58 protein-coding genes, 2 pseudogenes and 1 riboswitch (2 of these 61 cut by a window edge) are annotated in these 53,508 nt (G+C 64.7%); of the genes and pseudogenes, 33 read left to right on the top strand and 27 right to left on the bottom strand.

Annotation, left to right across the window (positions count from 1 at the left end):
- Window positions 1–119 carry the 5' portion of a hypothetical protein gene (locus tag I6F12_RS19435; protein ID WP_225157034.1) on the bottom strand. 112 nt of this gene lie to the left of the window's left edge, so only the first 119 of its 231 coding nucleotides appear in the window; its start codon is at window positions 117–119; its stop codon lies beyond the left edge, outside the window.
- Window positions 120–219: 100 nt separating this feature from the next.
- Between I6F12_RS19435 and I6F12_RS19440 the strand changes: the two genes are divergently transcribed.
- From I6F12_RS19440 to I6F12_RS19450, 3 genes and pseudogenes are all read left to right on the top strand, one after another.
- Entirely contained in the window at window positions 220–1,041 is an 822-nt protein-coding gene (locus I6F12_RS19440; RefSeq protein ID WP_225151185.1) for a helix-turn-helix transcriptional regulator, read from the top strand.
- A gap of 40 nt (window positions 1,042–1,081) precedes the next feature.
- Window positions 1,082–1,453: a helix-turn-helix transcriptional regulator gene (locus tag I6F12_RS19445; protein WP_225157035.1), complete on the top strand. Its 372-nt coding sequence runs from the start codon at window positions 1,082–1,084 to the stop codon at window positions 1,451–1,453.
- Window positions 1,426–1,904, top strand: a pseudogene (locus I6F12_RS19450) (hypothetical protein). The gene I6F12_RS19445 and the pseudogene I6F12_RS19450 overlap by 28 nt, the downstream one beginning before the upstream one ends.
- Here the strand turns inward: I6F12_RS19450 and I6F12_RS19455 are convergent.
- The gene (locus tag I6F12_RS19455) at window positions 1,892–2,692 is read right to left on the bottom strand and encodes a thioesterase family protein (RefSeq protein ID WP_225157036.1); all 801 of its coding nucleotides are present in this window, start codon (window positions 2,690–2,692) and stop codon (window positions 1,892–1,894) included. The pseudogene I6F12_RS19450 and the gene I6F12_RS19455 overlap by 13 nt on opposite strands.
- Window positions 2,693–2,878: 186 nt before the next feature.
- On the opposite strand from I6F12_RS19455, the gene I6F12_RS19460 reads away from it, so the two are divergent.
- Entirely contained in the window at window positions 2,879–3,544 is a 666-nt protein-coding gene (locus I6F12_RS19460) for a DsbA family oxidoreductase (protein ID WP_036043828.1), read from the top strand.
- Between the two features lie 4 nt (window positions 3,545–3,548).
- On the opposite strand, the gene I6F12_RS19465 is transcribed toward I6F12_RS19460, so the two are convergent.
- The 3 genes and pseudogenes from I6F12_RS19465 to I6F12_RS19475 all read right to left on the bottom strand — a co-directional run.
- Entirely contained in the window at window positions 3,549–4,718 is a 1,170-nt protein-coding gene (locus I6F12_RS19465; protein WP_225157037.1) for a GNAT family N-acetyltransferase, read from the bottom strand.
- Between the two features lie 156 nt (window positions 4,719–4,874).
- Window positions 4,875–6,311, bottom strand: coding sequence for a cytochrome c oxidase accessory protein CcoG (ccoG, locus tag I6F12_RS19470; RefSeq protein WP_225157038.1), 1,437 nt, complete (start codon window positions 6,309–6,311; stop codon window positions 4,875–4,877).
- Window positions 6,308–6,496, bottom strand: a pseudogene (locus tag I6F12_RS19475) (hypothetical protein); the annotation flags it as partial. The pseudogene I6F12_RS19475 and the gene ccoG, both read right to left, overlap by 4 nt.
- 47 nt (window positions 6,497–6,543) lie before the next feature.
- Between I6F12_RS19475 and I6F12_RS19480 the strand changes: the two are divergent.
- Complete coding sequence (locus tag I6F12_RS19480) at window positions 6,544–6,972, top strand: YeeE/YedE family protein (RefSeq protein WP_036013017.1); 429 nt, start codon at window positions 6,544–6,546, stop codon at window positions 6,970–6,972.
- A gap of 5 nt (window positions 6,973–6,977) precedes the next feature.
- Window positions 6,978–7,445, top strand: a complete 468-nt coding sequence (locus tag I6F12_RS19485; protein ID WP_036013015.1) for a DUF6691 family protein — start codon at window positions 6,978–6,980, stop codon at window positions 7,443–7,445.
- Between the two features lie 57 nt (window positions 7,446–7,502).
- Here I6F12_RS19485 and I6F12_RS19490 read toward each other — a convergent pair whose 3' ends face one another.
- The 3 genes from I6F12_RS19490 to I6F12_RS19500 all read right to left on the bottom strand — a co-directional run bounded on the left by I6F12_RS19490 (window position 7,503) and on the right by I6F12_RS19500 (window position 8,921).
- A complete protein-coding gene (locus I6F12_RS19490; RefSeq protein ID WP_036013014.1) occupies window positions 7,503–7,826 on the bottom strand; it encodes a hypothetical protein in 324 nt (107 codons plus the stop codon).
- A 102-nt stretch (window positions 7,827–7,928) separates the two neighbouring features.
- Entirely contained in the window at window positions 7,929–8,330 is a 402-nt protein-coding gene (locus I6F12_RS19495) for a hypothetical protein (protein ID WP_036013013.1), read from the bottom strand.
- Between the two features lie 348 nt (window positions 8,331–8,678).
- On the bottom strand, window positions 8,679–8,921 hold the full coding sequence (locus I6F12_RS19500; protein ID WP_036013011.1) for a PilZ domain-containing protein: 243 nt from the start codon (window positions 8,919–8,921) through the stop codon (window positions 8,679–8,681).
- Window positions 8,922–9,126: 205 nt separating this feature from the next.
- On the opposite strand from I6F12_RS19500, the gene I6F12_RS19505 reads away from it, so the two are divergent.
- Entirely contained in the window at window positions 9,127–9,420 is a 294-nt protein-coding gene (locus tag I6F12_RS19505) for an HdeA family protein (RefSeq protein WP_225157039.1), read from the top strand.
- A 114-nt stretch (window positions 9,421–9,534) separates the two neighbouring features.
- On the opposite strand, the gene I6F12_RS19510 is transcribed toward I6F12_RS19505, so the two are convergent.
- Window positions 9,535–9,999, bottom strand: coding sequence for a PaaI family thioesterase (locus tag I6F12_RS19510; RefSeq protein WP_225157040.1), 465 nt, complete (start codon window positions 9,997–9,999; stop codon window positions 9,535–9,537).
- Window positions 10,000–10,361: 362 nt separating this feature from the next.
- Here I6F12_RS19510 and I6F12_RS19515 point away from each other — a divergent pair, with 362 nt between their 5' ends.
- Together I6F12_RS19515 and I6F12_RS19520 are read left to right on the top strand one after the other, a co-directional pair.
- On the top strand, window positions 10,362–10,658 hold the full coding sequence (locus I6F12_RS19515; protein WP_036013030.1) for a hypothetical protein: 297 nt from the start codon (window positions 10,362–10,364) through the stop codon (window positions 10,656–10,658).
- Between the two features lie 98 nt (window positions 10,659–10,756).
- Window positions 10,757–11,011 (top strand): hypothetical protein, encoded by a 255-nt coding sequence (locus I6F12_RS19520; RefSeq protein WP_036013009.1) that lies wholly within the window; start codon window positions 10,757–10,759, stop codon window positions 11,009–11,011.
- Between the two features lie 41 nt (window positions 11,012–11,052).
- Here the strand turns inward: I6F12_RS19520 and I6F12_RS19525 are convergent, their stop codons facing one another.
- Complete coding sequence (locus I6F12_RS19525) at window positions 11,053–11,232, bottom strand: hypothetical protein (RefSeq protein WP_225157041.1); 180 nt, start codon at window positions 11,230–11,232, stop codon at window positions 11,053–11,055.
- A 235-nt stretch (window positions 11,233–11,467) separates the two neighbouring features.
- Between I6F12_RS19525 and I6F12_RS19530 the strand changes: the two genes are divergently transcribed.
- Window positions 11,468–11,719, top strand: a complete 252-nt coding sequence (locus tag I6F12_RS19530; RefSeq protein ID WP_225157042.1) for a DUF2798 domain-containing protein — start codon at window positions 11,468–11,470, stop codon at window positions 11,717–11,719.
- 548 nt (window positions 11,720–12,267) lie between these two features.
- On the opposite strand, the gene I6F12_RS19535 is transcribed toward I6F12_RS19530, so the two are convergent.
- Entirely contained in the window at window positions 12,268–12,438 is a 171-nt protein-coding gene (locus I6F12_RS19535; protein ID WP_225114240.1) for a hypothetical protein, read from the bottom strand.
- A gap of 153 nt (window positions 12,439–12,591) precedes the next feature.
- On the bottom strand, window positions 12,592–12,792 hold the full coding sequence (locus tag I6F12_RS19540; protein WP_036043863.1) for a hypothetical protein: 201 nt from the start codon (window positions 12,790–12,792) through the stop codon (window positions 12,592–12,594).
- 324 nt (window positions 12,793–13,116) lie between these two features.
- On the opposite strand from I6F12_RS19540, the gene recA reads away from it, so the two are divergent.
- Entirely contained in the window at window positions 13,117–14,205 is a 1,089-nt protein-coding gene (gene recA, locus I6F12_RS19545; protein WP_027577058.1) for a recombinase RecA, read from the top strand.
- A 797-nt stretch (window positions 14,206–15,002) separates the two neighbouring features.
- A complete protein-coding gene (locus I6F12_RS37490; protein WP_345944172.1) occupies window positions 15,003–15,299 on the top strand; it encodes a hypothetical protein in 297 nt (98 codons plus the stop codon).
- Window positions 15,300–15,428: 129 nt separating this feature from the next.
- Here the strand turns inward: I6F12_RS37490 and gcvP are convergent, their stop codons facing one another.
- The 3 genes from gcvP to gcvT all read right to left on the bottom strand — a co-directional run bounded on the left by gcvP (window position 15,429) and on the right by gcvT (window position 19,983).
- Entirely contained in the window at window positions 15,429–18,296 is a 2,868-nt protein-coding gene (gcvP, locus tag I6F12_RS19555) for an aminomethyl-transferring glycine dehydrogenase (protein WP_225157194.1), read from the bottom strand.
- A 163-nt stretch (window positions 18,297–18,459) separates the two neighbouring features.
- Window positions 18,460–18,828 (bottom strand): glycine cleavage system protein GcvH, encoded by a 369-nt coding sequence (gene gcvH, locus I6F12_RS19560; RefSeq protein WP_225157043.1) that lies wholly within the window; start codon window positions 18,826–18,828, stop codon window positions 18,460–18,462.
- Window positions 18,829–18,837: 9 nt separating this feature from the next.
- Window positions 18,838–19,983 carry a glycine cleavage system aminomethyltransferase GcvT gene (gene gcvT / locus I6F12_RS19565; protein WP_225157044.1) on the bottom strand — a complete coding sequence of 382 codons (1,146 nt, stop codon included), beginning with the start codon at window positions 19,981–19,983 and terminating at the stop codon, window positions 18,838–18,840.
- Between the two features lie 145 nt (window positions 19,984–20,128).
- Window positions 20,129–20,219: riboswitch (glycine riboswitch) on the bottom strand.
- 222 nt (window positions 20,220–20,441) lie between these two features.
- On the opposite strand from gcvT, the gene alaS reads away from it, so the two are divergent.
- The gene (alaS, locus tag I6F12_RS19570; protein WP_225157045.1) at window positions 20,442–23,123 is read left to right on the top strand and encodes an alanine--tRNA ligase; all 2,682 of its coding nucleotides are present in this window, start codon (window positions 20,442–20,444) and stop codon (window positions 23,121–23,123) included.
- 8 nt (window positions 23,124–23,131) lie between these two features.
- On the opposite strand, the gene I6F12_RS37340 is transcribed toward alaS, so the two are convergent.
- Window positions 23,132–23,623 (bottom strand): DUF3455 domain-containing protein, encoded by a 492-nt coding sequence (locus I6F12_RS37340; protein ID WP_275970182.1) that lies wholly within the window; start codon window positions 23,621–23,623, stop codon window positions 23,132–23,134.
- Window positions 23,529–24,743 carry an NADP-dependent isocitrate dehydrogenase gene (locus tag I6F12_RS19580; RefSeq protein ID WP_225114235.1) on the bottom strand — a complete coding sequence of 405 codons (1,215 nt, stop codon included), beginning with the start codon at window positions 24,741–24,743 and terminating at the stop codon, window positions 23,529–23,531. Before I6F12_RS19580 ends, I6F12_RS37340 begins: the two co-directional genes overlap by 95 nt.
- A 341-nt stretch (window positions 24,744–25,084) precedes the next feature.
- Here I6F12_RS19580 and I6F12_RS19585 point away from each other — a divergent pair, with 341 nt between their 5' ends.
- The gene (locus I6F12_RS19585) at window positions 25,085–26,278 is read left to right on the top strand and encodes a TrmJ/YjtD family RNA methyltransferase (RefSeq protein ID WP_225157046.1); all 1,194 of its coding nucleotides are present in this window, start codon (window positions 25,085–25,087) and stop codon (window positions 26,276–26,278) included.
- A gap of 2 nt (window positions 26,279–26,280) precedes the next feature.
- Here the strand turns inward: I6F12_RS19585 and I6F12_RS19590 are convergent, their stop codons facing one another.
- Both I6F12_RS19590 and wrbA read right to left on the bottom strand, forming a co-directional pair.
- A complete protein-coding gene (locus I6F12_RS19590) occupies window positions 26,281–27,480 on the bottom strand; it encodes an MFS transporter (protein ID WP_225157047.1) in 1,200 nt (399 codons plus the stop codon).
- Window positions 27,480–28,106, bottom strand: a complete 627-nt coding sequence (wrbA, locus tag I6F12_RS19595; RefSeq protein ID WP_036012985.1) for an NAD(P)H:quinone oxidoreductase — start codon at window positions 28,104–28,106, stop codon at window positions 27,480–27,482. The genes I6F12_RS19590 and wrbA overlap by 1 nt, the downstream gene beginning before the upstream one ends.
- A gap of 102 nt (window positions 28,107–28,208) precedes the next feature.
- Here wrbA and I6F12_RS19600 point away from each other — a divergent pair, with 102 nt between their 5' ends.
- The gene (locus tag I6F12_RS19600; RefSeq protein WP_109143213.1) at window positions 28,209–29,117 is read left to right on the top strand and encodes a LysR family transcriptional regulator; all 909 of its coding nucleotides are present in this window, start codon (window positions 28,209–28,211) and stop codon (window positions 29,115–29,117) included.
- Window positions 29,118–29,329: 212 nt separating this feature from the next.
- Window positions 29,330–31,105 carry a tetratricopeptide repeat protein gene (locus I6F12_RS19605; protein ID WP_225157048.1) on the top strand — a complete coding sequence of 592 codons (1,776 nt, stop codon included), beginning with the start codon at window positions 29,330–29,332 and terminating at the stop codon, window positions 31,103–31,105.
- A 221-nt stretch (window positions 31,106–31,326) separates the two neighbouring features.
- Here I6F12_RS19605 and I6F12_RS19610 read toward each other — a convergent pair whose 3' ends face one another.
- Complete coding sequence (locus tag I6F12_RS19610) at window positions 31,327–31,974, bottom strand: TetR/AcrR family transcriptional regulator (RefSeq protein ID WP_225157049.1); 648 nt, start codon at window positions 31,972–31,974, stop codon at window positions 31,327–31,329.
- A 247-nt stretch (window positions 31,975–32,221) separates the two neighbouring features.
- Here I6F12_RS19610 and I6F12_RS19615 point away from each other — a divergent pair, with 247 nt between their 5' ends.
- The 3 genes from I6F12_RS19615 to I6F12_RS19625 are packed head-to-tail and all read left to right on the top strand — an operon-like array spanning window position 32,222 to window position 34,860.
- On the top strand, window positions 32,222–32,764 hold the full coding sequence (locus I6F12_RS19615) for an OsmC family protein (RefSeq protein ID WP_027576569.1): 543 nt from the start codon (window positions 32,222–32,224) through the stop codon (window positions 32,762–32,764).
- A 35-nt stretch (window positions 32,765–32,799) separates the two neighbouring features.
- The gene (locus I6F12_RS19620; RefSeq protein ID WP_225157050.1) at window positions 32,800–33,933 is read left to right on the top strand and encodes an acyl-CoA dehydrogenase family protein; all 1,134 of its coding nucleotides are present in this window, start codon (window positions 32,800–32,802) and stop codon (window positions 33,931–33,933) included.
- Between the two features lie 48 nt (window positions 33,934–33,981).
- Window positions 33,982–34,860, top strand: coding sequence for a sulfurtransferase (locus I6F12_RS19625; RefSeq protein WP_225157051.1), 879 nt, complete (start codon window positions 33,982–33,984; stop codon window positions 34,858–34,860).
- A gap of 117 nt (window positions 34,861–34,977) precedes the next feature.
- Here I6F12_RS19625 and I6F12_RS19630 read toward each other — a convergent pair whose 3' ends face one another.
- Window positions 34,978–36,924 carry a sigma 54-interacting transcriptional regulator gene (locus tag I6F12_RS19630; RefSeq protein ID WP_225157052.1) on the bottom strand — a complete coding sequence of 649 codons (1,947 nt, stop codon included), beginning with the start codon at window positions 36,922–36,924 and terminating at the stop codon, window positions 34,978–34,980.
- Window positions 36,925–37,084: 160 nt separating this feature from the next.
- Between I6F12_RS19630 and I6F12_RS19635 the strand changes: the two genes are divergently transcribed.
- The 4 genes from I6F12_RS19635 (at window position 37,085) to cynS (ending at window position 40,968) form a co-directional block, all read left to right on the top strand.
- Window positions 37,085–38,464: a CmpA/NrtA family ABC transporter substrate-binding protein gene (locus I6F12_RS19635; protein WP_225157053.1), complete on the top strand. Its 1,380-nt coding sequence runs from the start codon at window positions 37,085–37,087 to the stop codon at window positions 38,462–38,464.
- A gap of 172 nt (window positions 38,465–38,636) precedes the next feature.
- Window positions 38,637–39,476: a nitrate ABC transporter permease gene (gene ntrB, locus I6F12_RS19640; RefSeq protein WP_225157054.1), complete on the top strand. Its 840-nt coding sequence runs from the start codon at window positions 38,637–38,639 to the stop codon at window positions 39,474–39,476.
- A 5-nt stretch (window positions 39,477–39,481) separates the two neighbouring features.
- A complete protein-coding gene (locus tag I6F12_RS19645; protein ID WP_225157055.1) occupies window positions 39,482–40,405 on the top strand; it encodes an ABC transporter ATP-binding protein in 924 nt (307 codons plus the stop codon).
- Between the two features lie 74 nt (window positions 40,406–40,479).
- The gene (gene cynS, locus I6F12_RS19650) at window positions 40,480–40,968 is read left to right on the top strand and encodes a cyanase (protein WP_025037304.1); all 489 of its coding nucleotides are present in this window, start codon (window positions 40,480–40,482) and stop codon (window positions 40,966–40,968) included.
- Here the strand turns inward: cynS and I6F12_RS19655 are convergent.
- Window positions 40,955–41,782, bottom strand: coding sequence for an isocitrate lyase/phosphoenolpyruvate mutase family protein (locus I6F12_RS19655; RefSeq protein ID WP_225157056.1), 828 nt, complete (start codon window positions 41,780–41,782; stop codon window positions 40,955–40,957). The genes cynS and I6F12_RS19655 overlap by 14 nt on opposite strands.
- Window positions 41,783–41,885: 103 nt before the next feature.
- Between I6F12_RS19655 and I6F12_RS19660 the strand changes: the two genes are divergently transcribed.
- A complete protein-coding gene (locus I6F12_RS19660; RefSeq protein WP_225157057.1) occupies window positions 41,886–42,860 on the top strand; it encodes a LysR family transcriptional regulator in 975 nt (324 codons plus the stop codon).
- 5 nt (window positions 42,861–42,865) lie between these two features.
- Here the strand turns inward: I6F12_RS19660 and I6F12_RS19665 are convergent, their stop codons facing one another.
- Window positions 42,866–43,189, bottom strand: coding sequence for a DUF1476 domain-containing protein (locus I6F12_RS19665; RefSeq protein ID WP_036027850.1), 324 nt, complete (start codon window positions 43,187–43,189; stop codon window positions 42,866–42,868).
- A 320-nt stretch (window positions 43,190–43,509) separates the two neighbouring features.
- Here I6F12_RS19665 and purC point away from each other — a divergent pair, with 320 nt between their 5' ends.
- Genes purC through I6F12_RS19680 form a run of 3 tightly spaced genes read left to right on the top strand, consistent with a single transcriptional unit; the run spans window position 43,510 to window position 44,725 of the window.
- On the top strand, window positions 43,510–44,277 hold the full coding sequence (gene purC, locus I6F12_RS19670) for a phosphoribosylaminoimidazolesuccinocarboxamide synthase (RefSeq protein ID WP_172782948.1): 768 nt from the start codon (window positions 43,510–43,512) through the stop codon (window positions 44,275–44,277).
- A 14-nt stretch (window positions 44,278–44,291) separates the two neighbouring features.
- The gene (purS, locus tag I6F12_RS19675; protein WP_036012950.1) at window positions 44,292–44,534 is read left to right on the top strand and encodes a phosphoribosylformylglycinamidine synthase subunit PurS; all 243 of its coding nucleotides are present in this window, start codon (window positions 44,292–44,294) and stop codon (window positions 44,532–44,534) included.
- A gap of 5 nt (window positions 44,535–44,539) precedes the next feature.
- Window positions 44,540–44,725: a hypothetical protein gene (locus tag I6F12_RS19680; protein ID WP_225147569.1), complete on the top strand. Its 186-nt coding sequence runs from the start codon at window positions 44,540–44,542 to the stop codon at window positions 44,723–44,725.
- Between the two features lie 19 nt (window positions 44,726–44,744).
- Here I6F12_RS19680 and I6F12_RS19685 read toward each other — a convergent pair whose 3' ends face one another.
- Window positions 44,745–45,761: a magnesium and cobalt transport protein CorA gene (locus I6F12_RS19685; protein WP_225157058.1), complete on the bottom strand. Its 1,017-nt coding sequence runs from the start codon at window positions 45,759–45,761 to the stop codon at window positions 44,745–44,747.
- Between the two features lie 167 nt (window positions 45,762–45,928).
- On the opposite strand from I6F12_RS19685, the gene purQ reads away from it, so the two are divergent.
- Window positions 45,929–46,630, top strand: coding sequence for a phosphoribosylformylglycinamidine synthase subunit PurQ (gene purQ / locus I6F12_RS19690; RefSeq protein ID WP_225147567.1), 702 nt, complete (start codon window positions 45,929–45,931; stop codon window positions 46,628–46,630).
- Window positions 46,627–47,616, top strand: a complete 990-nt coding sequence (locus tag I6F12_RS19695) for a tripartite tricarboxylate transporter substrate binding protein BugD (RefSeq protein ID WP_225142574.1) — start codon at window positions 46,627–46,629, stop codon at window positions 47,614–47,616. The genes purQ and I6F12_RS19695 overlap by 4 nt, the downstream gene beginning before the upstream one ends.
- Window positions 47,617–47,663: 47 nt before the next feature.
- On the opposite strand, the gene I6F12_RS19700 is transcribed toward I6F12_RS19695, so the two are convergent.
- Window positions 47,664–48,062, bottom strand: coding sequence for a RidA family protein (locus I6F12_RS19700; protein ID WP_225157059.1), 399 nt, complete (start codon window positions 48,060–48,062; stop codon window positions 47,664–47,666).
- Window positions 48,063–48,192: 130 nt separating this feature from the next.
- Here I6F12_RS19700 and I6F12_RS19705 point away from each other — a divergent pair, with 130 nt between their 5' ends.
- From I6F12_RS19705 to I6F12_RS19715, 3 genes are all read left to right on the top strand, one after another.
- Window positions 48,193–48,798: a TetR/AcrR family transcriptional regulator gene (locus tag I6F12_RS19705; RefSeq protein WP_225157195.1), complete on the top strand. Its 606-nt coding sequence runs from the start codon at window positions 48,193–48,195 to the stop codon at window positions 48,796–48,798.
- A 144-nt stretch (window positions 48,799–48,942) separates the two neighbouring features.
- Entirely contained in the window at window positions 48,943–49,680 is a 738-nt protein-coding gene (locus I6F12_RS19710; protein ID WP_225157060.1) for a tetratricopeptide repeat protein, read from the top strand.
- Between the two features lie 139 nt (window positions 49,681–49,819).
- Entirely contained in the window at window positions 49,820–50,245 is a 426-nt protein-coding gene (locus I6F12_RS19715) for a GFA family protein (RefSeq protein WP_036043496.1), read from the top strand.
- A gap of 13 nt (window positions 50,246–50,258) precedes the next feature.
- Here the strand turns inward: I6F12_RS19715 and I6F12_RS19720 are convergent, their stop codons facing one another.
- Both I6F12_RS19720 and I6F12_RS19725 read right to left on the bottom strand, forming a co-directional pair.
- Window positions 50,259–51,221: a DMT family transporter gene (locus I6F12_RS19720; protein ID WP_225157061.1), complete on the bottom strand. Its 963-nt coding sequence runs from the start codon at window positions 51,219–51,221 to the stop codon at window positions 50,259–50,261.
- 76 nt (window positions 51,222–51,297) lie between these two features.
- On the bottom strand, window positions 51,298–51,777 hold the full coding sequence (locus I6F12_RS19725) for a PaaI family thioesterase (RefSeq protein WP_025037294.1): 480 nt from the start codon (window positions 51,775–51,777) through the stop codon (window positions 51,298–51,300).
- 186 nt (window positions 51,778–51,963) lie between these two features.
- Here I6F12_RS19725 and purL point away from each other — a divergent pair, with 186 nt between their 5' ends.
- Window positions 51,964–53,508, top strand: the 5' portion of a protein-coding gene (gene purL, locus I6F12_RS19730) for a phosphoribosylformylglycinamidine synthase subunit PurL (protein ID WP_225157062.1). The gene runs 666 nt beyond the window's last position; only the first 1,545 of its 2,211 coding nucleotides appear in the window; it begins with the start codon at window positions 51,964–51,966; the stop codon falls past the right edge of the window.

Below are 53,508 nucleotides of genomic sequence, written 5' to 3' on the forward strand. Positions count from 1 at the left end.
GTCGAATGCAGCAGCGGCTCCGGCATGTTGAGGCTGCGCGCCAGCATCCGCGTTGCGAACGCCATGGCCCAGGGCAAGACGTGGTCTGCGACGGTCCGGTAGAGCAGCAATGCGATCATGGTCATCTCCTGTTGCGACCAAAGATGCGCGTGCTCGTCCCCCATTTCGATTACCTCGGTGGTAATGGAAGCGCCTAAATTCGCGTGCTAGTTTTTGATCATGAACGCACATGCATCCACCGTACGTACCGAACGCAGCCAGCCGGTCCATATCGGCGACCATTTGCGGGAATGGCGGCAGCGCCGCCGCATGAGCCAGCTCGATCTTGCCGGCGAAGCCGAAATCTCGGCGCGGCATTTGAGCTTCGTCGAGACCGGCCGCGCCGCGCCGTCGCGCGACATGGTGCTCAGGCTCGCCGAGCGCCTGGACGTACCCTTGCGCGAACGCAACGTGCTGCTGGTCGCGGCCGGTTTCGCACCGGCCTTTCCGCAGCGCCCGCTGGAGGATCCCGCCTTGAAATCAGCCCGTGCGGCGATCGACCTCGTCTTGAAAGCCCATGAACCCAATCCGGCGCTTGCGGTGGACAGGCACTGGAACCTGGTCTCCGCCAATCGCATGGTGGCGCCGCTGCTCGAGGGCATCCCGCAGCATCTGCTCGGCCAGCCCATCAACGTGCTCAGGCTCGCCTTCCATCCCGAGGCGCTGGCGCCCCGCACGGTCAATCTCGCCGAGTGGTGCGGGCATCTCCTGGAACGGCTGCACCGGCAGTGCGAGGCGACGGCCGATCCGGAGCTGATCAAGCTGTACAACGATCTGAAGAGCTATCCGATTCCGGCGCGCTCGGCGCCGCTGCCAGCCGACAACGTCGCGATCCCCTTCAAGCTGAGGCATGGCGGGGAGATCCTCAGCTTCTTCTCCACCACCATGGTGTTCGGCACGCCGGTCGACATCACCCTGTCGGAGCTGGCGCTGGAGACGTTCTTTCCGGCAGACGAGCGCACCGCCGAACGGCTGAAGCAGATGGCGGCCGGGCTGCGCTAGCGCCGTTTACACGACGGAGCGGCGCTCGCATAATCGGCGGATGGACACACGCTCCTTCCGGCGATTGCGGCCGGCCAATCCCATCGGCGATCTCCTGCGCGGCTGGCGCACCCGTCGTGCATTGAGCCAGGCGGAGCTGGCGTTCGAGGCCGGCATTTCGGTCAAGCATCTGAGCTATGTCGAGACCGGAAAGGCGGCGGCCAGCCGCGACATCCTGCTGCAGCTCGCGTCCGCGCTCGATCTGTCGTTGCGTGATCGCAATGCGCTGCTCGAGGCCGGCGGCTTCGCGCGGCAATATGCGAGCGCGATCTGTCGGCGCCGGAGCTTGCCGAGGCGCGGCGTGCCATCGACCTGCTGCTCAGCCGTCACGAGCCGTTCCCGGCGATCGTCACCGACCGGCGCTGGAACGTGATGCAGGCCAATCGCGCCGCCGCGCGCCTGATGACCATGCTGCTTGGCCCTCTCCGCATGCAGCGCCCGCTCAACCACATGCGCATGTTCCTCGCTGCCGACGACTCAAGCCTTTCGTCGAGAACTGGTCGATTGTCGCAGCCGCGCTGCTGGCGCGGGCGCGGCATGAGGCGATGGCCGCGCCGCTCGATGAGGCCCTGCAATCGACCTGGCGCGAATTGATGCGGCTGCCGCAGCTGCCTGCGCCGGCGACCGAGGACAACGCCGCCCCGGGGCCGCTGTGCGAGGTGCGCCTGCGCAAGGGTGATATCGGCATTGGTTTGATCGGTGCGGTGCTGACGCTCGGCACCCCCCAGGACGTGACGCTGCAGGAGCTTCGCGTCGAGATGTTCATGCCTGTTGATGCCGCGTCCGAGGCCGCTCTGATCGCGCTTGCAGCTCAGGACGCCTGAGCCTGCACGGCTTCGCGCCGCTCGAAGCTCATGGCCTGCATCACCTTCGCGAACGGCCCGTTGCGGTCACTCAGCGTCGCCGTGGTGAGGCCCGCGCCATGGGCGCCGACGCGCGTCGCGGCGCGGATCAGGATCCATTCGCCCTCGGGCGGACGGAAGAAATAGAGGCTGATTTCCGGGTTGATGAAGGTCCATTGACGCATGTCGACGATCTGCGCGACGCCGCTGGAGAAGTCGGCGGCCTGCACCGCCTGGAGCAGCGGCGTGTTCGGCTCGCCCTCGACCAGCGGCGCATCGAGCCGCATCCAGGCCGCGGCCGGGCCCGGCTTCTCCAGCGCGCCCTCGATGAGCCGCACCGACACGTTCTGGAAATAACGGCTCCATTTCTGCGCGAAGGCGGGCGGCGGGCTGCCGGCCTCGGGCCCACTGTCGGGGGCCAAGGGCCTTGCGAAGGGATCGATGGGCGACTCGCCGCTCGGCGCCGTCAGCAGCGCCGTGCAGCGGCCGATCTCGGTCTCGCCGTCCATCAGCCGCACCTGCAGGGTCTTGGCCTTGCGACCGTCGCGCAGCAGCTCGCTGACCGCCCTGAACAGGCGCAGGCCCGCCGGCCGCCACAGATCGAAGGTCAGACGCCGCACCGCAAAGCCGGATTTGGCGGCGAGGCGCTCGACCTCGCGGGTCATCAGCGCGGTGGTGGCGCTTCCCTGCAGCATGTCCGGCGACCACGGCCCGCCGGCATGCTCGGTGGCCCGGAACAGATCGCCTTCCGGCTCGAAAATGGCGTTCATCGCGGTCTCCTCTTTGGGCTTGATTGTGGCCGTAAGTATCGTGGCCGTAAGTATCGGGGCGGGGAGAACCGGTCACAATAACCGCAGAGGTGAAGTCGTGAGCCATGCAGGACGGGTGCCTTGCGCCGCCTCCGGTTCGGCCTATGTTCGGGCGGACCCTCGAAGTGCCCGAAGGAGGCGCCTGACATGAGCACGCTGAAACCGCTCCAGATCGACGTCGTCTCTGATGTGGTCTGCCCCTGGTGCTATATCGGCAAGCATCGCATCGAGAGCGCGCTGGCGCTGGTGCCTGACGTTCCGGTCAAGCTCAATTTCCGTCCCTTCTTCCTCAATCCCTGGGTGCCGCGCGAGGGCATCAGCCGCGAGGCCTATCTCACCCAGAAGTTCGGCTCGGTCGAAGCCTATAAGGGCATTGCGGGACGCGTCGTCGCGGCCGCGAGCGAGGAGGGGCTCGTCTACAAGCCGGAGCTCGTGGCGCGCCAGCCCAACACGACTGACTGCCACCGCCTGATCCTCTGGGCGGAAGCGATCGGCAAGGCGCCTGAGATGAAGCAGCGCCTGATGGAGCTGTACTTCCGCGATGGCGGCGATCTCACCGATGTGAACGTGCTGGTGCAGGCGGCCGCCGACATCGGCCTCGATGCCGACGACGTGCGCAAGCGCCTCGCCACCGACGAGGACGTCGCGCGCGTCTCGGCAGATGCGCAGGAAGCCGCCGACAAGGGCATCTCCGGCGTGCCGACCTACGTCTTTGCGCAGAAGTACGCCGTCTCCGGCGCGCAGGATCCGAACCTGCTTGCCCGCGCCATCCGACAGGTCTCCGAGGAGATCAACGCGCAGGCGGCGGAGTAGCTTTTTATTTTCGGAGCCGGCGAACCACGCCGCGCGCGGCCTCGTGCGCGGCGTTGAGGCCGACCAGCGCGCCGTGAATGAGCGCCACGACCGGGTCGTGCCGCCGCAGCGGGATCAGCACATCGCCGATGGCGAGGCGTCCGCGCCAGATCGGGTTGATCATGGGGTGATCGGCATTCGCCGTCGAGTCCGCGCTGGCGACGGCGGGGTCGGCGCAGAGATGGCGGGTGAGGTCGAGCGTGAGCTGCACGCCCGGCGAATATTTTGCAAAGCGCTCGTCGATCCCGAGCTTGAAGAAGAAGGCACGATCCTGATGGCGCAACACGATGCCGGCGGCAATCGGCGTCGCGCCGGCGCGAAGGGTGACGATCTCGCACTGCGCGGTCTCTGCCAGCGCCGGCACGGCGCGGCGAATGAAGGTCGCGTCGCCCGGATGCTGGACCAGCGCGGTGCCCCGCTTGCCCTTCCAGCCGCTCGCTTCGAGCTGCAGAAAGGTTTCGAGCGCACGTCCGATCTGGTCGGAGCTGCGCGCGATCTCGAACACGACGGGGCCGTGCTCCTCGAGACGGTGACGCTGGCGCCGCAGCTCCTTGAGCTTCTTGGCGCCGAGCGCCTCGCGCAACAGCGTGTCGCCATCCTGCGACGCATCGAGGCTGGCGCGGATGTAGGAGCTGAGGATTCTCGGCTTCAGGCCGTCGCGCTTCAGCACCTGGTTGAGTGATGCCATGGCTGCGCCATCGAGCGCGACGTCGGTCAGCACGAGCGCATGCGCGCCGGCCTCGCGCGCCTGCTGCAGCAGACGCGCAGCGGCTTCGAGCGGAGCGTCGCGGTCGAGCAGCGGGCTGCACAGCGTGCCATAGGGATGCGCGCTCACCAGGGCGGGCAGGGGGATCTTCAGGGCGCGCCAGAGTGAGACCACCGGCATCAGGCCGATCAGCCGGGCCGAAGTGCCGTCAAATGCGGACAGTGCCGAGGCATCCGTGCGACCGCGCGCAGTTGCGCTGACGGCGAGCTCCCAGGCGGGCAGGTAATATCCGTTCGGCTCGATCGCCCGCTGCGCCAGCGCGCGCCATTGGCCGGTGTCGACGGCCGCAAGCGGAACAGGCGCGCGCGCCATCGCGGCATCCCTTGCCGATGCCGGATTGATCGCAGCCTGATGCGCGATGTCGACCACGTCCCGTCGTCCCCGTTCACACGAGCTGGGGCCCGATGCCACCGGCCATGCTTAGCGCAAAGATTGGAAAATACCGTTGGCACGCCGCTGCAATTCGAGCGGTAGTGTTAACATTCCATTCAGCATCGGGCCGGGGGTGACCCTGAGGAATCGTGGCTAGTCTCCCGGCACGAAATGATCGCGGGTGCTCGCGCGGCCGCCGCTGGCGGTATCGGTGATGGTGATCTCGATGTCGCGGGAGGTCTTCGGCAGGTCGCTGGGCCCGACCTGTACCGACAGCCTGACCTCGCGGGTCTGATCCTGCCCGACCTCGATGATGGGCTTGCCGCTAGGTTCCGCCTCGATGCCGGCGACGCGAATGGTCGCGCCCGGCAGACCGGAGACTTCGAGCGCAAACGATCGCTGTGCACTCTTGTTGAGGATACGCACGGTGTAGTCGTTGCGCACGCCGCCGTCCGAAAGCTGGACGAAGAGGGGATTGCGCTCGTGCAGCACGTTGACGTCCATCGTCGCGCGAGTGGCGAGAGTGTACAGCATGATGCTGCCCACAATGGCGATGGCCGCGGCATAGATCAGCGTGCGCGGACGGATGATGCGGTAGATCGGCGGCTTGCCCTCGCGTCGGCGCTGCATGTTGATGTCGGTGTCGTAGCCGATCAGGCCCTGGGGCCGGCCGATCTCGCGCATGATGTTGTCGCAGGCGTCGATGCACAGGCCGCACTGGATGCAGCCGAGCTGGATGCCGCGACGGATGTCGACGCCGGTCGGGCAGACATTGATGCACTGATGGCAGTCGACGCAATCGCCGGCGGGATCGCCATGGGCGCGCGCGGCATCCGCCTTCTTCACCGACATGCGCGGCTCGCCGCGGTCACGCCGATAGGTGACGTTGAGCGCCCATTCGTCGGTCAGCGCCGCCTGGATCCGCGGCCACGGGCACATGTAGATGCACATCTGCTCCCGGGCGTGACCGGCAAAGACATAGGTCGTGGCGGTGAGGATGCCGATCCAGAGATAGGCGATGAACGGGGCCTGGAAGGTCGCGAGCTCCTTCACCAGCGTCGGCGCGTCGGAAAAGTAGAGCACCCAGGCGCCGCCGGTCCACCAGGCGATCATGATCCAGAGGAAGTGCTTGAGCGCGACCTTGCGAAGATGGTCGAACGTCCAGTAGCGCTTGTCGCCCTGCATGCGCTCGCGCCGGTCGCCCTCGACCCAACGCTCGACCGCATAGAACAGGTCGGTCCACACCGTCTGCGGGCACATGTAGCCGCACCACAGCCGCCCCGCGACCGCGTTCATCAGGAACAGAATCATCGCCGCGATGATGAGGAGGCCGGTGAAATAATAGACCTCCTGCGGCCACAGCTCGATGAAGAAGAAGTAAAAGCGCCGATGCGGGAAGTCGATCAGCACGGCCTGGTCGGGCAGGCCGGGTCCGCGATTCCAGCGCACGAACGGCAGCAGGTAATAGGTTCCGAGCGTGACGCACAGGATCGCCCATTTGATGCGGCGGAAAGGACCATGGACCGACTGCGGATAGACCTTCTTCCGTTTCTCGTAGAGAGGTCCCTCGATGAAGGTGTCGTCGGTCATGGCAGTGCTCCCCGCGTTTTGCGAAGGCGAGAGTCCGACTTGCCGGCGCAGAAGAGCCGGCAAAGAATCTCCAGCACTGCGCGGACTTTCGGGCTCGCGATGTTGTAGTATATCGTTTGGCCGTCACGCTTTGGTTTGACCAAGCTCAATGCGCGCATCTTTCCGAGATGCTGGGATAGCGCGGCCATGGTATTTGCGCCCTACGCAAGGGCGCTCTCGCTCAGGAGAGGTCATGGTCACGACGTCTTTTACGCCGATCGCGTCGCTCGTTGGCGGTGCGATGATTGGCCTCGCGGCCGTTCTGCTGATGTGGGCAACGGGTCGGATCGCCGGCGTCAGCGGCATCGCGGCGCGGCTGTTTCCGCCCTATGAGGACAGCGAACTCGCTGGGCGCCTTGCCTTCGTCGCCGGTCTTGCTGCTGCGCCCGTGCTGGTCCGGCTCGTCACCGGAGGTCTGCCGGAGCAGACGATCGCGGCGGGGCCGGCCCTCCTGATCATCGGCGGATTGCTCACGGGTTTCGGTTCGGTGTGGGGCAGCGGCTGCACCTCGGGCCACGGCGTTTGCGGCCTGTCGCGGCTGTCGGTGCGCTCGCTGGTTGCGACCATCACCTTCATGGCCGCCGGCATGGCGACCGTGTTCTTGATGCGGCACTGGAACTGACGGCGATGGCAATCCTGGTTCAATTCGCGATTGGGCTGATCTTCGGCCTCGGCCTCATCGTCTCCGGCATGTCGAACCCCGCAAAGGTGCTGAACTTCCTGGACGTCGCCGGCATTCAGGCAGGGACATGGGATGCAAGCCTCGCCTTCGTGATGGCGGGCGCGGTGGCCGTGACCTTCGTCGGCTTCAGCCGCGTTCTCAAGCTTCCGCGTCCATTCTTCGCTGATCGTTTCTATTTGCCGACGCGGCGAGACATCGATCCCAGGATCGTCGCAGGTCCGGCGATCTTCGGCATCGGCTGGGGGCTGGTAGGCTTTTGCCCGGGGCCGGCGCTGACCGCGCTCGGATTTGGCTCGCTCTCCGCCGTCATCTTTGTCGTGGCGATGTGCGCCGGCATGGTGCTCGCCCGCTTCATCGCTCAGCTGCCGTCATCGACGCGCTACATCACGCCGGCCGATCCACTCGAAACCTGAGGTCACGGGACCGGGCGAATAGTCTCGCCCGGTCTCCGACCATTAAGCCTTCATCGCTCACCAGCTACCGACGCCGACGCTGACGCCGGGCGCGCGAATGCCGACGCCGGCGCGCGGGCCGTCATCGTAGTGGCGATGATAGCTCCGGCGCTCATAGTAGCGGTCGCGCGGCATGTAATTGTAGGAATCGCGCACGATCACGCGCGACCCGCCGCGCGTGCGATAGCAGCGACCATCCTCGTCGCAGACGAGTCGCACCTGCTGCACGAGATCCGGATTGGTGTATTCGCTGGTCGTATAGATATCGGAAGCCTTGGCCCCCGAGGCGGCGGCCAAGGCCCCCACGCCTGCCAGCAGCGCAATAGTCAACGTCCTCATCATGTCCTCCTCGAAACTGCCCTCGGCGGTAACAAGAAGGGGAGGCGGTGATCGTTCCGGGTCATCTACAGGTTTTTCCCGGAACCTGTCGTCAGGGGCGGGTTCCTAGATCGGCTCGTAAGTCTCCGTGCCGCAGATGTCGTCGGCGTCGGCGCGCCGGCGGTCCACGACCCTGCCGTCGTTGATCGTCACGATGTAGGTCTGGGCGCCGAGCGACGTACCGGTCGCCGAGGTGAGCTGCGCGCGGACGCACGCGGTCCAGCCCGGTCCTCGCAGCTCACGATGCGGCGGGGCGACGTGAACCTCGCGCGGATAGGACGTTGCGAGAAAGACGACGTCGATCTGCTCGCGCACCACGCGCTTGACGTCGGGCGGCGCTTCCGGCGGCTGCTCGGGCTCCTTCATGCGCATGAATTCCGGCACCGGTGCGCGGCTGTCGGCAAAGCCGCAGGCACCGAGCGCAAGCGCGCCAATGAGCAGCGCCGCATGAGCAATGATCCACAACATCCGTGAAAGGTCCCCTGCGGGCCGACAGATAGGCACGAATGCGATCGGACGAAGTCCAGGCCGATCAAGATTTGCTGAGGTCCCGGAACCCGGACATCGCTATTCCGCGATTGGGGGCTGGCTTGTACCCCAGAGGTGGGGAATTGCGGTAATGCGGATTCTGGTCATCACGCCGCCGTGCTGGCGCTGAGGGCCGCCTCAGCGCAGGCGCAGTGCCCGCCCAATGACCGCGTCGAGTCGATCGACGTTGCGGGGCTCATCATCGCTCGCGGGTGTTACGCGCGTGATTGCGAGCCAGTCATGATGGTGGTGTGCACGCGATGCGAACCTTCGTTCACATCGCGCCCGCTATTGCACGAAAGCGAGGCCGACGCGCTTGTCGCTGCGCCAAACTGTGCGACAATGCCGTACGAAATGGTCACAGGCGATCGAGAGCGTGACCGATTGCGGCAACATGACGGGAGTGTCGAGGTCGATCGCCGCGCCGCCCGCCGACATGTTTCGCACCGTGCAAGGAATGCCGCTGTTTTCGAACGTGATCTTTCCGCCCTTGAAAACACGGTGACGTTGCGATGTGCGCTTCTCAATCATGCATCAGTCCTGCCGCTGAGTATGAAGTAGTGCATAGAAATTACGTTGAACTAAACTCAATACTGGCGCTACTTGCACGGCGTTTCAGACTTTGTTTACGACGTTAGAGCGGCGAGCCGCTCGTGCGAACCTGCCCAAAGAGCCTACCCAAAGAGCCTACCCAGGTGCCTTTCCTTTATGGCGTGACACGCCGATGGAGATATTGATGAAGACTTCGCTTTCGATTTTGTTCGCCGCAGCGCTCTCGCTGGCCTCGATACCCGCCCACGCCGTCAAGTGGGACCTCTCGACCATGACCTGCAAGCAGTTCCTCGAGAGCGGCGAGGACAACATCGGCGTCGTGCTGACCTGGATGGACGGCTGGTACAAGGGCGACGAGGACAACGCGATCATCGACACCGACATCTTCATCGAGAATGCCAAGAAGTTCGGCGCCTATTGCGGAAAGAATCCGACCGTCAGCGTCGTCACCGCGGCCGACGAGATCCTCGGCAAGTGACATTGCCGGCGCAATGACGGCAAGCGCGATCGCGCTTGCTGTCCCGACCCGATTTCCATCGAGAGCCGCGTCGAGCCTTGCGCTCCGCGCGGCTCTCTCGTTTTCAGCGCGCGTTCACCCCGGCAGCATCGCGAACGCGCTCGACACCATCGCGGTCGGCTTGCCGTCGGCGGCCGAGAGCAGCGTGACGCGGCCAAAGCTCATGGTGCGCCCGAGCCGCACCACGCGTGCATCCGCCAGCACGTCGGACGAGGAGATCGCGCGCATGAAATGCGTGGTCTGATCGACCGTGGTCATGGGACGGTAGCCGCGATTGGCCGCGAGGATCGCGATCACCATTGCGGTATCGGCGAGCGCCATCAGGGCCTGGCCGCAGACCACGCCGCCATTGCGGCACAGCCGCTCCGAAAACGGCATGCGCAGCAGCGCGCCGGGCTGCCAGTCCGGGTCGTCCGCGGGCTGTACATGCTCGATGCGCTCGACCGCGAGGTTGAGATCCTGGACCCAGGGCGCAAAGACCTCGCCGAGGATGCGACTGGCGTCGGCGGGGCCGAACTCGGCTTCTGGCTGCATTTGCATGGCTGTCGCGCTCTCCTGTGTTGCCGGATGTTTCACCGCATTGTGCGCGCATCGGCGAGGCAAAGTCACCCGGTCTCGCGCCGGCCGCCTCGGCTTGAAAATGCCTGACTTGGCCCGATATGATGCCTGGCTTGGGTAGGGGCGGATATGTTGCGTCGCTGTGTCCTCGTCTTTTGCATGGGCCTGCTCGGTCTCGCGCTGAGCGGGTGCACCAAATGCGGTCCGATCTGGGACGATTGGCTGCAGGCGCCCAAATCATGCCGATCGGATCGGCACTAGCTGCCACCGGGTCGTGACCGGGCTGACGAGGATGACACGGCGCGGGGCGATCCGCGCCTCATGAAAGACTTAAGGAGTGGATGATGAAGCTTTTCCGTTTGGCCGCGGTGCTGGCCGTGCTGGCGGGACCTGCCTACGCGCAAATGCCCAACATCAATTTGATGCAGGATGCCCCGAGCAAGTCGCCGGAGGAGAAAGCCATCGAGGCCGAACGTGAGAAGGCCTACAAGGAAACGCTGAAGAAGATTCCGGATACCAAGGCGTCCAGCGATCCCTGGGGCGGCATGCGCGCCGAACAGCCGAAGCAGCCGGCGGCGCCGAAGGCGTCGGCCGCGACCAGTGCGCCGAAGAAGGCCAAGAGCGGGACGGCCGCCAACTGACCCGTTCCGGGGAGGCACAATGCTCCTCGGAAGGACTCCTCTTGATCCGGCCCGCGCCCTACATTTGGCTGAGCGTAGTGCGTCAAGGAGGGCAGGACATGGCCGATCGTCCGCGGGATCTCGCCGAGCGGATGGCGCGTCGGCGCAAGGCGGCCGGCAAGCCCGGCCAGTCCGCCGGCGATGGCTATCTGCGCGAGACCTTCACGCTGCCGCGGGCGGCGGCGCGGGAGCGGGCGCAGGCCTTCTTTGCCCGCTATCCCAAGGCCGGCTATATGAGCGAGGTCGAGACTTGGCGCGAATTGCCCGGCGGCGATATCGAGTTCACCATGCGTCGGCTGCCCAGCGCGGACTGACGCTGGCTATGGCGCGCTTTGGCGCATGAGGTCGAAACGGTTCAGGCCGTCTTTCGCCCGATCGCCTTCAGCTCCCGGTCGATGCGCAGCTGCACGCGCCGGATCGCCAGCAGGTCGATCCGGGTCTCGGTCTTGATCCGGTCGCCGATGCGAAACTGCCATTGCCAGATTCCGGGAATCGCCGTCTTGGCGATGGTGAACTCGACGCCCCTGTGATTCATGGTCACCTCCCACGATTCACCCTCATGCCTGCAAACATGTCGGTCGTCGCAATATTCCGCAGAAAGCAAAATGTCGCCCACGGCCTCCGTGGTTCTCCGACCATGAACAAAGTTCCTGGAGCCCGGACGCGATGCGTTCGGCAGGCCGCGGTTCCAACCTGCGGCGCCGGATCCGCTTTAGGTTAACGGCATGTGCCTTGCTTGCCGATCACGGGCAAGCAACCATGGGCGCCTCATGCTCGGCATTCCCCGCCGCTACTCGCATTTCGTCTTCGGCATCATCCAGTCCGGGCTGACCTCGCTGATCGCGGCGGGGATCGCCAGCTTTCCCGCCGGCAGCCCGATGCTCTTCGTGCGGCACTGGATGGCGTCCTGGCTGATCGCATGGGCTGCGATGCTGCCGGTCGTGCTGCTGGCGGCGCCCGCGATCCGCGCCTTCTCGCTGCGCCTGACCCAGGAGGAGCGGGAGCCCCGCGCCGGCCGGTAGCCGGGCGAGCTAGCCGGCTGGCTGACGAAAGCAGGCGCGCGAGGCCGCAGACTGGCCCCGTACCGGTCCCAATTTCGACATCCGTCCGCACCACTGCGGACACACCCGTCGGCAAGATTTTATCCGTTCGGCGCAGCCATGGGGGAAACGTGGCGCGCCGGAAACGGGGTGGCATCATATGGATAACGTAGAGCGGTCATTCGCCGCCGCGACGGCGGCTGGCTTCGTCGTGCTGGTGATAGGTCTGGTTCTGCTGGCGGTGCTCTAGCAGGCGCTGCTGCAGACGGAACTGACGTGCTGGGCCGTCCCATCGACGGCGCCGGCCCGCCTTGCCTCTCAAAAGTGGCAAAACAACCCCATGCACAGTAGGGGTCCTGGCGATTTCATCGCTTCGCCAATGGGTTGCTGGTAGTATTCAGCTACCTACTGCATCCGCGGTTGCGGCGCCCCGACCGGCGATGCCGATCGGAGGTTCCGGCCAAGGAACAGAGCGGAGTGCCGCATCGCGGGCGGGCCTGGCCCGCTCCGGACGGCGGTCCTGGCAGTGCCTAATGAACCTTGATCTCGTTCAGCGGCAGACGGAGCTCGGCGGCGCGCTCTTCGCGGTCCTTCTTGCGGAACTCGTTTTCCTTGCGCTCGAACTTCACCATCTCCTCGTGGGCGGCGTCCAGCAGCGGCTTTCGCCTCAGCGTATCGTGCTGCGTGTCGTTGTTCGTCATGACCAGAGATCCCCAAAAGTTGCGGTCCCATCCCCACAGAAGGCCCGAGACCGCGAAAAGGTTCGGTGCCGTAGGATTACGGAAACATGACGGCGCCCAGTCGCGCGTCGTTGATCCCGGTCATGGTCGCTTCGAGGAACCCGGCGTAGGCGGCTATTCCGGCGGCTGCAGCCCCGGCGATTTGACCCAATCGTTCAGATGATTGGCAACGTCGGCCTGGCGCGCCTTCTTGAGCAGCGCGTCCCGCTCCGGCCCGGGAGGTAGCTTGGACGCCTGCTCGCGGACCTGCTTCACCCATGCCGACAGCCGGTCCTGAAGGGTCAGTTGCTGCTTGAAACGTCGTCGCTTCAACATGGCGCGCTCTTTCCGTGCGAGGAGGCGGGAGCGCGAGGTCAGCGTTCTCATCACCGATAGTGGCCAGGGTCCGCGCGGTGATGATGCATTAGGATCCAGAAGTGGATCCGCGTCTGTTCAGTTGTGCACGCAGTGCGGACGGCGTGACGATCCAGCATGGCCGGTTCGACCAGCTCCGTTGTCTCCTGGTCCAGTCAGAAAGACAAAATCCGCAAAAGAACATATTGCGAACGTAGAACAAATGGGGTACATTGCTTTTATCGCCGAGCTGCCTCGCAACCGTTTGTCCCTCACGCGAATCCTCGCCATAAGGAGCACGACCCAATGTCCGCAACTGCCCTGCGTATCGTCGAAGGATCCTCCATGGACAAGAGTAAAGCTCTGGCTGCCGCGCTCTCTCAGATCGAGCGCCAGTTCGGCAAGGGCTCTGTGATGAAGCTCGGCAAGAACGACCGCTCCATGGACATCGAGGCGGTGTCCTCCGGCTCGCTCGGGCTCGATATCGCGCTCGGCATCGGCGGCCTGCCCAAGGGGCGCATCGTCGAGATCTACGGGCCGGAATCGTCCGGCAAGACCACGCTGGCGCTGCATACGGTGGCGGAAGCGCAGAAGAAGGGTGGCATCTGCGCCTTCATCGATGCCGAGCACGCGCTCGATCCGGTCTATGCCCGCAAGCTCGGCGTCAACATCGACGAGCTCCTGATCTCGCAGCCCGACACCGGCGAGCAGGCGCTGGAGATCTGCGACACCCTGGTGCGCTCGGGCGCGGTCGATGTTCTCGTGGTCGATTCGGTGGCGGCGCTGGTGCCGAAGGCCGAGCTCGAGGGCGAGATGGGCGATGCGCTGCCGGGACTTCAAGCACGGTTGATGAGCCAGGCGCTGCGCAAGCTCACGGCCTCCATCAACAAATCCAACACGATGGTGATCTTCATCAACCAGATCCGCATGAAGATCGGTGTGATGTACGGCTCGCCGGAAACCACCACCGGCGGCAATGCGCTGAAATTCTACGCCTCCGTCCGCCTCGACATCCGCCGCATCGGCGCGATCAAGGAGCGCGACGAGGTGGTCGGCAACACCACGCGCGTCAAGGTGGTCAAGAACAAGCTGGCCCCGCCGTTCAAGCAGGTCGAGTTCGACATCATGTACGGCGAGGGCGTCTCCAAGATGGGCGAGATCCTCGATCTCGGCGTCAAGGCCGGCATCGTCGAGAAGTCCGGCGCCTGGTTCTCCTATGACAGCCAGCGCCTCGGCCAGGGCCGCGAGAACGCCAAGGCGTTTCTGAAGGGCAACCCCGACATCACCGCCAAGATCGAGACCGCGATCCGCCAGAATTCCGGCCTGATCGCCGAGCAGATTCTCGCCGGCACGCCGGAGCGCGACGCCGACGGCGAGGAGCCGGCGGACGAGTAAGACCTAACGCGAAAATTTTTCGCGAGGAGCGGGCACTGAGGACGTTGAGTTGCCGACGTCTTCGGTGCCCGTTTCGTGTTGCGTGAGGGCGCGTCGACGATGAAGCGTGTGATTCTGACTAGTTCGTCCGGCGTTGGTCTCACCTATGCCGGTCGTGCTGACATGGTCGTCCCGTTGATCTTTCGGTTCGTTTGGGGGCCGTTGCCTACGTCGCACCACCTCGAGGACTATCTTACGGGAGGCTATTACAGGGGCGATCCGGAGGTGCGGTGGTCCGATCTTGTTGGCCGGTTGCCTCAGACCGGTCTCGCACACAAGGAGACTGGCCTGGTTTGGTTTTGCGAGACCTATGGCGTCGAGTTCATCGAGCTGTGGTTCGACCCTGAGCCTAACAGTCAATTGCAACTGATCTGGATCCTGGACTATTTGCGGTCCCATCCATCGATCACCCATTGTCTGAGACTGCGACGGGTCAATTTCGATCTGCGCGAAGCGGACGGCCCGCAACTTCGCGATCGTACGGTGCGGGAATCGGAGATCGCAGAGTGCGACTTCGAGATAGCCAACATGGCCTGGGAGGCGTATCGGGCGCCGACGCCTGAACTTTGCTTCGGGTTGCTGACAAGGGATTTACCCAGGCTACCTTTCCTGAAGCCGGCTCTGGAAGCGTTGCTAGCTGAACTGCCGTCACCAATCACCGGATTGGGCGCGACGGAGGCGCGGCTTATCGAGCTGATTGCAAGGGGCACAACCGTACAAAAGAACTGTTTCAGCCGGGCGGGCTGCTCGAAACGCGCGTGTTCGACCAGTGGGAGCTGGGTCCGTTGCTCGAAGGGCTTGCGTCGGGCCCGATGCCGGCGGTCGCAGGTCTCGATCCGAAACTCGCGACGCTCGCCCCGCACGATGCGCGAGGTCGCAACGCCGCCTATCGTCGGAGCCGGTTGTCGCTGACCGAATTTGGCAAAGCGGTTCTGGAGGGCCGCGAAAATTTCCGTCGCCACAATCCGATTCGACGTTGGTGGGGCGGCACGCTGCTCACCAATGAACGGCTTTGGCGGTGGGATGGCGAGCGCCGGTTGTTGATTGCGCCCTAGCGGCGCACGCAGTGCCGTAGGGCCGAAGGCGTAATCCACCACCGTTCGGTTCAGCGGACGCAGAAGTGGTGGGTTACGCGTCGCGGACTGCGCTTTGCGCAGCCGCGAGGCTAACCCACCCTACACATCCTACTCCGCAGCTTCTGCGTAATCGCTCACCGGCGGGCAGGAGCACACCAGATTGCGGTCGCCATAGACGTTGTCGACGCGGCCGACGGGGCACCAATATTTGTCGGTGCGCGAGACGCCGTCGGGGAAACACCCCTCGCTGCGGGTGTAGGCGCGCTTCCAATCGTCGTCGGCGATGTCGTGCACGGTGTGCGGGGCGTGGCGCAAGGGCGAGGCTGCGATCTCAAAGCGGCCGGCCTCGACCTCGGCGATCTCCTTCCGGATCGCGATCATGGCGTCGCAAAAACGATCCAGCTCGGCCTTGGATTCCGATTCGGTCGGCTCGATCATCAGTGTGCCCGGGACCGGGAAGCTCATGGTCGGGGCGTGGAAGCCGTAGTCGATCAGGCGCTTTGCGATGTCGTCGACGGTGACGCCGCTCGTCGTTTTCAGCGGACGGGGATCGACGATGCACTCATGCGCGACGCGGCCCTTCGCGTTCTTGTAGAGCACCGGGAAATGCGGATCGAGGCGCGCTGCGATGTAATTGGCGTTGAGGATCGCGATCTCGGTGGCGCGCTTCAGGCCCTCGCCGCCCATCATCAGGATGTAGATGTAGGAGATGGTGAGGATCGACGCCGAACCGAACGGCGCGGCCGAGACCGGGCCGACCGGCGCGTCTGCCTTGGTGGAGGGATGGCCGGGCAGGAACGGGGCGAGATGCGCCTTGACGCCGATCGGGCCCATGCCGGGGCCGCCGCCGCCATGCGGGATGCAGAAGGTCTTGTGCAGGTTGAGGTGGCTGACATCGGCGCCGTAGTCGCCGGGCCTGCTGAGGCCGACCTGCGCATTGAGGTTGGCGCCGTCGAGATACACCTGGCCGCCATGGCCGTGCACGATGTCGCAGATCTCGCGGATATGCTCCTCGAACACGCCGTGGGTCGAGGGATAGGTGATCATGACAGCTGCGAGGTCGTTCGCGTGCTTCTCCGCCTTGGCGCGGAGATCATTGACGTCGACGTCGCCGTTCTTCTCGCAAGACACCACCACCACGTCCATGCCGACCATCGCGGCCGAGGCCGGATTGGTGCCGTGGGCGGAGGAGGGGATCAGGCAGATCTTGCGATGGCTCTGTCCGCGCGCGGCATGATAGCCGCGGATCGCGAGCAGCCCGGCATATTCGCCCTGCGCGCCCGAGTTCGGCTGCAGCGAGATCGCGTCATAGCCGGTGATATCGCAGAGCCATTTCTCCAGGCGTGCGAACAGCGCGTGATAGCCTTGAGCTTGCTCGCGCGGGGCGAACGGATGCAGCGAGCCGAATTCCGGCCAGGTCAGCGGCATCATCTCGGTGGTCGCGTTCAGCTTCATGGTGCAGGATCCAAGCGGGATCATGGCGCGGTCGAGCGCGAGGTCGCGATCACTGAGCTTGCGCATGTAGCGCAGCATCTCGGTTTCCGAGCGATGCGCATGGAAGACGGGATGGGTCAGGAAGGCCGTAGCGCGCTTCAATTCGTCCGGCAGCGCCTCGCGCGTCTCGGCGTCGATCTCGGCATAGGCAAGCTTGCCGCCGAAGGCGCGCCAGACCGCTTCAATCGTCGCAGGCGTCGTGGTCTCGTCGAGCGCGATGCGAAGAGCCGTATCGCTGACGCCGAGATTGATCTTCTCGCTTGCTGCCCGCGCGACGATCTCGGCGCGCTTGCCGCCGGCATCGACGCTCAGCGTGTCGAAGAAGCTGTCCGATTGCGGCGCGAAGCCGAGCTTGCGCAGGCCGGTCGCGAGCACGGCGGTGCGGCGGTGGACGTTGCGCGCGATCTGCGTGAGGCCCTCGGGGCCGTGATAGACCGCGTACATCGAGGCGATCACGGCGAGCAGCACCTGCGCGGTGCAGATGTTGGATGTCGCCTTCTCGCGGCGGATGTGCTGCTCGCGGGTCTGCAGCGCGAGGCGATAGGCCGGCGCACCGCGGGAATCGACGGACAGGCCGACGATGCGGCCGGGCAGCGAACGCTTCAGCGCATCGCGCACCGCCATATAGGCCGCGTGCGGTCCGCCATAGCCCATCGGCACGCCGAAGCGCTGGGCCGAGCCGATCGCGATGTCGGCGCCCAGTTCGCCGGGCGAGGCGAGCAGCGTCAGCGCCAGCAAATCGGCGGCAAGAATCGCGAGCGCGCCCTTGGCCTTCAGCGCCGCGATGGCGGGCCTGAGGTCGCGCAACGCACCGGAAGAGCCCGGATATTGCAGCAGCGCGCCGAGCACGTCGGCCTTGTCGAGATCGGTGAGGGGATCGCCGACGACCAGAGTCCAGCCGAGCGGCTCGGCGCGGGTGCGCATTACGGCTAACGTCTGCGGGTGCACGTCCTTGTCGACGAAGAAGGCCTTTGCCTTCACCTGCGAGTGGCGCTCGGCCAGCGCCATGGCTTCGGCGGCGGCGGTGGCTTCATCGAGCAGGGAGGCGTTGGCGACGTCGAGCCCGGTGAGGTCGCAGATCATGGTCTGGAAGTTGAGCAGCGCCTCCAGCCGGCCCTGGCTGATCTCGGGCTGATAGGGCGTGTAGGCCGTGTACCAGGCCGGGTTCTCCAGGATGTTGCGCTGGATCACCGCGGGCAGGACCGTGCCGGAATAGCCTTGGCCGATCAGCGAGGTGAAGACCTGGTTTTGACGCGCAAGCTCGGTCATGTGCGCGATCGCCTCGGTCTCGCTCAAGGGCTTGCCCAGATCGGGCGGGGCGGCCTGCCGGATCGAGGCCGGCAAGGTCTCCGCGATCAGCGCATCGACGCTCTTGGCGCCGACTGTCTCGAGCATGGCGGTGACATCGCGCGCCGATGGGCCGATGTGGCGGCGGACGAAGGAGGTGGCGGTGTCGCCGTTGGACTTGCGGTGCGCGGTCATCATTGGGTCCTCGCTTCAGATTTCGCTGTCAGTGTCATGCCCTGCGAAGGCGGGGCATCCAGTACTCTCCAGCAGCGCGGCTTGAGCCGAGAAGCCGCGGCGTACTGGATCGTCCGCCTTCGCGGGTGATGACACTGAGCATGAGGTTAGACTTCGCTTCATCTCACGCCGTATGCGCGTTGTAGGCGGCTTCATCCATGAGGCCGCCGAGCTCGCTTCTGTCGGCAATCTTGATCTTGAAGAACCAGGCCTTGCCTTGCGCGTCCGAGTTCACCAGCGCCGGCTCGGATGCGAGCTCGGCGTTGGTCTCGAGCACTTCGCCAGAGATCGGCGCGTAGACGTCGGAGGCCGCCTTGACGGATTCGACGACCGCGGCGGCTTCGGCCTTCTTCAGCGCGCGGCCGACCTTGGGCAGCTCGACGAACACGACGTCGCCGAGCTGCTGCTGCGCGTAATCGGTGATGCCGACGGTGGCGACATCGCCGTCGATCGCCAGCCATTCGTGATCAGAGGTGTACAGCGTCGTGGTCATTTCGAATCCTCAGCGTTTGTAGGTGTTCTTGACGAAGGGCATGGCGGCGACCTGCAAGGGCAGTCGCTGGCCGCGCACCTCGGCGAAGAGTTTTGTGCCAAGCGCGCTCAGATTCGTGGGCACGTAGCCCATCGCAACCGGCGCATTCAGGCTCGGGCCGAAGCCGCCCGAGGTGACTTGTCCGATCGGCTCGCCGCCCGCGTCATTCGCAAACAGCAGCGCGCCCTCGCGCACCGGCGCGCGGCCTTCGGCGCGCAAGCCGACGCGGCGGCGGGATGCGCCGCCATCGAAATGGGCGAGGATCTTCGCAGCGCCGGGAAAGCCGCCGGCGCGTGCACCGCCGCTGCGGCGGCTCTTCTGCACCGACCATTCCAGCGCGGCCTCGGCCGGCGTGGTCGTGGCGTCGATGTCGTGACCGTACAGGCAGAGCCCGGCTTCCAGCCGCAGGCTGTCGCGGGCCCCGAGGCCGATCGGCAGCACGTCGGGATTTTCCAGCAGCATCTTTGCGAGGCGTTCGGCATCGCCTGCTGGAACCGAGATCTCGAAGCCGTCCTCGCCGGTGTAGCCGGAGCGCGAGACGAAGCACTTGATGCCGGCAACCTCGTGCGGGCCGGCGTCCATGAACTTCATGCCTGATACCTCTGCACAGAATTTCGCCAGCGCCGCTTCCGCCTTCGGGCCCTGCAACGCGATCAGCGCGCGGTCGGCAAGCTGCTCGATCACGCAGGCGTCGGACAGGTTCGCGCGCAGATGCGCCTCGTCCTGGGCTTTGCAGGCGGCGTTGACGACCAGGAACAGGTGATCGCCGAAATTGGCGACCATCAGGTCGTCGAGAATGCCGCCGTCGTCATTGGTGAACTGGGCGTAGCGCTGCCGCCCTGCGGCGATCGCCACGATATCCTGCGGCACCAGCCGCTCCAGCGCGCGGGCGGCGTCCTCCACATTGCCGGATTTCGGCCGGAGCGCGAGCTGGCCCATGTGGGAGACGTCGAACAGGCCCGCTTTGGTGCGGGTATGGAGGTGCTCCTTCAAGACGCCCGCGGGGTACTGCACGGGCATGTCATAGCCCGCGAACGGCACCATCTTGCCGCCCAGGGACACGTGGAGGTCGTAGAGGGGGGTGCGTTTCAGGGTGTCTTGGTCGTGCGCTAGCATCTTGAGGGCCCTCGGCGGTTCCCCGGGGAGGATTCCCCGATGGACACCAGTCGAAGCCCCATCTGTCGCTGTGCCTGAGAGTATTATCCCGTCGGCGGACGCTGTCCGGGCCTACACCCGTCGGCGCCTCTTTCCAGATGCTGTCAAAGCCACGCGGTCCTTTTGCCTGAGAGTTTCCGGGGCGGTTGCTCCTTCGGCGCCGGCTGCCTAAAGCCGGTCTCTCCCGACGTGGCCGTACGATACAGATGGGTAGAGACCACAGCGGAGCCAAGCCTGTCAACGCGACACTCGCGCCTTTCAACCGGATTGCGCGGCTGCGGCAACCCTCTGATCTCTCTGCACAGTTTCTGGACAGCGAAGCTGGCCTTGTCTAAAAGCGCTTTGGCCCGCAGATATCAGCCTTAACGGTCCGGTTTGGACCGCGAAAAGCGGGCCCAAGCATACCCGATTGGATGAACATGAGCGGCGTCAACGAGATCAGGTCGACCTTTCTGAACTTCTTTGCCGAGAACGGCCACGAGATCGTGCCGTCCTCGCCACTCGTGCCGCGCAACGACCCGACGTTGATGTTCACCAATGCCGGCATGGTGCAGTTCAAGAACGTCTTCACCGGCGTCGAGAAGCGGCCCTATCAGCGCGCCACCACCTCGCAGAAATGCGTGCGCGCCGGCGGCAAGCACAACGACCTCGACAATGTCGGCTACACCGCGCGCCATCTCACTTTCTTCGAGATGCTCGGCAATTTCTCGTTCGGCGATTACTTCAAGGAGCGCGCGATCGAGCTCGCCTGGAAGCTGATCACGAGCGAGTTCGGGCTGAAGAAGGACAAGCTGCTCGTCACCGTCTACCACACCGACGACGAGGCGGCCGGCCTGTGGAAGAAGATAGCCGGCTTCTCCGACGACCGCATCATCCGCATCCCGACCTCGGACAATTTCTGGGCGATGGGCGACACCGGGCCGTGCGGCCCGTGCTCGGAGATCTTCATCGACCGCGGCGAGCACATCTGGGGCGGTCCTCCGGGATCGCCGGAAGAGGACGGCGACCGCTTCCTCGAATTCTGGAATCTCGTGTTCATGCAATACGAGCAGGTGACGAAGGAGGAGCGCGTTAATCTGCCGCGTCCCTCGATCGACACCGGCATGGGCCTGGAGCGCATGGCCTGCATCCTCCAGGGCGTCGAGAGCGTGTTCGAGACCGACCTGTTCAAGAACCTGATCGACGCGACCTCGTCCGCGCTCGGCAGCGGACCGAACGAGCAGAACGTCGGCTCGTTCCGCGTCATCGCCGATCACTTGCGCTCGTCCGCCTTCCTGGTCTCCGACGGCGTGCTGCCCTCGAACGAGGGCCGCGGCTATGTGCTGCGCCGGATCATGCGCCGGGCGATGCGCCATGCGCAGCTCTTGGGTGCCAAGGAGCCGCTGATGCACCGGCTGGTCTGGGCGCTGGTGCGCGAGATGGGCCAGGCCTATCCGGAATTGATGCGCGCGGAAAAACTGATCGAGGAAACGCTGCGGCTGGAAGAGACCCGCTTCCGCAAGACTCTCTCGCGCGGCTTGGCCATCCTCGACGAGAAGAGCGCGTCCTTAAAGAAGGGCGACATGTTCGACGGCGACGTCGCCTTCACGCTCTACGACACCTACGGCTTCCCGCTCGACCTGACGCAGGACGCGCTGAAGTCGCGCGGCATCGGCGTCGACCAGGCGGCGTTCACCGACGCGATGGAGCGCCAGAAGGCCAAGGCGCGCGAGTCCTGGAAGGGCTCGGGTGAGGCGGCGTCGGAAGCGATCTGGTTCCCGCTGCGCGAGAAGCTCGGGGCGACCGAATTCCTGGGCTACGAGACCGAGAGCGCCGAAGGCGTGGTCTCGGCGCTGGTCAAGGACGGCGCCGAGGTCACGAGCCTCAAGGCCGGCGAGACGGGTGCGATCGTGCTGAACCAGACGCCGTTCTATGCGGAGTCGGGCGGCCAGGTCGGCGACACCGGCGTGCTCTCGGGCGAGGGCGGCATCAAGGTTCGCGTCACCGATACGCAGAAGAAGCTCGGCGATCTCTTCGTCCATATCGGCACGGTCGAGAGTGGCGAAGTGAAGCTCGGCACGGCGCTGCAGCTCGAGGTGGATCACGCACGCCGCTCGACCATCCGCGCCCATCACTCGGCGACTCACATTATCCACGAGGCGCTGCGCCAGGTGCTCGGCGATCACATCGCCCAGCGCGGCTCGATGGTCGCGCCGGATCGGCTGCGCTTCGACTTCGTGCATCCGAAGCCGATCACGGCCGAGGAGCTCGCCCGGGTCGAGGACATCGCCAACGACGTGGTGCTGGAGAACGACGAGGTCACCACGCGCGTCATGGGCGTCGACGAGGCCCGCGAGGCCGGGGCGCGCGCGCTGTTCGGCGAGAAATATGGCGACGAGGTCCGCGTCGTCTCGATGGGCAGGACCGCGCGCGAGCGCGGCGCCAACGCGCTCGGCTGGTCCGTCGAGCTCTGCGGCGGCACCCATGTGAAGCGCACCGGCGATATCGGCCTGATCACGGTCACGAGCGAGAGCGCGGTCGCCTCGGGCGTGCGCCGCATCGAGGCGCTGACGGGCAACTACGCGCGAAAACATGCCAACGACACCATGGCGCTGGCGAAGATTGCGGCGAACGAGCTGCGCACCTCGCTCGACGACGTGCCGGCGCGCATCTCAGCGCTGATGGAGGAGCGCAAGAAGCTCGAGCGCGAACTCTCCGATACCCGCAAGAAGCTGGCGATGGGCGGCGGCGCTGCCGCCGGCAATAACGGCGCAGCGTCGGGCGTGCGCGAGGCCGGCGGCGTCAAGCTGATGGCGCGTGCGGTCGAAGGCATCGAGATGAAGGATCTCAAGAGCCTCGCCGACGACGGCAAGAAGCAGATCGGCTCGGGCGTCGTCGCCATCGTCGGCGTCACCGGGGACGGCAAGGCCGGAATTGTGGTCGGCGTCACGCAGGACCTCACCGCGCGCTTCAACGCGGTCAATCTGGTCCGCATCGCCTCCGAGGCGCTCGGCGGTAAGGGCGGCGGCGGCCGGCCCGACATGGCCCAGGCCGGCGGGCCCGATGGCGCCAAGGCCTCCGAGGCCCTGAGCGCGATCGAAAAAGCGATGGCGGGCGCTTAGCTCAATGTCTACCGGACTGGCGAGCGCTCAGCCCTCTTCAGGAACACGTAGTCGGCGGAGTAGGGCGCGCTCCTGAACTCGCCGGCCTTGTTGTCGCAGGCACCGTCGAGCTTGCCGCCATGGGTGTTGATGCGCTGGACCGTGGTCACGGGCGTGAGTGTGCCGCTGCCGCGATGCGAGGTGACGTTCAGTTTCAGCCAGGGAATGTCGGCTGCGGTCGCGCCCGGCGCATTGCCGGCGGCTTTACCCGTCACCGCGCTGCCGTCGGCGAGCTCCCAGTTCGGCCCGGCATAGTGTGATCGGCATGGTCGCATCTCCGCGCGAGGGCCACAGAATTGAAAAAGGGCCGCGCTTTGGCGCGGCCCTTGATCATGTCTGGCCCGGTCGGGCGAAATTGCGGACAGCTTACGCCGCCAGCTCTTTCGTGAGGTTCTCGGCGACCTTGTCGAGGAAGCCGGTGGTCGAGAGCCAGCGCTGGTCGGCGCCGACCAGCAGCGCAAGGTCCTTGGTCATATAGCCGGCCTCGACGGTGTCGACACAGACCTTCTCCAGCGTGGCCGCGAACTTGGCGAGCTCGGGGTTGTTGTCGAGCTTGGCGCGGTGCGACAGGCCTCTCGTCCAGGCGAAGATCGACGCGATCGAGTTGGTCGAGGTCTCCTTGCCCTTCTGGTGCTCGCGGTAGTGGCGGGTCACTGTGCCGTGGGCAGCTTCCGCCTCGACGGTCTTGCCGTCGGGGGTGAGCAGCACCGAGGTCATCAGGCCGAGCGAGCCGTAGCCCTGCGCGACCGTGTCGGACTGCACGTCGCCGTCGTAGTTCTTACAGGCCCAGACATAGCCGCCGGACCATTTCAGCGCCGAGGCCACCATGTCGTCGATCAGGCGGTGCTCGTAGGTCAGGCCCTTGGCGTCGAACTCCTTCTTGAACTCGCGGTCGAAGATGTCCTGGAAGATGTCCTTGAAGCGCCCGTCATAGACCTTGAGGATCGTGTTCTTGGTCGACAGGTACACCGGGTAATTGCGCAGCAGGCCGTAATTGAAGGAGGCGCGGGCGAAGTCGATGATGGAATCGTCGAGATTGTACATCTCCATCGCGACGCCGGCGCCGGGCGCCTTGAACACTTCCTTCTCGATCACGGTGCCGTCCTCGCCGACGAACTTCAGCGAGAGGGTGCCCTTGCCGGGGAACTTGATGTCGGTGGCGCGGTACTGGTCGCCATAGGCGTGGCGGCCGATGATGATCGGCTTGGTCCAGCCGGGAACCAGGCGCGGCACGTTCTTGCAGATGATCGGCTCGCGGAAGATCACGCCGCCGAGGATGTTGCGGATGGTGCCGTTCGGCGACTTCCACATCTGCTTGAGATTGAACTCCTTCACCCGGGCTTCATCCGGGGTGATGGTGGCGCATTTGACGCCGACGCCGACCTTCTTGATCGCCTCGGCGGCGTCGATCGTCACCTGATCGTTGGTGTGGTCGCGGTATTCCATGCCCAGGTCGAAATAGAGCAGCTCGACATCGAGGAACGGGGTGATCAGCTTGTCCTTGATGTACTGCCAGATGATCCGGGTCATCTCGTCGCCATCGAGCTCGACGACGGGATTGGATACCTTGATTTTTGCCATGATCGGGGAAGCCTCTTGGGAACGGCGCTTTCGGCGCGCCACGGGAATATCCGCCGCCTCTTAGCACCTGATAGCAGCGGGCGAAAGCCAAGGGATTATGCACTTTTAGCTCATCCAGCTTGCGCAGGCGGGAAGCGGCCGGCCGGCCCTCGGCCAGACCTTCGGGGCACGTTCCAGGCGAGACTCAAAAGTCGAATCCAACCCGTTATTTCCCTTGAGAATTTTGTCAGGACAGGCAAACGACAGGCGGGCAGCGCCCGAGCCGGCCGGTCGCCGACTTGAATCGATTCCTAAGAACGGCCTCGCCAAGGCCTTGAGAGACAGTGTGAAAGCAAAGAGAGATGTCGGGGACTGACAAAAGCAAGGCCGGCCTTTCCCTCGACGGTCCCATCGTGATCCTGGTCGAGCCGCAGCTCGGCGAGAATATCGGCATGGCCGCGCGCGCCATGGGCAACTTCGCCCTCGACCGGATGCGCATCGTCAATCCCCGGGACGGCTGGCCCAACATCGCGGCCCAGCGCGCCGCGGCCGGTGCGGACCATATCCTGGAGAAGGCGCAGCTGTTCGACACGGTCGAGCAGGCGGTTGCCGATCTCGACCTCCTGTTCGCCACCACCGCACGCCCCCACGACCAGGCCAAGCCCGTGGTGGGGCCGGAGGCGGCTGCCGCCGAGATCGCGGGGCACGTCGCGACGGGCGGCAGGGCCGGCATCCTGTTCGGCCGCGAGCGCTGGGGTCTGACCAACGAGGAGGTCGGGCTCTCCAACCGCATCATCACCTTCCCGGTCAATCCGGGCTTTGCCTCGCTCAACCTCGCCCAGGCCGTGCTGCTGGTCGGCTATGAGTGGTTCAAGCGTGCGACGTCGGGCGCGTTGCCGCACGCCATGCCTGAAAGATCCGAGCGCGCCTCGCAGCACCAGATGCAGGCCTTCTTCGACAATCTCGTGCGCGAGCTCGACAAGGTCGAGTTCCTGCGCCCGGCCGAGAAGCGCGACACCATGCTGGTGAACCTGCGCAACATCTTCACCCGGATGGAGCCGACCAAGCAGGACATGCACACGCTGCACGGCGTGATCATGGCGATCGCCGAGGGGCGCAAGGGTCCGGCCAAGGGCGGCGTGCTCGACGGCGAGCAAGCCACGCGCCTGCGCGCGCTGCTGGCCGAGCACGGGCAGGGCGGCGGCGTGCCGGACAGCGGCTCGACCGTGCGGGGCCTTGCCCGCCTGCTCCGCCGCAACCCGACCGACGCCGAACGCCTGCTCTGGCAGGCGCTGACGCGTGATCGCCGCTTCGCAGGTGGGTTCAAGCGGCAGACTCCCGTGGGGCGCCACATCCCCGACTTCGTCTCATTCCCGCACCGGATCGCGATCGAGCTGGTGAACCCGGGCGAGGGGGAGGCGATTGTAGCCGATCGCGCGTCGCGGCGGGCGTGGCTGGAGGCGCGGGATTATCGCGTGCTCGACATTCGGGCCGTGGATGTGGAGCGCGATCTCGAGGCGGAGCTGGTGCGGCTTGCCGAGATGTTGGGACAGTAGGGTCAGTGGGCCGCGCTGTCATCGAAGCGGGCGGATGCGGCGATGATGGCGGCAAGCAGCGCGGCGATCAGGATGATGGCCAGTGCGGCTGTCCACCCATAGGCCTCAACGGCACTTCCGACCGCGACAGGTCCGGCCACCTGGCCGAGATTGCTGCCCTGCATCACCAGTCCGGTGACCACAGGAATGAGTGCGGCGGATGGCGCGAGCAAGGGGATCGATGAGATCAGGACGGCCGGCATCAGGCCACCGACCGCAGCGAACAGGATGCACAGCAGAAGCGTGGGCGTATCGCCGAAGATCTGCAGGAAGATGCCAGGAGCTGAAAAGCCCATGGCCAGACAGGCCGCGAAGATCAGCACTGAACGCCGGGCACCGCGCGCGAGCAGGTAGCCGGCAGCGACATTGCCGATGATGTTGCTTGCGGTGGCGAGGGCACTGAGCATGCCGGCCGTGCCATGGGGGATGTTCATCCGTTCCATCAGCAGCACCGGGAGGAAGCTGAACAGCGCGAAGAACATCAGGCTGTAGAGGACAAAACATCCGGCCAGCAGAAGCGGGCCTTTGCTTGCCGCCACGTACACGGCATCGGACATCGTCCGTCGCCACGATGCCGGGGTGCGCTTCGGAGCGGCCGGAATACTCATCCACGCGGCCACGATGGCGATCGCTGCAGGACCGGCGCTGCCCCACCACAGTGCGCGCCAGTCGCTGAAGAACGTCCCGACGAGCATCGCGAGCGCAATGCCGCCCGGCATGAAGCAGCTCCACAGGGCAAGCGGAACGTCCTGTTGCCCGGACGGGACTGCTCTGTTCAGGATCGCCGGACCCGCAACAATGATCAGAAGAAATCCTGAGCCTTCTACGATGCGCGATGCGAGAAGCACCGCATAGTCGGTTGCGAGCGCGCCGATGATGGCGCCAAGGATGAGCAGCCCGAGGCCGAGAATGAGACTTCGCCGATCTCCGGCGCGGGCGACGAGGGAGCCGGCAGGGATACCGCCCAACAGGCCGAGAACAGCGATGATCCCGGTCAGCCAGCCGGCAGCGGCGAGGTCAAGGCCCAGATCCTTTTGCAGCATGGGCGTGGCGATCGCAGCCTTCCCCACCTGGATCGCGGCGACGGCGCCGGAGCCCACGACGATGCTCACCACATGCCAATGCCGATCTCGCAAGGACGAGGCAGGTGCTGCCGCCGCCATCAGGCCGCCTCCGTGAGCCGCCCAGCGGCCAGGGCGCGAGCGATCTCGGCGACATGTCGTCCCTGAAAGCGTGCCCCGGCCAGTTCGTTGGCGCTTGGACGACGATCCCCGCCGCTGCCGTCGTCGGCGAGGGTCGATGCGCCGTAGGGCGAGCATCCGGTGACCTCGTCCATGCGCATCTGTCCCTTGAATGTGTAGGGCAGCCCGACCACGACCATGCCGAGGTGCAGCAGCACGCTGTGCACGGACAGAATGGTGCTTTCCTGGCCGCCATGCTGGCTGCCCGTCGATGTGAAGACGCTGCCGACCTTGCCCACGAGCTTGTTCTCGAACCACAGGCCGCCGCACTGGTCGAGGAAGTTCTTCATCTGCGCGGCCATGTTCCCGAAACGCGTCGGGGTGCCAAGGATGATCGCGTCGTAGTCCGGCAATTCGGCCACGGCGGCGGTGTCGGCGCGTTGATCGACCTTGTATCCGGCCCTCTGCGCGACGTGGTCGGGAACAATTTCCGGCACGCGCTTGATGGCGACTTCGGCTTCGGCCTCCCGTGCACCCCGGGCCATCTCTTCAGCCATCGTCTCGATGTGACCGTAGGACGAGTAGTACAGCACCAGGACCTTCGTCATTTTGCTTCCTCGCTCTTAGGTGGAGGCTAGCAGCCAAAATAGGTCTGTGCTTGATCAGCGGTAGCGCGATAAGATCGATGAGTTCGATCGATTGGATAGATCATGCTGGACGTGCTGACGCTAGATCAGTTGCGAACATTCGTGACGGTGGCGGAATGCGGGAGCTTCCGGGCGGCCGCGGCTCGGCTGTCCCGTGTTCAGTCCGCCATCAGCCATGCCATCGCCAATCTGGAGGCCGAACTGGGTGTTGCGCTGTTCGATCGCACGGGTCATCGGCCGGTCCTGACGCCCGAGGGGCAGTCACTGCTCGCCAACGCGCGTGACATTCTCCTCAGGGTCGATGCGATGCGGGCGCGAGCCCGGGGCCTTGGCGAGGGAGTCGAACTCGAGCTTTCCCTGACAATCGACACGTTGTTTCCGATCGGCATGGTCGGCGCAGCATTGACGAAGATGCGCGCTGCCTATCCCTCGGTTTCAATCAGGCTTGCGGTCGAGCCGCTGGGTGGACCGATCGCCTCGCTGATCGACAAGCGCAGTTCGCTTGCGATCGTGGTCGGCGAGGATTTTCGCGATCCGCGGATCGCACTCGAGGCGATCTCGTCGGTCGAGCAGGTTGCCGTCGTTTCCGTCGATCACCCATTGGCGAGGCGGCAATCGCGCAACAGGATCAGCCTTCAGGATCTGGCCGATCATCTGCAGATCGTTCTGTCCGATCCGACGCCGCTGACGGAAGGGCGCATGTTCGGTGTGCTTTCGCCCCAGACCTGCCGGGTCACCAATCAGGACACCAAGCATGCGATGATTCTCGCCGGTCTCGGCTGGGGCCGCCTGCCGTTCTGGCTGGTGGAGCGCGATCTGAGGGAAAGGCGCCTCGTGCGCCTTGCCACCACCGCCCTCGGACGGCGCAGCCAGGTTGCCGCAGAAGCCTATCTCGCGCACCGGCTGGACCAGCCGCTCGGACCAGCCGCGCTGGCTTTTCGCGAGGCCTTGTTGCAGATCGCCGAGGCGTAGGCGGACAGCTCGAGGCGCGTCGCGTGCTCGACATTAGGGCAGTGGATGTGGAGCGGTGATCTGGGGGTGGAACTGGTGCGGCTTCAGGGGATGATGGCCAAGTCGCCTGAGCATCGGGCCGCACGGACCCGTCGCCTGCAAGTGCGCAACCAAGGGCTGTGCATAGACAAGATTGGTTGCTATGAAGTCTCTGGAAATTGAGTGGGGACTGCATGTTTGGAAGGATCGGCCGCGCAGGAGTTCGTGCGGCAGCAAGCTTCGGTGTTGTGGCGCTGACGGCCTTGCTCGAAATGTCAGGCGCTCGCGCGGAAATGCCGTTGGCTTCCAAGTGTAACGCGGTCGGCAATTTCAGCCTCGATGACAGGATCGCAGGCTGCACCGCCATCATTCAGGCGGCGGGGACGGGCATGCAGCAAGGTGTGGTCATGGCGCGCTTCCGCCGCGCCATGTTCTACCGCCAGAAGGGCGAGATCGACCTTGCGATAGCGGACTACAACGAGATCATCTCGCATTATCCAGACAATCCGAGCGCCCGATTCGAGAGGGCTTCTGCGTTTCTGCAAAAGCGAGATTCCGACGCCGCTCTATCGGATTACGACAAGGCGATTGTGCTCGATCCCAAAAATACCCAGGCATATCTGGGGCGCGCGCGAATCTACGGAGAGAGAGGCAACTTCATCCGCGCTATCGCAGACTACGATCAGGCCCTGCTGATCCATCCGGACAATGTCCAAGGGCGTGTCGAGCGAGGTCTTGCTCACCTCCGCAATGGGGATGCCGATCGTGCCATGGCCGACTGTGATCGAGTGGTCGGGATCAGCCCGCAAGACGGCGGTGGCCAGCTATGCCGCAGCCGAGTTTACTTCGCCAGGGGGCACAGAGAGCGGGCATTGGCCGAACTCGAACAAACCATCCAGAACAAGCCAAGGAACGATTCTTTCTATTACTTTCGTGCCGAATCCTTTCTTCAACTGGGCGAGTTCGACCGGGCCATTGCGGATTATGACGAGATCATTCGGCTGGCACCAAGAGAGCAGCGCGCATACTACAGTCGCGGGGTTGCGTACGTAAGAAAAGGCGATCTCGATCGCGCGATTGCCGACTATACCAAGACGATCGAGTTCAATTCCGATCCGTCCCAGCGGGCGCGTAGCACGGAAGCTCACTACAGGAGCGAGCTGGCTCCAGCCCCGTCCAATCAGGCTGTTCAGCTCAATCCAATGTACAAGGCCGCTTATCTGGCGCGCGGAGAAGCGCACAGCAGGAAGGGCAATGCCGATGGAGCAATGTCGGATTTTGCTCGGGCGATACAGATCGATCCGGCCTATCGGGCTGCGTACGTCTACCGTGCGGCCGAATACAGGGCCGCGCGTGATCTCACGCGGGCGATGGCCGATTGCGACCGCGCAGCGTCGCTTGACCCAAAGGATGTATATCCTTACGTCTGTCGTAGCTTGACCTACCTGGCTATGGGCGATTCGGAGCGCGCCGTTGCGGCGTGTGACCGGGCAATCGAGCTCGCTTCGAAGGCAGCCGGCATCTATCGTCCCTGTGCCATGGTACAGCTTCAAGCCGGTTTTCCGGCAAAGGCGGTCACCTATCTGGATCGGTCGAGGGAGATTGATCCCAAGGACAGCTACACCGCGTTGTGGCGCGAGATTGCGGCCCGGCGCGGGAATGCGGCGAGTACGCTCTCGGATGCGACTGGCAAGCTCGACATGACTAAATGGCCTGCGCCGATAATCCGACTATTCTTGGGAACGACTTCGGCCGACGACGTGCTGCACGTGGCCGACGATCCCGATCCGATTAAGAAGAAGGGCCAGATTTGCGAAGCGAATTTCTTCACCGCTGAACTCGCTTTGCAGCGTGGGTTGAAGGAGGAGGCGCGGCGGCTGTTCGGACTGGCGCTTGTAGATTGTCCGCCGATGTTCGTGGAAGCACAGGCGGCCGCAGCTGAGGTCAAGATGCTCGGTGGGAGCCCCTAGCAGCATTTGGGCACAATGTAGTCCAGTTTGAACGACATCTTAGGACGGACAAAGCGTAGCTTGCCGCCATGCTTTGAGCGATCAACTGAGGCGGTAATGGTGGGCACGGCGTTGCGCGCCTTTGCCCACGATATTTTCGTAGCCCGGATGGAGCGGAGCGCAATCCGGGACGGTGTCCCCGCATTCCGCTGCGCTCCATGCGGGCTACAAGAAAAGCGCGATCACACCGCCTCGAGCTGCTCCGCCGCCCGCTTCTTCTTCGTCTTCGCCTGGCCGAGCAGGGGGCCCGCCGTAAGCGCTGCCGTATCGGCCACGCCCGGATCGCGCGAGATCATGGCGGCGACGATGGCGCCGTCGATGATGAGGCCGAGCTGATGCGCCAGCACAGCGGGCTCGGCTGAGCCGAGCTCGCCGGCGAGCTTCTCGATGTGGCCGAGCACGATCTTCTTGTGCTTCAGCGCGATGTTGCGGAATTGCTTGGCATCCTTGTCGTGCTCGCCGACGGCGTTGATGAAGGGGCAGCCGTAGAAGCGCTCTTCGGCGAACCAGCTCTTCAGCGCGGGGAAGATGCGTGTGAGTTTCGCCTGCGCATCGCCGCCGCCTTGCTCCATGGCGCCGATGAACCATTCGCGCCATTGCTTGCCTTCGCTCTCCAGCACCGCGTTGACGAGGTTGGTCTTGGAGCCGAATAATTTGTAGAGCGTGGTCTTGGCGGTGCCGGCCTCTTCGATGATCGCATCGATGCCGGTGGCGTTGATGCCGTTCTTGCAGAACAGATGCGTTGCGGCGCTGAGCAGGCGCCCGCGTGCGGATTCGTCGTCGCCGGCAGCGGCGTGGGGCGGATTCTTCTTCGATGACGGCTTTGCCATGAGCGACAACTTAATCGCAGCCGCCTCGCATCAGCAAGCCGCATCTGTTCGACGCCGAAAAGATTCGCATCCGCGCGCGCGTCTGCTCCGCCTTTGAGCAGGAGTGGGCTGACCAATCTGCAGGCAGCGACGCTTAAGCGGCTCCAAAGCCTCGCCTTTTGTTTTTCGCGAGATCTGGCACGCTCCATGCAGGGAAACAGACCGTTCGGTATCCTGCCGATTTCCACTTCTGCCAGGGAGAAGATTGATGACTGCCGTCGTTCAGAAGACAGTGCTGACGGGGTGCCTCGCGCCCATCGACAAGAACGGGCTCGAGCAACTGATTGCCAACGGCAAGGCAAATCCGAAGGTCATCAAGACCTTGAAGTGCAAGACGGTCGCGGAGGGCAAATTCCGCCACGCCAACTATATCCGCAACCTGCCGCCCTACATCGTCGACGAGCCGCCGGGGCTCTTGGGTGACGACACCGCGCCCAATCCGTCGGAAGCCTCGCTCGCCGCGCTCGGCTCGTGCCTTGCGGTCGGCCTGCATGCCAACGCCGTGCACCGCGGCTGGATCGTCAACAAGCTCGAGCTCGAGCTCGAAGGCGATCTCAACATCACTGCGGTCTGGGGCACCGGTGACACCTCCGACAAGCCGGTCGGCTTCACCGATGTCCGCGTCAAGGTGGACATGGAATGCGAGGGCATCTCGCCGGACGAGATCAACGCGCTGGTCGCCCATGTGAAGAAATGGTCGCCGGTCGCCAACACCTTCACGCGGCCGGTCAATCTCGAGGTCGGCATCTAGCAGACGGCAATCAGGACAGGGCGCGGGAGACGATCATGGGTTCACTGGCTTTATCGCAGGCCGACGTTCTGGATCAGCCCGCACCGTCCATTGCGGGCGAGGTGGCGCGGATCGCGCGCCAAGAGCTCGCGCCGCTGGCCGCCGGCATCGACGACGGTTCGGTCTATCCGGCCGAGGTGCTGCGCAAGTTCGGCGCGGTCGGGGCGTGGGGCAGCCACGTGCCGCACGAAGGCCCCGCCGATTTGCGCTGCGCGATCCAGGCGATGGCGGCGATCGGCGGGGTCTGCGGTGCCACGGCCTTCATGGCGTGGTGCCAGAACACGCTGGTCTGGTACGCGGCGAACTCCACCAATGTGAAGCTCGCAAAGCGCTTCGGCGACGCCTTCTCGAGCGGTCGCGTGCTCGGCGGCACCGGGCTCTCCAATCCCATGAAGAGCTTCTTCGGCATCGAGAAGCTCAAGCTGAAGGGCCGCAAGGTCGAGGGCGGCTACATCGTGCGCGGTGCGTTGCCCTGGGTCTCCAATCTCGGCCCCGATCATTTCTTCGGCACCATCTTCGAGCGCGAGGACGAGCCGGGCATCGCAAGTGGCGAGCCCGGCACTGTCATGTTCCTCGCCGACTGCTCGGACCCTGCGATCACGCTGACGCCCTGCAAGCCGTTCCTCGCGATGGACGGCACCGGCACCTATGGCGTGCAGTTCCGCGACGCTTTCGTGCCCGATGAGCTGATCCTGGCCGATCCCGCCGCGCCCTTCGTCAAGAAGATCCGCGCCGGCTTCATCCTGCTACAGGCTGGCATGGCGTTAGGCGTGATCAAGGATTGCATCAACATCATGGACGAGGTCGACAATCCCCTCGGCCACATCAACCGCTATCTGCCGCAGCAGCCGGTGCATTTCCGCGAGCTCGCCGCCGAGCTCGAGGCCGAGACCATGGCGCTGGCGCGCGATCCCTACAACGAGGAGGAAACCTACTGGCGCAAGGTGATCGCGCTGCGGCTTCGCGCCGGCGAAGCCAGTGTCGTGGCGGCGCATGCGGCGATGCTGCATTGTGGCGCGCGCGGCTATCTCAAGAGCCACCGCGCGCAGCGGCGCCTGCGCGAGGCCTATTTCGTCGCGATCGTCACGCCGGCCACCAAGCAGCTGCGCAAGATGCTGGCCGAGTCCTGAGCTCTACGAGTCCACCCGAAGACCCCCAACCTCAACGGAGAGGCTGCCATGACTGACGTTCTGATCACTGCCGTCGAACTCGCCGATCTCTTGAAGACCGAGCCGTGTGTCGTCATCGACACCCGCAATCCCGACGCCTACGCCGCCGGCCATCTGCCGGGCGCCGTCAACGTGCATGAGATCTTCACGTTCCTCGCGACCTCCACGCCCGAGGGCATGGCCGAGCTCAAGACCAAGTTCGCCGATGCGTTCGGCAGCGCCGGTCTTTCCGGCAAGGAGACGGCGGTGATCTACGAACAGTCGATGAACTCCGGCTTCGGCCAGTCCTGCCGCGGCTATTACCTGCTCACCATGCTCGGCTATCCCAAGGTGAAGGTGCTGCATGGCGGCTTCGACGCCTGGTCGGCCGCGGGCTTCCCGGTGACCAAGGATGTGCCCGCGCCTGAGAAGGCCTCGTTCTCGTTCGTGCCTGAAGCGGGCGAGATCCTGATCGACGCCAAGACCATGCTCGCCGCCGTCGGCAAGCCGGGCATCGCGATCCTCGACGTGCGCGACGTCGACGAGTGGATCGGCGACAGCTCGTCCCCGTACGGCAAGGATTTCTGCCCGCGCAAGGGCCGCATCCCGGGCGCGGTGTGGCTGGAATGGTATCGCATGATGAAGCCGACCGTCGAAGGCCCGCGCTTCAAATCCAAGGACGAGATTCTGGCGGAATGCGCCACGGTCGGCATCTCGCAGACTACGCCGGTCTATCTCTACTGCTTCAAGGGGGCGCGCGCCTCGAACACGTTCCTGGCGCTGAAGAACGCCGGCGTGAAGGACGTGCGGATGTATTTCGGCTCCTGGAACGAATGGTCGCGCGATCCCTCGCTGCCGATCGAGCAGGGCCTGCCGATCGCATCGGACGTCACCACCAAGGCCGCCTGAGCGCGCGCCTCGTCCTTCGAGACGACCGCTTCGCGGTCTCCTCAGGATGAGGCTAAGCGGCACCGGTGTCTGTTGATACTGTTGCCGCGCCCTCCGACCTCATCCTGAGGAGCCCGCCTAAAGCGGGCGTCTCGAAGGATGGGCCCCTTGCGGACGAGGCGCGATTCCCAGCGCCTTGATCCGTGAGGCCAGCGTGGTCGGCTTGATGTCGAGGATCTCGGCGGCGCCGCCGGGGCCGAAGACTTTTCCGGCGCAGGCCTCAAGCGCGGCGAGAATGTTGGCGCGCTCGTGGTCGCGCATTTCCGACGACGTCATGATTGCGGGGCGCGCGTCGGGCCTCTGGCGGGTGGCGCCGCTGGGCGCTTGTTCACCTGAAGGATCGGGCAGATCGATGCGCAGGCGGCCGTTCTGCGACAGAATCGCAGCGCGCTCGATCACGTTCTGGAGTTCGCGGACATTGCCGGGCCAGTTGTAGCGGGTCAGCCGCCGCGCATCGCCCTCCGACAGACGGAGGTTCGATTTCAGCGCCTTGCTCTCGCGCGTCAGGAAATGCTGGGCCAGCAGGGGAATGTCCTCGCGGCGTTCGCGCAAGGGGACGGTCTCAATCGGAAACACGTTGAGACGGAAGTAGAGATCCTCGCGAAAGCGGCCGCGCTGGACCTCCTGCTTGAGATCGCGATTGGTCGCGGCGATGACGCGAACGTCGACGGCGCGGGTGCGCGCCTCGCCGACGCGCTCGAAATGGCCTTCCTGCAAGACGCGCAGCAGCTTGCCTTGCAGCTCGAGCGGGATCTCGCCGACCTCGTCGAGGAATAGCGTGCCGCCGTCGGCGAGCTCGAAGCGGCCGATGCGGTCGCGCGTTGCGCCGGTGAAGGCGCCGCGGACATGGCCGAAGAACTCGCTCTCGAACAATTCGCGCGGGATCGCGGCGCAGTTGACGCGGATCAGCGGCCGGTCGCTGCGGGTGGAATCCTCGTGGATGGCGCGCGCGATCAGCTCCTTGCCGGTGCCGGATTCGCCGGTGATCATCACCGCCGCGGTGGTCGGCGCCACCAGCTTGACCTGGCGCAGCGTCTTCTGGATCGCCTCGCTTCCCCCGATGATGCCGCGCGGGTTGGTCTCGATGCGGATTTCCTCCTGGAGATAGGCGTTCTCCAGCTCGAGCCGCTCGCGCAAGCGGTCGACCTCGGCAAGGGCCGCGTGCAGCTTCTCGGCGGCCTCGCGGCGCTGGCTGACATCGCGAAACACCACGACGGCGCCGACCACGACGCCGCGATCGCGGATCGGTGTCGAGGTGTACTCGACCCAGGCGGGCGAGCCGTCCTTGCGCCAAAACACCTCGCCGTCGACCTGGTGCACGGCGCCGTCGCGGAATGCCGCATAGATCGGGCAGTCGTGGTTGTGATAGTGCCGGCCATCGTGGTGGGTGTGGTGGACGATCGGGTGGATCTCCTTGCCGACCAGCTCCTCGGCGGTCCAGCCCAGCATGCGCTCGGCCGCAGGGTTGACGAAGGTGGTCTTGCCTTCAGCGTTGACGCCATAGATGCCTTCGCCGGCGGCGCGGAGGATCAGCTGGTTCTCGCGCTCGATGTCCTGGAACACGCGCTCGACCCGCTGCCAAGTCGAGATGCCGCCGCGCATGTGGTCTTCGGCGGCAGCATCGACATTGCGCCGGCGGCGGGCTTCGAGGTCGGTCAGCGTCAGCAGCAGCAGCGTGCGGCCGTCATGCGGCAGCAGGCAGCCGGCATATTCGAGCTTGAGATCTTGCCCGGTGGCGTGACGGGGATTGAGCGCGGTGGTCCAGTAGGCGCCCTTGTGCAGCACGGCCTGGGTGAAGACAGTGAGGGCGGCAAGCTCGCCGGCGTGGAGCGTGCTGGCCCTGGTCTGCCGCAGCAAAGCGCGGTCGTAACCGAGCAGGGCGCAGGCGGCGGGATTGGCATCGACGATCTGGTCGCCGTAGGGATCGACCAGCAGCATCGCCTCGACCGAGGATTCGAAGGCCGCGATGCGCGGGTCGATGACGGGGGCCACCTCGTCGTGGGCGGGCATTGGCGTCGTTGCCATTGCGAAATCTCGTAATTGAACTACGAAATCTCGTTTATCACGAGTTTTCGTAGCGGCCAAGCGCGGGTGAAAATGCTGCGTCATCAAGGCAATGTCCGCTTCTTCGTCGGTGGCATGCTCCTTGCGTAATTCCTTCTCGCATTGACGCGCAGGAGGGCCGATGTCCACGTTCGACAATCCGTTTGATCCCGATCGCAAGCTTCGAGCCGGCTGTGTTTGCGGCCAGCATCGTTCCGCAGCTGAGCATGAGCAGGCGACGGCGCTGCATTGCGAGCCGGTCGCAAGCGAAGAGCAGCGCTACGAGGGCGTGGTCGCCTCCGCATTGATGCGCGCGATGTTTCCGCAGGACGTGGCGCGGCGCGCCTTCCTGAAGTCGGTCGGAGCATCGACCGCGCTCGCGGCGCTGTCGCAATTCTTCCCGATTCGGACGGCGACCGAGGTGTTCGCGCAAGCCGGCGCGCCCGAGAAGAAGGACCTCAAGGTCGGCTTCATCCCGATCACCTGCGCCACGCCGATCATCATGGCAGCGCCCATGGGCTTCTATGCCAAGCACGGCCTCAACGTCGAAGTTGTGAAGACCGCCGGCTGGGCCGTGATCCGCGACAAGACCATCAACAAGGAATACGACGCTGCGCACATGCTGGCACCGATGCCGATCGCGATCTCGCTCGGCCTCGGCGCCAACGCGATTCCCTTCACCGTCCCGGCCATCGAGAACATCAACGGGCAGGGCATCGTGCTGGCGAGCAAGCACAAGGACAAGCGCGATCCGAAGGACTGGAAGGGGCTGAAATTCGCCATCCCCTTCGACTATTCCATGCACAATTACCTCTTGCGCTATTACCTCGCCGAGCACGGTCTCGATCCCGATACCGACGTGCAGCTGCGCTCGGTGCCGCCGCCGGAGATGGTCGCGAACCTGCGTGCCGACAACATCGACGGCTTCCTCGCGCCCGACAACATCTGCCAGCGCGCAATCTATGACGGCGTCGGCTTCATGCATCTCCTCTCCAAGGAGATCTGGGACGGCCATCCCTGCTGCAGCTTTGCCGCCAGCGGCGAGTTCATCACGTCAGCGCCGAACAGCTTCGCGGCGCTGACGCGGGCGATCGTCGATGCCACCGCCTATGCTTCCAAGGCCGAGAACCGCAAGCAGATTGCCGAAGCCATCGCGCCGGCGAACTACATCAACGCGCCTGTCACCGTGCTGGAGCAGGTCCTGACCGGCACCTACGCCGACGGCCTCGGCGGGGTGAAGACCGATCCCAAGCGCGTCGATTTCGATCCGTTCCCCTGGCAGTCCTTCGCGGTGTGGATGCTGACGCAGATGAAGCGCTGGGGCCAGATCAAGGGCGACGTCGACTACAAGGCGGTGGCCGAGCAGGTGTATCTGGCAACCGATACCAAGAAGCTGATGACCGAGATGGGCCTCACGCCGCCGGCGAGTGCCTACAAGTCGTTCGCGGTGATGGGCAAGAATTTCGATCCGGCCAAGCCCGAGGACTATCTGGCGAGCTTCAAGATCAGGAAGGCGTCGTGATGGGAGCTCCCGCCGCTTTCGTGTCCCGGACGCGATGCAGCACTCCCGGCGATGCGAAGCATCGTCCGGTGTGCTGCTTCGCTGAGCCGGGACCCAGTCAGACCCCATGGGTCCCGGTTCTACGGCGCATCACTTCGTGCTGCGCCGCGCCCGGGACATGAGAGGGCGCAGTATGACCTCCTCCCTTCGCCTCCGCGCCGGCCTCGTCTCCCTCGTGCTGCTCGCCGCTTTCCTCGGCATCTGGCATATCGCCACGCGCTCGACCGCCGCGACGACGACGATGAGCCCGGAATACGCCAAGCTGATGGGCCTGACCGCAACGCAAGGCAAATCTGCCATGCCGGGGCCGCTCGATGTCGGCGCCAAGCTGTGGGAGCACCTGAAGCGGCCGTTCTACGACAACGGGCCGAACGACAAGGGGCTCGGCATCCAGCTCGGCTATTCCATTGCGCGCGTCGGCACCGGCTATCTCCTGGCCGTGCTGGTGGCGATCCCGCTCGGCTTTCTGATCGGCATGTCGCCGCTGCTGAGCAAGGCGCTCGATCCGTTCATCCAGGTCTTGAAGCCGATCTCGCCTTTGGCCTGGATGCCGCTCGCGCTCTACACCATCAAGGATTCCTCGGTCTCCGCGATCTTCGTCATCTTCATCTGCTCGATTTGGCCGATGCTGCTCAACACGGTGTTCGGCGTCGCGAGCGTGCGCAAGGAATGGATCAACGTCGCGCGGACGCTCGAGGTCGGCACCGTCAGGCGGGCCTTCACCCTGATCCTGCCGGCAGCGGCCCCGACCATCCTGACGGGCATGCGCATCTCGATCGGCATCGCTTGGCTCGTGATCGTCGCCGCCGAGATGCTCGTCGGCGGCACCGGCATCGGCTACTTCGTCTGGAACGAGTGGAATAATTTGTCGATCACCAACGTCATCATCGCGATCCTCCTGATCGGGATCGTCGGAATGCTGCTCGACCAGATCCTGGCGCGCTTCACGCGCATGGTCACGTTTCCGGAGTAGAGGCGATGACCGACAAGTTCATCTCGATCGAAGGCATCGCCAAGCGCTATCCAGGTGCGGGCGGCGCGACGACCACCATCTTCGAGAACCTCTGGCTCTCGATGGCGCGCGGCGAGTTCGCTTGCGTGATCGGCCATTCCGGCTGCGGCAAGACCACGGTGCTCAACATCCTCGCCGGGCTCGATGCGCCGAGCGAGGGCGCGGTCATCGTCGACGGTCAGGCGATCTCGGGCACCAGCCTCGACCGCGCCGTGATCTTCCAGAGCCATGCGCTGCTGCCCTGGCGCACGGTGCTCGGCAACGTCGCCTATGCCGTCAGCTCGAAATGGCGCAGCTGGGACCGCGCCAAGGTAAGGGCGCATGCGCAGAAATTCATCGATCTGGTCGGCCTCTCCGGCGCCGAGCACAAGCGTCCCTCGGAGCTGTCGGGCGGCATGAAGCAGCGCGTCGGCATCGCACGGGCGCTGTCGATCACGCCGAAGATGATGCTGATGGACGAGCCGTTCTCGGCGCTGGACGCGCTGACGCGCGGCACGCTGCAGGACGAGGTGCGGCGGATTTGCCTGGAGACCGGGCAGACCGCGTTCATGATCACCCACGACGTCGACGAGGCGATCTATCTCGCCGACAAGATCTTCCTGATGACCAACGGTCCCGGCGCGGTGCTGGCGGAGGTGGTCGAGAACCCGCTGCCGCGGGACCGCGGCCGCACCGACCTGCACCGCCATCCGCTGTACTACGCGCTGCGCAACCACATCATCGATTTCCTGGTGACGCGCAGCAAGACCTTTGCCGCGGAAACGCCGAACCACGATCCGCGCAACGTGCCGACGGTGCAGATCGGCAAGCCCGGGCTCTCGATCGCATCAAGCGGCGAAGAGCCGCGACAGACCTGGATGCCGGGGACAAACCCCGGATTGAGCGCCTGATTTTGTAGACGCATGATCCACGGAGAAACCGCTTCACACTTTTCCGGATCATGCTTTTGAAAGGAGACCCCGACATGAAACGCGAAGACCTCACCGAGAAGCTGCTCGACATCAAGCGCGAGAAGGGCTGGAGCTGGAAGCACATCTGCGAAAAGATCGGCGGCTATTCCGAGGTGCTGATCGTCGGTGCGATCATGGGCCAGATGAAGCTGACGAAGCCGCAGGCTGCCAATGCCGGCGAGCTGTTCGGCCTGTCGAAGGCGGAAGTTGCCATGCTCAACGAGGTGCCGATGCGCGGCACCGGCACGCCGATGCCGCCGACCGACCCGCTGATCTACCGCTTCTACGAGATGGTGATGGTGAACGGTCCGGCCTGGAAGGCGCTGATCGAGGAGGAGTTCGGCGACGGCATCATGTCGGCGATCGACTTCGACATGGGCATCGAGCGCGTCGCCAACCCCAAGGGCGACCGCGTCAAGATCACCATGAGCGGCAAGTTCCTGCCGTATAAATATTACGGCGCCAGCGGCAACGTGCCGGAGTACGGCTTCAAGGAGGAGTGACCGCGGCGAAGGCGGCGCGCAGCTCGCCGACCGGCGCCATCTCGCGGATGTAGGTGAAGGACCCCTTGTCCTTCATCTCGCGCGCGCAGTTCAGGAACGCTGCGAGCGCGTAGCGCGACATGGCTCCGCCGACGCTGATGCGCTTGACGCCAGCGGCGGACAATTGGTCGACGGTTAGCGTCGGGTCGGCAAAGCCCATCACGTGGTTGAAGGGCTTGCCCAGCGAGGACGCCACCGTCCTGATCGTGGCGAGATCGTACAGGCCCGGCGCGTAGAGGACGTCGGCGCCGGCGGCCTCGAAGGCCTGCAGGCGGCGGATCGTATCGTCGATGTCCTTGCGGCCGTGCAGGAAGTTCTCGGCCCGCGCCGTCAGCGTGAACGGAATGGGCAGCGCGCGTGCCACCTCCACCGCGGCCTGGACGCGCTCGACGGCGTGGGAGAAGTCGTAGATCGGGCGATCGCGATCGCCGCTGAAATCCTCGATCGAGCCGCCCACCGCGCCAGTGTCTGCGGCACGCCGAATAGCTTCGGCGGCGCGTCTCGGCTCATGTGCGCCGCAATTCTCGAGATCGACGCTGACGGGCAGGTCGGTGGCTTCGACGATCGTGCGTGCGTTGGCGAGGATGACGTCGAGGCTGACGCCGCTGCTGCCGAGCATGTTGGCGACCCCGAGGCTCGTAGTGGCCAGGGCTTCGAAGCCCATCGCCGCGAGCAGCTTCGCGGTGCCGGCATCCCATGGATTGGGAATGATGAAGGCACCGGGCCGCTCGTGCAACGCGCGAAACGCTCTCGCCTTGTCCAACTGGCTCGTCATGGCTCGTCTCCATTGTCTGTCCCAACGAGCTTTAGGCGCACTTCCGTCATCCGCCAAATTTGTTATTCTGTGAGATATCATCAGCTTTTTGCATGAGGTCGCGATGGACAGTGACGCCCTCAACACCTTCCTGACGGTTCATCGCAGAGGCGGGATTTCGCATGCCGCGAAATTCCTGCACCGCTCGCAGCCGGCGATTTCGCGCCGTATCGCTCTATTGGAGCAGGAGCTCGGCGTTCCCCTGTTCGAGCGCGTGGCAGGCCGCACGCGACTCAGCGATGCCGGGCGCGTGCTGATCCCCTATGCCGAGCGCGCAGTGGCCGCGGCGCAGGATGCCGAACAGGCGATCCGCGCACTGACCAAGCAGAATGCAGGGCCGGTTTCGCTGGCCGTGACCGGGACGCTCGCTGACAGCCGCCTCTCGACCATCATGAAGCGGTTTACCAAGGAGCATCCCGCCGTCGTGCTGAGCTTGCGGACGGCGACCAGCGCGGAGGTCAGCGATCTCATCCGGCGCGGCGAGGCCACGATAGGCCTGCGCTACAACGCCGACGGCTCGGGCGATCTCGCCTGCGAGCAGATCCTGCGCGAATCGTTGCAAGTGGTCTGTGCGCCCGACCATCCTCGCGCCGGACAGCGGGTGAAACGCCTCGCCGAGCTTGGTGGCGAGCGCTGGATCGCATTCCCCGAGATTCGCGGGCGCCGCGAGATTGCCGCGGCTCACGTGTTCGCGCTGTTTCTGACGCGGGGACTTGGCGAGGTGGAATGGACGGCCGTGGACAGCCTCACTGCGCAGAAGCGGCTGGTGGAATCGGGCTTCGGTCTTGCACTGCTGGCAAAAAGCCATGTGGCGGAGGAGCTGCGTGCGGGCTCGATCGCGACGATCGCCGTGGGCGACCTTGGTGCGCACCAGGATATCATCCTCGTCACGCGTCGTGACGGGTTTTTGAGCGCTGCCGCAGAGCGCCTGCTCGAAACCATCCGCCGCAACTATGCCGGGCCGAATGTCTCGACCACGCGGGAAGGCAGAAGAAGAACGCCGGCGCGCAAGGCTATTGCGCGCCAGCGGGTCGGTTGACTCGATTATTTCCCCGCCTTCACCTCGGCGGCGGCAACTGCGAGCAACTCGCTCATCTTGGCGCGAATCGCCTGCTCGGTGACGGTGACGTTCTTGGCGGCGAAATCGGCCGTCAGCTTGCGCACGACGTCGGCATCGCCGGCCTCCTCGAAATCGGCCGCGACGACCTCCTTGGCATAGGCGATGGCGGCATCACCCGTGATGCCGAGCTTCTCGGCTGCCCACAGGCCGAGCAGCCGGTTGCGGCGGGCCTCCGCCTTGAACTTCTGCTCCTCGTCGAGGGCGTACTTCTTCTCAAAGCCTTCCTGGCGTTTGTCGAACTCGCTCATGCCTGTTCCAAATCCTCGCTGAATGGAGCGGGAGCCTTCCGTTGCGGCGACCCGGCTGCATGCCTACATAGATAGCACGAATCGGCAAAACAACGGGCCGTTAAGCCGCAGGCAAGACGGTATAAGTTGGTGCCGGACGGCCGGATCGATTGTGCTCGGACAGCCAATCGGATAGGTTGCCTAAGGCTTGGTTCCCGTTCTGTTTCCAACGGGTTATAGATGGGTTCCTGGCCGTTCACGGCAGCTCCGCTGTGGGTCGTAATCCTAGTCAACCGGAGCACACCAAATTCATGGATTTCAACAAAACACGGTACATCCCCATGAGCCGTCGGCGTCGCATTTATGAAGGCAAGGCAAAGGTTCTTTACGAAGGCCCCGAGCCCGGTACCCTGATCCAGCACTTCAAGGACGACGCCACCGCGTTCAATGCGAAAAAGCATCAGGTGATCGAGGGCAAGGGCGTCCTCAACAACCGGATCTCGGAGTACCTGTTTCAGCACCTCAACGACATCGGGGTGCCGACCCATTTCATCCGCCGCCTCAACATGCGCGAGCAGTTGATTCGCGAGGTCGAGATCGTGCCGCTGGAGGTGGTGGTGCGGAACGTCGCCGCCGGCTCGCTGTCGCAGCGCCTCGGCATCGAGGAGGGCACGCAGCTGCCCCGCTCGATTATCGAGTTCTACTACAAGAACGACCAGCTCAACGACCCCATGGTGTCGGAAGAGCACATCACCGCCTTCGGCTGGGCGACGCCGCAGGAGATCGACGACATCATGGCGCTCGCCATCCGCGTCAACGACTTCCTCACCGGCCTCTTCCTCGGCATCGGCATCCGCCTCGTCGACTTCAAGATGGAGTGCGGGCGCCTGTTCGAGAACGAGATGATGCGCATCATCGTCGCCGACGAGATCTCGCCGGACAGCTGCCGGCTGTGGGACATCAAGTCGAACGAGAAGCTCGACAAGGATCGTTTCCGCAGGGATCTCGGCGGCCTGCTCGAGGCCTACACCGAAGTTGCAAAGCGTCTCGGCATCCTCATGGAGAACGAGCGTCCCCAGGGCACCGGCCCGGTGCTGGTGAAGAGCTGAAGAGGACTTTTGACGTGAAGGCACGTGTCACCGTTACCCTGAAGACGGGCATCCTCGATCCGCAGGGCAAGGCCATCGAAGGCGCGCTGAAGTCGCTCGGCGTCGACGGCGTCGCCAGCGTCCGCCAGGGCAAGGTGTTCGACATCGAGCTCGCCGGCGCCGACAAAGCCAAGGCGGAGGCGGCGCTGAAGGAAGCCGCGGACAAGCTCTTGGCGAACACCGTGATTGAAAATTATGCGATCGAGATGAAAGCCTGAGCGGAGTGGCGGATATCGGCAAAGAGCTGATTTTCGAGCTGCTGAAGCAGATCGAGCAAACGCTCGGTGATGTCGAATACAAGATCGACGAAATCAGGTCTGAGCTGAGCGCCTGTCGAGAAGAGCAGCTTCTCATGCTGCACGACCTTCAGGTGGTGCAGAGCACGTGGTCTGGCAGACGAGGCATGTAACCAGTCTGAGCGTCTGGACTCACAGCCATCCCACCCGCCGAAAACGCCAGTACAGCCCGCCGCAGGCGGTCAGCATCACGCCGAGCAGCATGAAGTAGCCGTACTCCCATTCCAGCTCCGGCATGTGCTTGAAGTTCATGCCGTAGATGCCGGCGAGCGCGGTCGGGACCGCGATGATGGCGAGCCAGGATGCGAGCTTCTTGGATACCGCCGTCTCCTGGGCCTGGCCGACCAACAGGCTCGCCTCGAAGGCGAAGGCCAGCACCTCGCGCATGGAATCGATGCGCTCCTGGATGTTGCGGACGTGGTCGGTGACGTCGCGGAACAGCGGCTGCATGGCCTGCCGCACCATCGAGAGGTCGTCATGCTCCAGCCGGCGGCAGACCTCCACCAGCGGGCCGATCGCGGTCCTCAGCCGCAACAGGTCGCGGCGAAGCATGTAGAGCCGCTCGATCTGCGCCTTGCTGATCTGCTTGGAGAGCACGTCGTCCTCGATGCCCTCGACCTCGTCGTGGATGCTCTCCAGCACGGGCGAGTAATTGTCGACGATGAAATCAAGGATCGCATAGAGGATGTAGTCCTCGCCGCGCGCGAGCGCCCGCGGACAGCTCTCGCAGCGCTCGCGCACCGGCGTGTAGGAGGTCGAGGCGCCGTGGCGCACCGAGACCAGATAGCCTTCGCCGACGAAGATGTGGGTCTCGCCGAAGGCAATGCGCCCCTCGATCAATTGCGCGGTGCGCGCGACGATGAACAGGGCCTCGCCATATTGCTCGATCTTCGGCCGTTGATGGGCGTGGTTGGCGTCCTCGATCGCGAGGTCGTGCAGGTCGAACTGCTTCTGCACCGCGCCGAGCAGCGCCATGTCGGGCTCGTGCAGCCCGATCCACACGACATGGCCGGGCTTTGCTCGCCAGCTCGAGGCCTCGCTGATGGCGATATTGGCGACCCGGCGGCCGTCGACATAAGCGCCGGCGGCGACCACGCCCTCGGCGGATACTGCTTCGGCGAGAGATGCGGGCAGCGACGGGACGTTCATGGCTTCAATCCCGGGCAAATCGAGCGGCCAAAGGCGCGTGGCTATGGCCTGTGTACAAGGGCGCTCCGCAACGCTAGCACTGGTAAAATCTCCGTCAAATGGTTATGTCTGTTCACGAATTGGCCCGTTGGCCAGCCTCGATTCCCAGCCGCGTCGGAACCTCTGCCATGAAAGCCGCCATCCTCGTCTTTCCCGGAATCAACCGCGAGCGCGACATGGCGCGCGCGTTGAGGCTGATCTCCGGCAGCGAGCCCGCGATGGTCTGGCACGCCGAGACCTCGCTGCCTGCGGGCACCGATCTCGTCGTCGTGCCCGGCGGCTTCTCCTACGGCGATTACCTGCGCTGCGGCGCGATTGCGGCGCGTGCGCCGGTGATGGATGCGGTGCGCGACTATGCGGCCAAGGGCGGCCTCGTGCTCGGTGTCTGCAACGGTTTTCAGATCCTCTGCGAGTCCGGCCTCTTGCCGGGCGTGTTGATGCGCAATGCGCGGCTGAAATTCATCTGCCGCGACGTGCATCTGCGCGTCGAGCGCTCCGACACGCCATTCACCCGCGGCTACAATGCCGGCCAGGTGATCCGCGTGCCGGTCGCCCATGGCGAGGGCAATTACGAGGCGGACGAAGAGACCATCAAGCGGCTCGAAGGCGAGGGGCGGGTACTCTATCGCTATTGCTCCGCTGCCGGCGAAGTCGACGATTTCAACAACATCAACGGCGCCGCGCATTCGATCGCCGGCATCGTCAACGACCGGGGCAACGTGCTCGGCATGATGCCGCATCCGGAAAACCACGTCGAAGACATCATGGGCTGCACCGATGGTCGCGGCTTGTTCGCCGGTCTCGCCCAGCATCTGGAAAAAGCCGCGTGATCTCGTTCGTGGTGAAGCGTGCGCTCGCCGCGATCGCGGCGCTAGCGTTCGCGACATTTTCGATCGCCACTTGCGCATCCGCGCAGGATTATCCCAAGCGTCCCATCACCATGATCGTGCCGTTCGCGGCCGGCGGCACCTCAGACGTGATCGCGCGCGCGGTGGCCGAGCAGATGGGCATCGCGCTCGGCCAGACCATCGTGATCGAGAATGTTGCGGGGGCCGGCGGCTCGACCGCGCTGGCGCGGGCCTCGCGCGCCGAGCCGGATGGTTATACGATTGCGATCGGCAATGCCGGCACCAATGCCGCGACCTACACGATCTATCCAAAACTGCCGTTCACGCCTGATTCCTTCGTGCCGATCGCGATGGTGGCGAAGACGTTCGGCATCATCGCGCTGCGCAAGGACTTTCCGGCGAAGGACCTGAAAGAGTTCATCGCCTATGCCAAGGCCAATCCGGGCAAGATCAATCTCGGCCATGCCGGCGTCGGCTCCTCGAACTATCTGATCTGCAAAAGCTTCGTCACAGCAGCCGGGATCGACGCGACGCTGATCGGCTATCGCGGCGCCGCGCCCGCGCTGACCGACGCGGTCGGCGGCCAGATCGACGGCGTCTGCGACGCGGCCGCCTCGGTGTCGCAGTCGATCAACGACAAGCTGGTGAAGGGCCTCGTGGTCGGCTCGACCGTTCGGCTCTCAACGCTGCCGGATCTGCCGACCTCGGCGGAAGCGGGCCTGCCCGAGTTCGAGGCGCAGGGCTGGAACGGCCTGTTCGCGCCCAAGGGCACGCCGCAGGCCGTGCTCGCCAAGCTGAATGCCGCAGCGCGCACGGCCGTCGAGACCGAAGCGGTGAAGAAGCGCTTCGCCGACCTGTCGACCGTCGCGCCCGATGCCGACGAGCACGCGCCCGACGTGCTGCAAAAGCTCGTGACGCGCGACGTCGAAAAGTACCGCAAGATGCTGGCGGACGACGCCAACAAGTAGCCCGGCCAAGTTGTCTGCTGGCGGCCGGCGTATGGCCGCCCGGAAGCTTACTGGAGCACAGGAATGCGGGCGATGACCTTGATCTCGAAGTCGAAGCCGGCAAGCCAGTTCACGCCGACGGCCGTCCAGTTCGGATAGGGAGGATCGCCGATCTCCTCGGCGCGAACGGCCATCACCGTCTCGATCTGGCTCGCCGGATCGGTGTGGAACGTGGTGACATCGACGACATCGTCCAGCGTGCATCCACCAGCGGCGAGCACGTCACGCAAATTGGCGAACGCGCGCCGGACCTGGTCCTCGAATACCGGTTCGGGCGAGCCGTCCTCGCGGCTGCCGACCTGTCCCGACACGAACAGCAGGTCGCCGGAGCGGATCGCCGCGGAGTATCGATGCACTTGATAGAGCGCGTGGCGGTTGGCGGGGAAGATTGCCTCTCGCTGGGGCATGGCAGGGCCTTTCGGTTGATGGGCGTGAGCGGATCGTGGGTGTTCCATGGCTGGCGCGTCACGGCAATTTCAGATACGTTTCGTATGTGAGATATCGCTCACATACGAGGCGTATGTCAAGGGGCAGGGCATGGCAAAGGGGAAGCGCGCCGCGGCCATGGCGGAAAATCGGGCCAGCCTCATCCGCGCCGCACGCGCGGCATTTGCCACGCAGGGCTATGCAGACGCGTCGATGGACGAGCTCACTGCGGCCGTCGGTCTGACGCGGGGCGCGCTGTATCACAACTTCGAAGACAAGAAGGGGCTGCTCTGGGCCGTCGTCGAGCAGATCGACGGTGAAATGGCGGAGCGGCTCCGCATCGTTCGGGAGCAAGCGCCCAACCCGTGGCTGGGCCTGCTCGCCGAGGGAAGCGCCTATATCGAAATGGCGCTCGAACCTGAGATCCAGCGCATCATGCTCCTGGATGGACCTGCCGTGCTCGGCGATCCCTCCAAATGGCCCGGCGAGAACGCCTGTCTCGATATCACCATGCGAACGATCCGTGCGCTGATCGAGGAGGGAATCGTGAAGCCGGTCGATGTCGAAGCGGCGGGGCGGTTGCTGAACGGGGCTGCGCTCAGCGTCGCCTTGTGGGTCGCGGCAGCCGACGATCCCAAGAATGTGCTGAGCAAGGCCGTCGACGCGTTTCGAGTGCTGGCGAGTGGATTGCTACGCGAGGCGCGTGAACCTGCATAGGTTTTGCGGCGACTGACTCCTCGTCACCATTACGGCGCGCGTTCGGGTTCGCTGTTTCTTGCCGGTTGAGGCAACTCAAAGTTGTTTCATCGGTTCGATTGCGATATCAGGAGGCCGGCTGTCGTTGTGCTTTCCGGATGTCACATGCCCGTTGCTTTGGTCGTTCTGCTGCTCGATATCACGCTGATCTATCACGCCTCGCGAACCGGACGGTTGCGGCCCTGGGCCTTCATCATCCTGCTGGTGCCGATGATGGGCGCGATCGCCTATATCGCGGTCGAGCTCATTCCCGAATGGTTTTCCAGCCCCGGCGCGCGGCAGGCGCGCCAGCGTGTCGCCAATCGCCTCGATCCCGAGAAGCGCTATCGCGAGCTGTCCGACCTACTCGCCGGCACCGACACCATCGCCAACCGTGCGGCGCTGGCGGAAGAGTGCGCGAATATCGGCCGGTTCGGCGAAGCTGAAGCGCACTATGATCACATCCTGAAGCTGCCGATGGGCAACGATCCCGCCTATGTGCTGCGCAAGGCGCAGGCGCAATTTGCCGCCAGCCGCCCGGCCGAGGCGCTTGCGACGCTCGACGATCTGCAGAAGCAATGGCCCGATTTCGATTCCGCCGACGCGCATCTGCTCTATGCCCGCGCGCTCGCCGAGGTCGGACGTGTCGACGAGGTGCTGGAGGAATATCACGCGCTCGCCGGATACTTCCCCGGCGCCGAGGCGCGGGTGCGCTACGGCATGCTGCTGCAAACGGTCGGGCGCACCGCAGAGGCACGCATGGTCTTCAACGAGCTGCTGATCCAGATGCGCCGCGCGCCGAAATATCTGCGCAAGGCGCAGGCCGAGTGGCTGTCGATCGCGGAGAAGCAGTTGTCGGCGTGAGGAGTCAGGCCCGCGTGAGTTGTTCTGATGCCTTGGGCGATTCCTTTTGATTGTTCGGCCCACATTTGAGAGAACGTTCCTGCCCGTTGACGTCGCCGAGCGGCGTCGTCATTCGCAGCAACGCCAGGAAGCATGCAACATGGTGAGTGATACAAACGTCCGGGCTGGTCAGTGCCATTGTGGAGCGGTGCGTTTCGAGGCGACGCTGAGCGACGGTTTCAATTCGATCCGCCGCTGCACCTGCTCTTACTGCCGGATGCGCGGTGCGGTCGTCGTCATGGCGGAGATGGGCGGCATAAAGTTCCTGAAGGGCGAGGATGCGCTGACGAGCTACCGCTTCCATACCGGATCAGCGCAGCATTTCTTCTGTTCCCGCTGCGGAATCTACACGCATCATCAGCGTCGATCGGACCAGAATCTGTATGCTGTCAACGTGGCTTGCCTCGACGGGGTAAGTCCGTTCGATTTTCCTGAGGTGCCCGTCATGGACGGTGTCAATCACACCAACGACACAGGAAAACCGACGCGCCGTGCAGGTACCCTCCGCTTTATTTCGGCGGATTGACCATCGCCGTCGGCTACCGCCACTTCAACCGCTCCGCCGGCACCGTCATCGCCGCAACACCGGCCATCACCAGCAATAACCCCAGTGCGAGGTTCGACGGCACGCTCTCGCCGAGCAGCAGCACCGAGAGGCCGACGCCGATCGGAATGCGCAGATAGCCTTGGGCGTTGGTCGTCAGCGTGCCGAGCCGGCCGAGGCAGACGTAGAACAGCAACAGGCCCAATGCGCTGGAAACGATGCCCATGACGATGGTGGCGACGATCGCGGTCGGAGTCGGTTGCAGCGTCCAGGGCTGGTCGATGATCAGCGCGGGCGGCAGCAGCACGAGACCGCCGAACAGCAGAGAGCCGGTTGCCACCACCATCGGATCGTACTCGGAGAGACGGAGGCCGAAGATGGTCGCGCAGGCAAAGGAAATGGTGGCAAGCAGGATCGCGATCTCCGCTACGATCTCGCTGCCAAGGCCATGCAAAGCATCGAGCCCGACGATCGCGACGGTGCCGGCCAGTCCCAGGATCGCGCCCGCGAGCTTGAGCAGCGTCGCCGGCTCGTGCCGCGTGATCAGCGAGGTGATCAGGAAGGCGAAGATCGGCGTCGTCGAAGCCAGCACCACCGTGTTCGACGCCGGCACGTATTGCTGCGACCAGGTGATGACCAGAAACGGAAAGGTCGAGTTGATCAGCTGCTGGGTCGCAAACAGCTTCCACGCCTTCACGTCGGTCGGCAGCTTGACGCCGCGCATCCGCAGGATCGCGAACAGAAAGAGGAACGCGATCAGCGAGCGCGCCGAGATGAAGGTGATCGGCGGAATGGTGGGAAGCGCTAGCTTGGTCAGCGGATAGGTCGAACTCCAGCAGCAGGCGAGCGCCAGCAGCAGCGCATAATCGCGCCAGTTGCGTGCGCCGGTGGCGATGGACGGCAACGGCGTTGATGCGGCCGCCGTCGCGCGACTCGCCTCGGATGTGCTCTGCGGCACCTTGTTCTTGCTCCCCGGCGCGAAAGCGCTTGGTGGGAAGTCTGGGCGAGTGGGCGCGAAAAGGGAAGGCGTCGAGCTATGCGTTTGGCTGAGGGAGTGCCTTCCGCTTCATCCGCTTGATCGTTCCGGAAAAGGTCAGCAGCAGTCGCTCGCCGGACATCATCTTGCCGCGCAGGAAGATCAGCGAGCCGCCGGCGCGGGTGACCTCGCCGGTGCATTCGATCAGTTCGCCCTCGCGTGCCGCATCGAGGAATTCGCAGGCGAAGTTGGTCGTCACCGCCCGGCTGTCCAGGACATGGGTGGCGATCGCAAACAGGGAGTAGTCGGCAAAGGCCATGTAGCAGCCGCCATGGACGTTGCCGGAGCCATTGAGGTGCTTCTTCTCGACGCGGAAGGCGCTGCGGACGCTCCCGTCCGCTTCGATCCGGTGCCAGAAGGGGCCGACATGGGACTCAAAACTGTCGCGAATCCAGGTCCGCCAGCCCACAAATTCGCCCTCGGTGGCGACATGGAGGTCGGGGCGGCGCGGCGGGGGCGCTTTGGTCAATTCGTGCAAGGAAATAGGCCTTCAATTGCGGGTCTTTAGACCTTAAATCCGATCCGACCGCGCCGTGCAATTCCCGTTCCCGCCGGCCCTGCCGGCGCAAAACGTGGGACAGCGGGAAAATGCGCCATAAAGGGCTTTTCGAAGCCGTCCGATGTTCCTAAGAACGGCCAAACCGCCGCCGAAAGCCTCGAATCCATGAAGAACGAACCCAAGATCACCCCGGAACTGGTTGCCGCCCACGGGCTCAAGCCCGACGAGTATGAGCGCATCCTGAAGCTGATCGGGCGGGAGCCGACCTTCACCGAGCTCGGCATCTTCTCGGCGATGTGGAACGAGCATTGCTCGTACAAATCCTCGCGCATCCATCTGCGCGGCCTGCCGACCAAGGCGCCCTGGGTGATCCAGGGCCCCGGCGAGAATGCCGGCGTGATCGACATCGGCGACGGCCAGGCTGTGGTCTTCAAGATGGAGAGCCACAACCATCCGAGCTATATCGAGCCGTATCAGGGCGCGACCACCGGCGTCGGCGGCATCCTGCGCGACGTCTTCACCATGGGCGCGCGCCCGATCGCCTGCCTCAATGCGCTGAGCTTCGGCGCGCCCGAGCATCCGAAGACGCGGCATCTCGTCTCCGGCGTGGTGGCGGGCGTCGGCGGCTACGGCAATTCCTTCGGCGTGCCGACGGTGGGCGGCCAGGTGCGCTTCCACACCCGCTACGACGGCAACATCCTCGTCAACGCCATGGCGGTGGGCCTCGCCGACGCCGACAAGATCTTCTACGCGGCGGCCTCCGGCGTGAACATGCCGATCGTATATTTGGGCTCCAAGACCGGCCGCGACGGCATCCACGGCGCCTCGATGGCCTCGGCCGAGTTCGACGACAAGTCCGAGGAGAAGCGCCCGACCGTGCAGGTCGGCGATCCCTTCGCCGAGAAGCTGCTGTTAGAGGCCTGCCTCGAGATCATGGAGAAGGGCTGCGTCATCGCGATCCAGGACATGGGCGCGGCCGGGCTGACCTGCTCGGCGGTGGAGATGGGCGCCAAGGGCGACCTCGGTGTCGACCTCGACCTCGACGCGGTGCCGACCCGCGAGACCGGCATGAGCGCCTACGAGATGATGCTCTCGGAGAGCCAGGAGCGCATGCTCATGGTGCTCAAGCCCGAGAAGGAGAAGGAAGCCGAGGCGATCTTCAAGAAGTGGGGCCTCGACTTCGCCGTGGTCGGCTACACGACGCCGAGCAAGCGCTTCGTGGTCAAGCATGGCGGCGACGTCATGGCCGATTTGCCGATCAAGGAGCTTGGCGACGAGGCGCCGGTCTATGACCGCCCGCACGTCGCCTCGGCCGCGCTGCCCGTCGTGCATGCCCGCGACGTGCCGGCGCCGATGGGCCTTGGCCTTGCGCTGGAGAAGCTGATCGGCACGCCTGACATGTGCTCCAAACGCTGGGTCTGGGAACAGTACGACCACGTCATCCTCGGCAACACCATGCAGCGTCCCGGCGGCGACGCCGCCGTGGTGCGCGTGCAGGACGGGCCGAAGGGCCTCGCGCTCACCGTCGACGTCACGCCGCGCTATTGCGAGGCCGATCCCTATCAAGGCGGGATGCAGGCGGTCGCCGAAGCCTGGCGCAACATCACCGCGGTCGGCGGCAAGCCGCTCGCGATCACCGACAATCTCAACTTCGGCAATCCTGAAAGGCCCGAGATCATGGGCCAGTTCGTGGGCTGCCTGAAGGGCATC

Origin of the sequence: Bradyrhizobium sp. IC4059 (assembly GCF_020193615.1) — a bacterium.
GTDB classification, from domain to species: domain Bacteria; phylum Pseudomonadota; class Alphaproteobacteria; order Rhizobiales; family Xanthobacteraceae; genus Bradyrhizobium; species Bradyrhizobium yuanmingense.

What these genes read in the sequence shown, in the direction of transcription:
- I6F12_RS19440 (WP_225151185.1), top strand. Translation starts at nt 220, where the DNA reads ATGAACGCACATGCATCCACCGTACGTACCGAACGCAGCCAGCCGGTC.
- I6F12_RS19445 (WP_225157035.1), top strand. Translation starts at nt 1,082, where the DNA reads ATGGACACACGCTCCTTCCGGCGATTGCGGCCGGCCAATCCCATCGGC.
- I6F12_RS19455 (WP_225157036.1), bottom strand. Translation starts at nt 2,692, where the DNA reads ATGAACGCCATTTTCGAGCCGGAAGGCGATCTGTTCCGGGCCACCGAG.
- I6F12_RS19460 (WP_036043828.1), top strand. Translation starts at nt 2,879, where the DNA reads ATGAGCACGCTGAAACCGCTCCAGATCGACGTCGTCTCTGATGTGGTC.
- ccoG (WP_225157038.1), bottom strand. Translation starts at nt 6,311, where the DNA reads ATGACCGACGACACCTTCATCGAGGGACCTCTCTACGAGAAACGGAAG.
- I6F12_RS19480 (WP_036013017.1), top strand. Translation starts at nt 6,544, where the DNA reads ATGGTCACGACGTCTTTTACGCCGATCGCGTCGCTCGTTGGCGGTGCG.
- I6F12_RS19485 (WP_036013015.1), top strand. Translation starts at nt 6,978, where the DNA reads ATGGCAATCCTGGTTCAATTCGCGATTGGGCTGATCTTCGGCCTCGGC.
- I6F12_RS19490 (WP_036013014.1), bottom strand. Translation starts at nt 7,826, where the DNA reads ATGATGAGGACGTTGACTATTGCGCTGCTGGCAGGCGTGGGGGCCTTG.
- I6F12_RS19495 (WP_036013013.1), bottom strand. Translation starts at nt 8,330, where the DNA reads ATGTTGTGGATCATTGCTCATGCGGCGCTGCTCATTGGCGCGCTTGCG.
- I6F12_RS19500 (WP_036013011.1), bottom strand. Translation starts at nt 8,921, where the DNA reads ATGATTGAGAAGCGCACATCGCAACGTCACCGTGTTTTCAAGGGCGGA.
- I6F12_RS19505 (WP_225157039.1), top strand. Translation starts at nt 9,127, where the DNA reads ATGAAGACTTCGCTTTCGATTTTGTTCGCCGCAGCGCTCTCGCTGGCC.
- I6F12_RS19510 (WP_225157040.1), bottom strand. Translation starts at nt 9,999, where the DNA reads ATGCAAATGCAGCCAGAAGCCGAGTTCGGCCCCGCCGACGCCAGTCGC.
- I6F12_RS19515 (WP_036013030.1), top strand. Translation starts at nt 10,362, where the DNA reads ATGAAGCTTTTCCGTTTGGCCGCGGTGCTGGCCGTGCTGGCGGGACCT.
- I6F12_RS19520 (WP_036013009.1), top strand. Translation starts at nt 10,757, where the DNA reads ATGGCCGATCGTCCGCGGGATCTCGCCGAGCGGATGGCGCGTCGGCGC.
- I6F12_RS19525 (WP_225157041.1), bottom strand. Translation starts at nt 11,232, where the DNA reads ATGAATCACAGGGGCGTCGAGTTCACCATCGCCAAGACGGCGATTCCC.
- I6F12_RS19530 (WP_225157042.1), top strand. Translation starts at nt 11,468, where the DNA reads ATGCTCGGCATTCCCCGCCGCTACTCGCATTTCGTCTTCGGCATCATC.
- I6F12_RS19535 (WP_225114240.1), bottom strand. Translation starts at nt 12,438, where the DNA reads ATGACGAACAACGACACGCAGCACGATACGCTGAGGCGAAAGCCGCTG.
- I6F12_RS19540 (WP_036043863.1), bottom strand. Translation starts at nt 12,792, where the DNA reads ATGTTGAAGCGACGACGTTTCAAGCAGCAACTGACCCTTCAGGACCGG.
- recA (WP_027577058.1), top strand. Translation starts at nt 13,117, where the DNA reads ATGTCCGCAACTGCCCTGCGTATCGTCGAAGGATCCTCCATGGACAAG.
- gcvP (WP_225157194.1), bottom strand. Translation starts at nt 18,296, where the DNA reads ATGACCGCGCACCGCAAGTCCAACGGCGACACCGCCACCTCCTTCGTC.
- gcvH (WP_225157043.1), bottom strand. Translation starts at nt 18,828, where the DNA reads ATGACCACGACGCTGTACACCTCTGATCACGAATGGCTGGCGATCGAC.
- gcvT (WP_225157044.1), bottom strand. Translation starts at nt 19,983, where the DNA reads ATGCTAGCGCACGACCAAGACACCCTGAAACGCACCCCCCTCTACGAC.
- alaS (WP_225157045.1), top strand. Translation starts at nt 20,442, where the DNA reads ATGAGCGGCGTCAACGAGATCAGGTCGACCTTTCTGAACTTCTTTGCC.
- I6F12_RS19580 (WP_225114235.1), bottom strand. Translation starts at nt 24,743, where the DNA reads ATGGCAAAAATCAAGGTATCCAATCCCGTCGTCGAGCTCGATGGCGAC.
- I6F12_RS19585 (WP_225157046.1), top strand. Translation starts at nt 25,085, where the DNA reads ATGTCGGGGACTGACAAAAGCAAGGCCGGCCTTTCCCTCGACGGTCCC.
- I6F12_RS19590 (WP_225157047.1), bottom strand. Translation starts at nt 27,480, where the DNA reads ATGGCGGCGGCAGCACCTGCCTCGTCCTTGCGAGATCGGCATTGGCAT.
- wrbA (WP_036012985.1), bottom strand. Translation starts at nt 28,106, where the DNA reads ATGACGAAGGTCCTGGTGCTGTACTACTCGTCCTACGGTCACATCGAG.
- I6F12_RS19600 (WP_109143213.1), top strand. Translation starts at nt 28,209, where the DNA reads ATGCTGGACGTGCTGACGCTAGATCAGTTGCGAACATTCGTGACGGTG.
- I6F12_RS19605 (WP_225157048.1), top strand. Translation starts at nt 29,330, where the DNA reads ATGTTTGGAAGGATCGGCCGCGCAGGAGTTCGTGCGGCAGCAAGCTTC.
- I6F12_RS19610 (WP_225157049.1), bottom strand. Translation starts at nt 31,974, where the DNA reads ATGGCAAAGCCGTCATCGAAGAAGAATCCGCCCCACGCCGCTGCCGGC.
- I6F12_RS19615 (WP_027576569.1), top strand. Translation starts at nt 32,222, where the DNA reads ATGACTGCCGTCGTTCAGAAGACAGTGCTGACGGGGTGCCTCGCGCCC.
- I6F12_RS19620 (WP_225157050.1), top strand. Translation starts at nt 32,800, where the DNA reads ATGGGTTCACTGGCTTTATCGCAGGCCGACGTTCTGGATCAGCCCGCA.
- I6F12_RS19625 (WP_225157051.1), top strand. Translation starts at nt 33,982, where the DNA reads ATGACTGACGTTCTGATCACTGCCGTCGAACTCGCCGATCTCTTGAAG.
- I6F12_RS19630 (WP_225157052.1), bottom strand. Translation starts at nt 36,924, where the DNA reads ATGGCAACGACGCCAATGCCCGCCCACGACGAGGTGGCCCCCGTCATC.
- I6F12_RS19635 (WP_225157053.1), top strand. Translation starts at nt 37,085, where the DNA reads ATGTCCACGTTCGACAATCCGTTTGATCCCGATCGCAAGCTTCGAGCC.
- ntrB (WP_225157054.1), top strand. Translation starts at nt 38,637, where the DNA reads ATGACCTCCTCCCTTCGCCTCCGCGCCGGCCTCGTCTCCCTCGTGCTG.
- I6F12_RS19645 (WP_225157055.1), top strand. Translation starts at nt 39,482, where the DNA reads ATGACCGACAAGTTCATCTCGATCGAAGGCATCGCCAAGCGCTATCCA.
- cynS (WP_025037304.1), top strand. Translation starts at nt 40,480, where the DNA reads ATGAAACGCGAAGACCTCACCGAGAAGCTGCTCGACATCAAGCGCGAG.
- I6F12_RS19655 (WP_225157056.1), bottom strand. Translation starts at nt 41,782, where the DNA reads ATGACGAGCCAGTTGGACAAGGCGAGAGCGTTTCGCGCGTTGCACGAG.
- I6F12_RS19660 (WP_225157057.1), top strand. Translation starts at nt 41,886, where the DNA reads ATGGACAGTGACGCCCTCAACACCTTCCTGACGGTTCATCGCAGAGGC.
- I6F12_RS19665 (WP_036027850.1), bottom strand. Translation starts at nt 43,189, where the DNA reads ATGAGCGAGTTCGACAAACGCCAGGAAGGCTTTGAGAAGAAGTACGCC.
- purC (WP_172782948.1), top strand. Translation starts at nt 43,510, where the DNA reads ATGAGCCGTCGGCGTCGCATTTATGAAGGCAAGGCAAAGGTTCTTTAC.
- I6F12_RS19685 (WP_225157058.1), bottom strand. Translation starts at nt 45,761, where the DNA reads ATGAACGTCCCGTCGCTGCCCGCATCTCTCGCCGAAGCAGTATCCGCC.
- purQ (WP_225147567.1), top strand. Translation starts at nt 45,929, where the DNA reads ATGAAAGCCGCCATCCTCGTCTTTCCCGGAATCAACCGCGAGCGCGAC.
- I6F12_RS19700 (WP_225157059.1), bottom strand. Translation starts at nt 48,062, where the DNA reads ATGCCCCAGCGAGAGGCAATCTTCCCCGCCAACCGCCACGCGCTCTAT.
- I6F12_RS19705 (WP_225157195.1), top strand. Translation starts at nt 48,193, where the DNA reads ATGGCAAAGGGGAAGCGCGCCGCGGCCATGGCGGAAAATCGGGCCAGC.
- I6F12_RS19710 (WP_225157060.1), top strand. Translation starts at nt 48,943, where the DNA reads ATGCCCGTTGCTTTGGTCGTTCTGCTGCTCGATATCACGCTGATCTAT.
- I6F12_RS19715 (WP_036043496.1), top strand. Translation starts at nt 49,820, where the DNA reads ATGGTGAGTGATACAAACGTCCGGGCTGGTCAGTGCCATTGTGGAGCG.